This window comes from Actinotalea caeni (genome assembly GCF_009733795.1).
In the GTDB taxonomy this organism is placed as follows: Bacteria; Actinomycetota; Actinomycetes; order Actinomycetales; family Beutenbergiaceae; genus Pseudactinotalea; species Pseudactinotalea caeni.
The window spans coordinates 57005-113696 of sequence record NZ_WNXX01000011.1; the positions used below are offsets into that span (position 1 = coordinate 57005).

General features: G+C 74.4%; 53 protein-coding genes (2 of these 53 cut by a window edge). 31 read left to right on the forward strand and 22 right to left on the reverse strand.

Annotated features, from left to right (window positions below; all coding sequences use genetic code 11):
- On the forward strand, positions 1-459 hold the 3' portion of the coding sequence (locus GPA02_RS19280; protein WP_240134002.1) for a DUF2238 domain-containing protein. It extends 156 nt beyond the left edge of the window; 459 of the gene's 615 nt are visible here — the last part of the coding sequence; its start codon lies off the left edge, out of view; it ends in the stop codon at positions 457-459.
- A 5-nt stretch (positions 460-464) separates the two neighbouring features.
- Positions 465-1181, forward strand: coding sequence for a glycosyltransferase family 2 protein (locus GPA02_RS19285; RefSeq protein ID WP_240134003.1), 717 nt, complete (start codon positions 465-467; stop codon positions 1179-1181).
- Here GPA02_RS19285 and GPA02_RS11135 read toward each other — a convergent pair.
- Complete coding sequence (locus GPA02_RS11135; protein WP_156200019.1) at positions 1178-4003, reverse strand: FAD-binding and (Fe-S)-binding domain-containing protein; 2826 nt, start codon at positions 4001-4003, stop codon at positions 1178-1180. The genes GPA02_RS19285 and GPA02_RS11135 overlap by 4 nt on opposite strands.
- Positions 4004-4114: 111 nt before the next feature.
- Between GPA02_RS11135 and GPA02_RS11140 the strand changes: the two genes are divergently transcribed.
- From GPA02_RS11140 to GPA02_RS11150, 3 genes are read left to right on the forward strand one after another with little or no spacing between them, the layout of a single operon-like run.
- Positions 4115-4645, forward strand: coding sequence for a hypothetical protein (locus GPA02_RS11140; protein WP_156200021.1), 531 nt, complete (start codon positions 4115-4117; stop codon positions 4643-4645).
- A 34-nt stretch (positions 4646-4679) separates the two neighbouring features.
- On the forward strand, positions 4680-5552 hold the full coding sequence (locus GPA02_RS11145) for a carbohydrate ABC transporter permease (protein WP_156200023.1): 873 nt from the start codon (positions 4680-4682) through the stop codon (positions 5550-5552).
- Positions 5549-6430, forward strand: coding sequence for a carbohydrate ABC transporter permease (locus tag GPA02_RS11150; protein WP_156200026.1), 882 nt, complete (start codon positions 5549-5551; stop codon positions 6428-6430). The genes GPA02_RS11145 and GPA02_RS11150 overlap by 4 nt, the downstream gene beginning before the upstream one ends.
- Positions 6431-6440: 10 nt before the next feature.
- On the opposite strand, the gene GPA02_RS11155 is transcribed toward GPA02_RS11150, so the two are convergent.
- Positions 6441-7265: a sigma-70 family RNA polymerase sigma factor gene (locus GPA02_RS11155; RefSeq protein WP_156200028.1), complete on the reverse strand. Its 825-nt coding sequence runs from the start codon at positions 7263-7265 to the stop codon at positions 6441-6443.
- A 72-nt stretch (positions 7266-7337) separates the two neighbouring features.
- Positions 7338-7769: an SRPBCC family protein gene (locus GPA02_RS19290; protein WP_240134004.1), complete on the reverse strand. Its 432-nt coding sequence runs from the start codon at positions 7767-7769 to the stop codon at positions 7338-7340.
- A 412-nt stretch (positions 7770-8181) separates the two neighbouring features.
- Here GPA02_RS19290 and GPA02_RS11165 point away from each other — a divergent pair, with 412 nt between their 5' ends.
- The gene (locus GPA02_RS11165; RefSeq protein WP_156200032.1) at positions 8182-9369 is read left to right on the forward strand and encodes an alcohol dehydrogenase catalytic domain-containing protein; all 1188 of its coding nucleotides are present in this window, start codon (positions 8182-8184) and stop codon (positions 9367-9369) included.
- Positions 9370-9479: 110 nt separating this feature from the next.
- Here GPA02_RS11165 and GPA02_RS19450 read toward each other — a convergent pair whose 3' ends face one another.
- Genes GPA02_RS19450 through GPA02_RS11175 form a run of 3 tightly spaced genes read right to left on the reverse strand, consistent with a single transcriptional unit; the run spans position 9480 to position 11785 of the window.
- Positions 9480-10460 carry an FAD-dependent oxidoreductase gene (locus tag GPA02_RS19450; RefSeq protein ID WP_204986582.1) on the reverse strand — a complete coding sequence of 327 codons (981 nt, stop codon included), beginning with the start codon at positions 10458-10460 and terminating at the stop codon, positions 9480-9482.
- Positions 10370-10897, reverse strand: coding sequence for an FAD-dependent oxidoreductase (locus GPA02_RS19455; RefSeq protein WP_204986583.1), 528 nt, complete (start codon positions 10895-10897; stop codon positions 10370-10372). Before GPA02_RS19455 ends, GPA02_RS19450 begins: the two co-directional genes overlap by 91 nt.
- 27 nt (positions 10898-10924) lie before the next feature.
- A complete protein-coding gene (locus tag GPA02_RS11175; protein ID WP_156200034.1) occupies positions 10925-11785 on the reverse strand; it encodes a DUF72 domain-containing protein in 861 nt (286 codons plus the stop codon).
- A 114-nt stretch (positions 11786-11899) separates the two neighbouring features.
- Here GPA02_RS11175 and GPA02_RS11180 point away from each other — a divergent pair, with 114 nt between their 5' ends.
- Entirely contained in the window at positions 11900-12424 is a 525-nt protein-coding gene (locus GPA02_RS11180; RefSeq protein WP_156200036.1) for a GNAT family N-acetyltransferase, read from the forward strand.
- 9 nt (positions 12425-12433) lie between these two features.
- Here GPA02_RS11180 and GPA02_RS11185 read toward each other — a convergent pair whose 3' ends face one another.
- The 10 genes from GPA02_RS11185 to GPA02_RS11230 form a co-directional block, all read right to left on the reverse strand.
- A complete protein-coding gene (locus GPA02_RS11185) occupies positions 12434-12898 on the reverse strand; it encodes a hypothetical protein (protein ID WP_156200037.1) in 465 nt (154 codons plus the stop codon).
- A gap of 67 nt (positions 12899-12965) precedes the next feature.
- A complete protein-coding gene (locus GPA02_RS11190) occupies positions 12966-14075 on the reverse strand; it encodes a Gfo/Idh/MocA family protein (RefSeq protein WP_240134005.1) in 1110 nt (369 codons plus the stop codon).
- Positions 14072-14893, reverse strand: a complete 822-nt coding sequence (locus tag GPA02_RS11195; RefSeq protein ID WP_156200040.1) for a ThuA domain-containing protein — start codon at positions 14891-14893, stop codon at positions 14072-14074. Before GPA02_RS11195 ends, GPA02_RS11190 begins: the two co-directional genes overlap by 4 nt.
- Before the next feature lie 31 nt (positions 14894-14924).
- Complete coding sequence (locus GPA02_RS11200; RefSeq protein ID WP_156200042.1) at positions 14925-15800, reverse strand: carbohydrate ABC transporter permease; 876 nt, start codon at positions 15798-15800, stop codon at positions 14925-14927.
- Between the two features lie 11 nt (positions 15801-15811).
- Positions 15812-16780: a carbohydrate ABC transporter permease gene (locus tag GPA02_RS11205; RefSeq protein WP_156200044.1), complete on the reverse strand. Its 969-nt coding sequence runs from the start codon at positions 16778-16780 to the stop codon at positions 15812-15814.
- Positions 16773-18002, reverse strand: coding sequence for a sugar ABC transporter substrate-binding protein (locus GPA02_RS11210; protein ID WP_156200046.1), 1230 nt, complete (start codon positions 18000-18002; stop codon positions 16773-16775). The genes GPA02_RS11205 and GPA02_RS11210 overlap by 8 nt, the downstream gene beginning before the upstream one ends.
- A 111-nt stretch (positions 18003-18113) precedes the next feature.
- The gene (locus tag GPA02_RS11215) at positions 18114-19196 is read right to left on the reverse strand and encodes a LacI family DNA-binding transcriptional regulator (RefSeq protein ID WP_156200048.1); all 1083 of its coding nucleotides are present in this window, start codon (positions 19194-19196) and stop codon (positions 18114-18116) included.
- A gap of 87 nt (positions 19197-19283) precedes the next feature.
- Positions 19284-19967: a histidine phosphatase family protein gene (locus tag GPA02_RS11220; RefSeq protein WP_156200050.1), complete on the reverse strand. Its 684-nt coding sequence runs from the start codon at positions 19965-19967 to the stop codon at positions 19284-19286.
- Positions 19968-20079: 112 nt separating this feature from the next.
- A complete protein-coding gene (locus tag GPA02_RS11225) occupies positions 20080-21057 on the reverse strand; it encodes a LacI family DNA-binding transcriptional regulator (protein WP_156200052.1) in 978 nt (325 codons plus the stop codon).
- A 3-nt stretch (positions 21058-21060) separates the two neighbouring features.
- The gene (locus GPA02_RS11230; RefSeq protein ID WP_156200054.1) at positions 21061-22863 is read right to left on the reverse strand and encodes a gamma-glutamyltransferase family protein; all 1803 of its coding nucleotides are present in this window, start codon (positions 22861-22863) and stop codon (positions 21061-21063) included.
- 128 nt (positions 22864-22991) lie between these two features.
- On the opposite strand from GPA02_RS11230, the gene GPA02_RS11235 reads away from it, so the two are divergent.
- Entirely contained in the window at positions 22992-24329 is a 1338-nt protein-coding gene (locus GPA02_RS11235; RefSeq protein WP_204986584.1) for an ABC transporter substrate-binding protein, read from the forward strand.
- Between the two features lie 669 nt (positions 24330-24998).
- Here GPA02_RS11235 and GPA02_RS11240 read toward each other — a convergent pair.
- Positions 24999-25787 (reverse strand): deoxyribonuclease IV, encoded by a 789-nt coding sequence (locus GPA02_RS11240; protein WP_156200057.1) that lies wholly within the window; start codon positions 25785-25787, stop codon positions 24999-25001.
- 133 nt (positions 25788-25920) lie between these two features.
- Here GPA02_RS11240 and GPA02_RS11245 point away from each other — a divergent pair, with 133 nt between their 5' ends.
- A complete protein-coding gene (locus GPA02_RS11245; protein WP_156200058.1) occupies positions 25921-26460 on the forward strand; it encodes a hypothetical protein in 540 nt (179 codons plus the stop codon).
- A 45-nt stretch (positions 26461-26505) separates the two neighbouring features.
- Here GPA02_RS11245 and GPA02_RS11250 read toward each other — a convergent pair whose 3' ends face one another.
- Entirely contained in the window at positions 26506-27609 is a 1104-nt protein-coding gene (locus tag GPA02_RS11250; protein WP_156200060.1) for a hypothetical protein, read from the reverse strand.
- A gap of 92 nt (positions 27610-27701) precedes the next feature.
- Between GPA02_RS11250 and GPA02_RS11255 the strand changes: the two genes are divergently transcribed.
- The 4 genes from GPA02_RS11255 (at position 27702) to GPA02_RS11270 (ending at position 30904) form a co-directional block, all read left to right on the forward strand.
- The gene (locus GPA02_RS11255; protein WP_156200128.1) at positions 27702-28850 is read left to right on the forward strand and encodes an LLM class flavin-dependent oxidoreductase; all 1149 of its coding nucleotides are present in this window, start codon (positions 27702-27704) and stop codon (positions 28848-28850) included.
- Between the two features lie 3 nt (positions 28851-28853).
- On the forward strand, positions 28854-29456 hold the full coding sequence (locus GPA02_RS11260) for a CE1759 family FMN reductase (RefSeq protein ID WP_156200062.1): 603 nt from the start codon (positions 28854-28856) through the stop codon (positions 29454-29456).
- Positions 29453-29947: a MarR family winged helix-turn-helix transcriptional regulator gene (locus GPA02_RS11265; protein WP_156200064.1), complete on the forward strand. Its 495-nt coding sequence runs from the start codon at positions 29453-29455 to the stop codon at positions 29945-29947. Before GPA02_RS11260 ends, GPA02_RS11265 begins: the two co-directional genes overlap by 4 nt.
- Positions 29948-30034: 87 nt before the next feature.
- Complete coding sequence (locus GPA02_RS11270; protein ID WP_156200065.1) at positions 30035-30904, forward strand: 3-methyladenine DNA glycosylase; 870 nt, start codon at positions 30035-30037, stop codon at positions 30902-30904.
- Positions 30905-30909: 5 nt separating this feature from the next.
- Here the strand turns inward: GPA02_RS11270 and GPA02_RS11275 are convergent, their stop codons facing one another.
- The gene (locus tag GPA02_RS11275; RefSeq protein ID WP_162457758.1) at positions 30910-31470 is read right to left on the reverse strand and encodes a winged helix-turn-helix domain-containing protein; all 561 of its coding nucleotides are present in this window, start codon (positions 31468-31470) and stop codon (positions 30910-30912) included.
- Between the two features lie 25 nt (positions 31471-31495).
- Between GPA02_RS11275 and GPA02_RS11280 the strand changes: the two genes are divergently transcribed.
- Entirely contained in the window at positions 31496-32863 is a 1368-nt protein-coding gene (locus tag GPA02_RS11280) for an MFS transporter (RefSeq protein ID WP_156200069.1), read from the forward strand.
- Here GPA02_RS11280 and GPA02_RS11285 read toward each other — a convergent pair.
- A complete protein-coding gene (locus tag GPA02_RS11285; RefSeq protein WP_156200071.1) occupies positions 32838-33377 on the reverse strand; it encodes a nitroreductase family protein in 540 nt (179 codons plus the stop codon). The genes GPA02_RS11280 and GPA02_RS11285 overlap by 26 nt on opposite strands.
- A 71-nt stretch (positions 33378-33448) precedes the next feature.
- The gene (locus GPA02_RS11290) at positions 33449-35206 is read right to left on the reverse strand and encodes a pectate lyase family protein (protein ID WP_156200073.1); all 1758 of its coding nucleotides are present in this window, start codon (positions 35204-35206) and stop codon (positions 33449-33451) included.
- A gap of 117 nt (positions 35207-35323) precedes the next feature.
- Here GPA02_RS11290 and GPA02_RS11295 point away from each other — a divergent pair, with 117 nt between their 5' ends.
- Positions 35324-36418, forward strand: a complete 1095-nt coding sequence (locus GPA02_RS11295; protein ID WP_162457759.1) for an alginate lyase family protein — start codon at positions 35324-35326, stop codon at positions 36416-36418.
- 2 nt (positions 36419-36420) lie between these two features.
- On the opposite strand, the gene GPA02_RS11300 is transcribed toward GPA02_RS11295, so the two are convergent.
- On the reverse strand, positions 36421-39228 hold the full coding sequence (locus tag GPA02_RS11300; protein ID WP_204986585.1) for an FAD-dependent oxidoreductase: 2808 nt from the start codon (positions 39226-39228) through the stop codon (positions 36421-36423).
- 77 nt (positions 39229-39305) lie between these two features.
- Here GPA02_RS11300 and GPA02_RS11305 point away from each other — a divergent pair, with 77 nt between their 5' ends.
- The 16 genes from GPA02_RS11305 to GPA02_RS11380 form a co-directional block, all read left to right on the forward strand.
- Positions 39306-40925 carry an alpha-amylase family protein gene (locus GPA02_RS11305; RefSeq protein ID WP_204986586.1) on the forward strand — a complete coding sequence of 540 codons (1620 nt, stop codon included), beginning with the start codon at positions 39306-39308 and terminating at the stop codon, positions 40923-40925.
- Between the two features lie 129 nt (positions 40926-41054).
- Positions 41055-42308, forward strand: a complete 1254-nt coding sequence (locus tag GPA02_RS11310) for a polysaccharide pyruvyl transferase family protein (RefSeq protein WP_162457761.1) — start codon at positions 41055-41057, stop codon at positions 42306-42308.
- A 29-nt stretch (positions 42309-42337) separates the two neighbouring features.
- The gene (locus GPA02_RS11315) at positions 42338-43345 is read left to right on the forward strand and encodes a LacI family DNA-binding transcriptional regulator (protein WP_156200081.1); all 1008 of its coding nucleotides are present in this window, start codon (positions 42338-42340) and stop codon (positions 43343-43345) included.
- Positions 43346-43413: 68 nt separating this feature from the next.
- Positions 43414-44475, forward strand: coding sequence for a LacI family DNA-binding transcriptional regulator (locus tag GPA02_RS11320; RefSeq protein ID WP_156200083.1), 1062 nt, complete (start codon positions 43414-43416; stop codon positions 44473-44475).
- 254 nt (positions 44476-44729) lie between these two features.
- Complete coding sequence (locus GPA02_RS11325) at positions 44730-45719, forward strand: ABC transporter permease (RefSeq protein WP_240134006.1); 990 nt, start codon at positions 44730-44732, stop codon at positions 45717-45719.
- Positions 45716-46666 carry a carbohydrate ABC transporter permease gene (locus tag GPA02_RS11330; protein ID WP_156200085.1) on the forward strand — a complete coding sequence of 317 codons (951 nt, stop codon included), beginning with the start codon at positions 45716-45718 and terminating at the stop codon, positions 46664-46666. Before GPA02_RS11325 ends, GPA02_RS11330 begins: the two co-directional genes overlap by 4 nt.
- 40 nt (positions 46667-46706) lie before the next feature.
- Positions 46707-48362: a type 2 periplasmic-binding domain-containing protein gene (locus GPA02_RS11335; RefSeq protein WP_156200087.1), complete on the forward strand. Its 1656-nt coding sequence runs from the start codon at positions 46707-46709 to the stop codon at positions 48360-48362.
- 112 nt (positions 48363-48474) lie between these two features.
- Entirely contained in the window at positions 48475-49038 is a 564-nt protein-coding gene (locus GPA02_RS11340) for a DNA-3-methyladenine glycosylase I (protein WP_156200089.1), read from the forward strand.
- Between the two features lie 88 nt (positions 49039-49126).
- A complete protein-coding gene (locus GPA02_RS11345) occupies positions 49127-51172 on the forward strand; it encodes an elongation factor G (RefSeq protein ID WP_156200091.1) in 2046 nt (681 codons plus the stop codon).
- Positions 51173-51274: 102 nt separating this feature from the next.
- A complete protein-coding gene (locus tag GPA02_RS11350; protein WP_156200093.1) occupies positions 51275-51739 on the forward strand; it encodes a hypothetical protein in 465 nt (154 codons plus the stop codon).
- Positions 51740-51827: 88 nt separating this feature from the next.
- Entirely contained in the window at positions 51828-52769 is a 942-nt protein-coding gene (locus tag GPA02_RS11355; RefSeq protein WP_156200095.1) for a hypothetical protein, read from the forward strand.
- 84 nt (positions 52770-52853) lie between these two features.
- Entirely contained in the window at positions 52854-53711 is an 858-nt protein-coding gene (locus GPA02_RS11360; RefSeq protein WP_156200097.1) for a hypothetical protein, read from the forward strand.
- A gap of 376 nt (positions 53712-54087) precedes the next feature.
- On the forward strand, positions 54088-54555 hold the full coding sequence (locus GPA02_RS11365) for an HNH endonuclease (RefSeq protein ID WP_156200098.1): 468 nt from the start codon (positions 54088-54090) through the stop codon (positions 54553-54555).
- A gap of 69 nt (positions 54556-54624) precedes the next feature.
- Positions 54625-55464 carry a hypothetical protein gene (locus GPA02_RS11370; protein WP_156200100.1) on the forward strand — a complete coding sequence of 280 codons (840 nt, stop codon included), beginning with the start codon at positions 54625-54627 and terminating at the stop codon, positions 55462-55464.
- Positions 55465-55908: 444 nt separating this feature from the next.
- Positions 55909-56193: a hypothetical protein gene (locus GPA02_RS11375; protein WP_156200101.1), complete on the forward strand. Its 285-nt coding sequence runs from the start codon at positions 55909-55911 to the stop codon at positions 56191-56193.
- Between the two features lie 132 nt (positions 56194-56325).
- Positions 56326-56692, forward strand: the beginning of a protein-coding gene (locus GPA02_RS11380; RefSeq protein ID WP_156200103.1) for a hypothetical protein. It continues 713 nt past the right edge of the window; the window shows 367 of its 1080 coding nt (coding positions 1-367); its start codon is at positions 56326-56328; its stop codon lies beyond the right edge, outside the window.

Genomic DNA, 56692 nt, shown 5'->3' on the forward strand with positions numbered 1-56692 from the left:
GTCGCGCTCGTCGCGCTCGTGCTGCTCGGCGTCGTCGCGGTGCGGCTGGCCGACCTGCCCGGCCCGGTGCAGGCCACCGGCCTGGTGGCGCTGCTCGCGTCGGCGTGGGCGGCGCTGCTGGAGGGCTATCAGACGATCGGTTGGCTCGACGTCGTCGCGCACGCGGTGATCACGGGGCTGCTGGCCGCGGTCGCGACCGCGCTGCTCACCGGCCCGCCGCTGCGCCCCGCCCGCACCGCACCCGGCAGCCGCGCCGACGCCGTCCTCGGCACGACCGCGATCGGCGCGCTGCTCGCGGTCGTCTGGGAGGTCGGCGAGTGGGTCGGGCACACCTACCTGGACCCGGCGATCCACGTCGGCTACGACGACACGGTCGGCGACCTCGCCGTCGGTGTGCTCGGGTCGCTGGTCGCGGGGGTGCTGGTGGCGCGCGCCCGGCGCCGGGACCGCACGCCGTGACGCGTGTGAGCGTCGTCGTCCCGGTGCGCGACGACGCCGAGCAGCTCGCCGGCTGCCTCGCCGCGCTCGCCCGGCAGACCGTGCCGCCGCACGAGGTCGTCGTCGTCGACAACGCCTCCGCGGAGCCGCTCGACGCGCTCGTCGCCGCGCACGGCGCCCGGCTCGTCCACGAGCCGGTCGTCGGGATCTCCCCCGCGGCCGCGACCGGCTACGACGCCGCGACCGGCGACGTCGTCGCTCGCCTCGACGCCGACTCCCGGCCGCCGGAGACCTGGGTGGCCGACCTCCTCGCCGCGCTCGCGCGCCATCCCGAGGCCGACGCCGTCACGGGCCGCGGCGTGTTCCACGACCTGGCGCCGGGGCTCGGTCGGGCCGTCGCGGGCCTCTACCTCGGCGCCTACCACCTGCTCGGCCACGCCGCGGTCGCCAACCCCGTGCTGTGGGGCTCGAACATGGCGGTGCGGCGCGAGGCGTGGCTGCGGGTGCGGGGCCGGGTGCACCGCTGGGACCCCGAGATCCACGACGACATGGACCTCTCGTTCGCGCTCGGCGACGCCCGCGTCGTGCGGGTCCGCTCCCTCGTCGTCGAGGTGTCCGGGCGCTCGGTGCGCGGCGCCGCGCAGATGCGGCGCCGGTTCCGCCGCGCGTTCCGCACGCTGCGGCTCGGCTGGGAAGACGCCCCGCCCTGGGAGCGGTGGCGCGCCCGGCTCTCGCGCCGCTAGCCCGCGACCTCGGCGAGCAGGTCGAGCACGTGCCGGTAGTCGTGCTCGGTCGCGCGGCTCATCCCGATCTCGCAGGTGCGGTTGGCGCTGACGTAGGCGTCGACCGGTCCCGCCGCGGCGATCGCGGCGACCTCGCGCGCCTCGTCGCGCGTGGCGCCCGCGGTCAGCTCCGGGTGCAGCATCCCGCGGTCGCCCGCGAAGCCGCAGCAGCCCCACGCCGTCGGCACGACGACCTCGCGCGCCGCGGCCTGCGCGACCGCCACCAGGTCGGCCGTGGCGCCCAGGTGCTCGGTGCCGCACGTCGGGTGGACGACGACGCGCCCCAGCAGCCGCTCGGCCGGGACCTCCAGGTGGGGCAGCACGTGCCGCCGCACCCACGTGACGGCGTCGAGCACCGGGACCTGCGCGAACCGCTGAGCGGTCTCGCCGTCGAGCACGGCGCCGAGACCCTCGAGGCCGTGCGTGCACGAGGCGGCGTCCATGACGACGGGGAGCTCGCCGCCGCGGCTCGCCCGCCACAGCGCGTCGGCGACGCGCGCCCCCATCGCCCGGTGGCCGTCGGTGAAGCCCTTCGACGACCAGGGCGTGCCGCAGCACAGCGCGTCCACCTGCTCGGGCAGCGCGACCGCGAGCCCAGCCGCGCGCGCGAGCGCGAGCAGCGACGACGCCGGCCCGCCGAACAGCGCACCGGTGCAGCTCGGCAGCAGCACGACGTCGGCCGTGTCGGGGCCGACCACCCCGGTCAGCTGCGAGCGCGGGCGGCCCGGTGCGGGAAGGTCCGGCCCGACCTCCGGCACGACCTCGGTGGGGAGCACGCGGCGGGCGAGCCGGCTCGCGACGGCGGCCACGGCGTCGGGCAGCACGTCCGCGACGCCCAGCCCGAGCCGGGCGAGCCCCTCGACCTGCTGCCACCGCTCGGCGGCGACGACGCCGCCGCGCTGCGCGAGCCGCCCGTGGCCGGCGGCGCGCTGCCGCTTCATCACCGCGCCGGTGTCGATCGAGACCGGGCACGAGCGCACGCACAGCGAGTCCGCGGCGCAGGTCTGCACGGCCTCGTAGCCGAAGTCCCGCTCCAGCTGCGCCGCGTCGTCGGCACGGCCCTCGGCGCGGGCGCGGCCGATCTCACGCATCAGCACGATCCGCTGCCGTGGCGTGGTGGTCGTGCGGCGCGACGGGCACGCGGGCTCGCAGTACCCGCACTCGACGCAGGTGTCGACGGCCGCGTCGACCGTCGGGAACGTCTTGAGGTGCGCGACGTGGGCGTGCGGGTCGTCGTCGATGACGACGCCGGGCGCGAGGATCCCGTGCGGGTCGCACAGCCGCTTGACCTCGCGCATCACCTCGTACAGCTCGTCGCCGTACTGCCGCCGCACGTACGGCGACATCATGCGGCCGGTGCCGTGCTCGGCCTTGAGGGTGCCGCCCTCCCCGAGCACGAGCTCGACGAGGTCCTCGGTGAAGGCCTCGTAGGTCGCGAGCTCGCGGCGGTCGTCGAGCCGCGGCGTGATCATGAAGTGCAGGTTCGCGTCGCGCGCGTGGCCGAACGTGACGGCCTCGTCGTAGCCGTACCGCTCGAGCAGCGCGCCGAGACCGGCGACGCCGGCGCGCAACCGGTCGGCAGGGAACGCGATGTCCTCGAGCAGGTTCGTGGTGCCCGCGGGCCGCGCCGCCGCCACCGCGGCGTAGAGGCCCTTGCGCACCGCCCACATCGCGGCGCGCGCCGCCGCGTCGGTCGCGAGCGCGGTCGGCATCGACAGCGGGAGCGCGCCGATCGTCGTCGACAGCCGGGCCGAGGCCTCCAGCAGCTCGGCCTCGGTGGCGGCCTGCGCCTCGACCAGCAGCGCCGTGTGGCGCTCGACGGCGATCGCGCTCATGGCCTCCGGCGCCGCCGCCAGCCCCTGGGCGACCCGCAGCGCGGGCGGGTCCATCAGCTCGACGGCGACCGCACCGGCCTCGAGCAGACCGGGCACCGCGGCGGCGGCCTCGTCGATGCCGTCGAACACCGCGAGCGCGGTGGCGACGTGCGGCAGCGCCGGCACGGTGTCGAGCACGACCGACGCGACGTAGCCGAGCGTGCCCTCGGAGCCGACCATGAGGTGGGCGAGGATCTCTGCCGGGTCGTCGTGGTCGAGGAACGCGTTGAGCCCGTAGCCCATCGTGTTCTTCATCGAGAACTGGTGCTCGACGATCCGGCGGAGCCGGGCGTCGCCGCGCAGCCGGTCGCGGATCGCCACCAGGCCGGCGACGAGGTCGGGCTCGGCGGCCGCGAGGCGGGCGGTGGCGTCGGGCTCGGCGGTGTCGACCGTCGTGCCGCTCGGCAGCACGAACCGCATCGAGCGCAGGGTCCGGTAGGCGGTCGCCGTGAACGACGACGTCATGCCGGAGGAGTTGTTCGCGACGACGCCGCCGATCGTGCAGGCGATCTCGCTCGCCGGGTCGGGGCCGAGCCGCCGCCCGTACCGGGCGAGGAGCGCGTTGACGCGGCGCAGCACGGCGCCGGGCTCGCAGCGGACCCGGGCCCCGCCGTCGAGCACCTCGACGCCGGTGAACGCGTGCCGGGTGTCGACGAGGACGCCGTCGGTGCCCGCCTGGCCGGAGAGGCTGGTGCCGCCGGAGCGGAACGTCACCGGGACCCGGGCGCGGTGCGCGGCGACCAGGGCACCGGTCAGTTCGCGCAGGTCGCGCGGCGTCACGACGGCGGCCGGGGTCAGCAGGTAGTGGGAGGCGTCGTGGGCCGCGGCCGTGCGGTCCACGAGCCGGGTCGACCAGGAGTCGGCGGCGACGGCCTCGCGCAGCGGGTCCAGCGTGGCGGCGGCGATCACACGGTCAACCTAGTGCGCCGCCGGCCCTCGGCGTGTCTGGGACCTCCGACCCGCTCCGGACGGCGGTGCGCGGCCCTAGGCTCGGGGCCACCCGCGCGGAAGGACCCAGCGATGAGCACGCAGCCACCGTACGGACGGCCCAACGAGCAGCAGCCCTACGGGCCGCCGAGCTACGGCCAGCCCGGGTTCGGTCCCGCTCCCGTCATGCCCGGTGCGCCCTGGCCGTCCGTGCCGACGCGCCGCCCCGGCACCGTCACCGCCGGTGCGGTGATGGCGTTCATCGGCGGCGCCTTCATGGTCGTCGTCGGCCTGGTGCTCGCCGTCCTGAGCGGCAGCGCCGAGATGACCGAGGCGATCACGCAGACCTACGGCCCCGGGATGGGGTCCGCCGCGACGATCCTCGGCGTGGCGCTGGCGGTCGTCGGCGCGTTGATCATCGTCTTCGGCGCTATGGCGTTCACGGGTCGGCAGTGGGGAGCCGTGGCGCTCGCCGTCATCACCGGGCTGTCGCTCGTCGGCACGATCACCGACATCGCGAGCGGCACCGGCGGCAGCGTCGTCGGGCTCGGCTGGAGCATCGTGGCGACCGCGCTGCTGCTGTCGTCCGGCTCGCGAGCGTGGTACCGCACCCAGCAGCGGTGAGGCATAGGCTTCCCGCACCGGGTCGGGAGGTCGGATGAACGCGAGGCAGCGAGCCGAGGCACGTGCCGGCTACCTGCTGCTCGTGCCGAGCTTCGTGGGCGTGGGCGTGTTCCTGCTGCTGCCCGTGCTCATCGTGCTCGCGCTGAGCTTCACGCGGTACAACCTGCTGAGCGCGCCGCAGTGGGCGGGGCTGGACAACTTCGTCTACCTGCTCGGCTGGGAGCGGTTCCGCAACTCGCTGTGGGTGACGACGCTGTTCACGCTGATGACGATCCCCACCTCGATCGTGCTGGGGCTGCTGCTGGCGGTGGCGATCAACCGCCGGCTGCCGGGCACGAGCTGGCTGCGGGTGCTGTACGTGCTGCCGTGGGTGTGCGCGCCGCTCGCGCTCGGCGTGGTGTGGCGGTGGATCTTCGACCCTACCAACGGTGCGCTCAACGCCTTGCTGGGCCGCCGCATCGAGTGGCTGGCCGACGTCGACCTCGCGCTGCCCTCGGTCGCGTTCGTGCAGGTGTGGTCCAGCGTCGGCTACATCTCGCTGTTCTTCCTCGCCGGGCTGCAGCAGATCCCGGTCTCGGTCTACGAGGCGGCGAAGCTCGACGGCGCCGGACCGGTGCGCACGCTGTGGTCGATCACGCTGCCGCTGCTGCGGCCGACGATGTTCTTCGTCACCGTCACCTCGATCATCTCCAGCTTCCAGGTGTTCGACACCGTGTATGCGATGACCGGTGGCGGGCCCCGGTTCACCACCGACGTCATCGCCGCCCGCATCTACGACGAGGCGTTCGTCGCGCTGCGGCTCGGGCGCGCCGCCGCGATGGCGCTCGTGCTGTTCCTGCTGCTGGTCGCCGTCACGCTCGTGCAGCAGCGCTACTTCCGCCGTCGCATCACCTACGACATGTCATGACCGACGCCACGACCCGCACCCCGACCCGGGCACGCGCGCCGCGCTCGGCCGGCAGCGCGCGCCTGCTCGCGAACCTGCTCACCTACGCGTTCCTGCTCGCGGGCGCGCTGCTCATGGTCGCGCCGTTCCTGTTCTCGGTGATGACCTCGCTCAAGACGCCGCGGCAGTTCAACACCAGCTCCCCGCTGACGACGCCGGACCCGGTGACCACCGAGAACTACGTCTCGCTGTTCGGGGAGCGGTACGACTTCGTCGTCCCGATCGCGGTGACGGCGCAGGTCGTGCTCGTGCTCGTCGTCGGGCAGATGCTCACGTCGATCCTCGCCGCCTACGCGTTCGCGCAGCTGCGCTTCCCGGGCCGGGACGCGATCTTCTGGGTGTACCTGTCGACGCTGATGATCCCCGCCGTCGTCACGATCATCCCGCTCTACGCGATGATGACGTCGCTTGGGCTCAAGAACAGCTTCGCCGGGCTGGTGGTGCCGTTCATGTTCGGCTCGCCCTACGCGATCTTCCTGCTGCGGGAGAACTTCCGGTCGACGCCGTCGGACGTGCTCGACGCCGCCCGGATCGACGGCGCCGGCGTGATGCGGCGGCTGTGGCAGGTGATGGTGCCGATGAACAAGCCGATCCTCGCCACGCTGCTGCTCATCACGGTCGTCAGCCAGTGGAACAACTTCATGTGGCCGCTGGTCATCGCGCCGCGGCCGGAGTGGCACGTCATCACGGTCGCGACGGCGGCGCTGCAGACCCAGTACAACGGCAACTGGACGCTCGTGATGGCCGCGACGACGATCGCGCTGGCCCCGCTGGTGGTGCTGTTCCTGATCTTCCAGAAGCAGATCACCTCCAGCCTCGGGGTGACCGGGGTGCGCTGAGCCGCGGAGGTCAGCGCCGCGTGGTCGCCGCCTCCGGCGCACCCTCCAGCTCGCTGCGCAGCCGGGAGAGGATGCGGCTGAGCCAGCGGCTCACCTGCATCTGGGCGACGCCGAGGACCTCGCCGATCTCGCGCTGGGTCTGCTCCTCGACGAACCGCATGTGCAGGATGCGCCGCTCGCGCTCGTCGAGACGGCGCAGCAGCGGACCGAGCGTCACCCGCGCCTCGACCGACCCGAACGGGTCGACGTCGTCGGCGACGACGTCGCCGAGCGTGGAGCCCACGACGTCGTCGAGCGGCTGGTCGAGCGAGGTCGGGTCGAAGCAGCCGTAGGCCTGCAGCGCCTCGTCGTGCTCGGCGCGCGTGATGCCGAGCTCCTCGCAGACCTCGCCGACCGCCGGCGGCCGGCCGAGCTCGAGCGTGAGGTGGTCGCGGACCGCCGCCAGCCGCCACTGCAGGTCCTGCACCCGCCGCGGCGGGTGCACCATCCAGCTGCGGTCGCGGAAGTACCGCAGCACCTCGCCGCGGATCGTCGGCACCGCGTAGCTGAGCAGGTCGTGGCGCAGGGTGGGGTCGAAGCGGTGCACGGCCTTGGTGAGGCCCTCGCAGGCGACCTGCTCGAGGTCCTCCAGCGGCACGCCGCGGCCCCGGTACCGCGCGGCGACGGCGCGCGCGACCCGGATGTTCAGCGCGATCAGCCGCTCGAGGGCGGCGCGCCGCTCCTCGGGGTCCTGCGTCTCGTGGGCCAGGCGCGCGAGCCGGTCGGTCTCGGCTGCGCGCTCGTCGCGGGTGAGGTCGTGCTCGGCACGGGCAAGGGGTCGGACTGGCGTGGCCATGGTCTCCGACTTCCGTCAGGAGTGGCTCGCCGTGGTCTCCAGCGAGGACGTCTCCCTATGAACGTACGCGCTTCAACGCCGTTCCGCTACGTGTGCGAGACGTCTGAGCGATTCCACGTTGCGCCAGGCGATCAGCGGCGCCCGCACCGGCTTCGGCATCAGCCGACCCGGGCCCTTGACGGCGTCCTCCTCGATCTCGACGAGGGTGCCGCCGTCCTGGGGCGTCAGCGTGATGACGACGTCCGCCTCGCCGGCGGGCCAGCCGCGCGCCCGCAGCCGCAGCATCCGGCCGGGCTCGCACGCCCGCACAACCGTCTCGTCGTCGATGAGCGCCGGCCACAGGCCGACGCTGTGGTGCAGCTTCGAGCCGGGCGCGGGCCAGGTGTCGTCCACCTCGCGCATACGGGCCGCGCCGACCACCCAGAGCGGATACATCCAGCCGTCGGCGAGCACCTCCCAGACCTGCTCCGGCGGGACCTTCACCAGGCGGCGGGTGCGGCTCACGGTCGGACCCCTCGAGCGTTGTCGGCCATGTCCTTCAGGTTCCCACGCAGCGCGGATGCATGCACCGCGGACGGGGCGGGCAGTGGGACCGAGGTCCGGCGGAACGTGTGGTGAGACCTGGGGGCGGCAGGAAGTGTGGTGAGACCCGGAGGCGGCACACAGTGCGGTGGAACCCGGAGGCGGCACGAAGTGCGGTGAAACCTGGAGGCGGCGGGTTCCGGGCGCTCGATCGCGCGACAACCGGTTGCGACCACCCTCCTGCGCGATCGAGCGACGGGTGTCCGCCGTCGCCCGACCCCGCGTGTGGCTCGGCAGGGAGGCGCGCGCCCACCCGCCGACCGCGCGGGTGGGTGACCGCGCGCGGTTCGGGGTACCGGGAGCAGGACCCGGACCACGAGCACGAGGAGATCCCATGAAGGCCGTGACCTGGCAAGGCCGTCGCGACATGCAGGTGACCGACGTCCCCGACCCGCGCATCGAGGAGCCGACCGACGCCGTCGTGCGGATCACCTCGACCGGGCTGTGCGGCTCCGACCTGCACCTGTACGACCCGTTCACCCCGTTCATGGAGCCCGGCGACGTCGTCGGCCACGAACCCATGGGCGTCGTCGAGGAGGTCGGCGCCGAGGTGAGCCGTCTCAAGCCGGGCGACCGCGTCGTCGTCCCGTTCAACGTCAGCTGCGGCACCTGCTGGACGTGCTCGCGCGGGCTGCACAGCCAGTGCGAGACCACCCAGAACCGCGACCAGGGCACCGGCGCGAGCCTGTTCGGCTACAGCAAGCTCTACGGCCAGGTGCCTGGCGGGCAGGCGGAGGCGATGCGGGTGCCGTTCGCCGACACGCTGCCGATCGTGGTGCCCGACGGCCCGCCGGACGACCGGTTCCTCTACCTGTCCGACGTGCTCCCGACGGCGTGGCAGGCGGTCGAGTACGCGGGCGTGCCCGACGGCGGCTCGCTCCTCGTGCTCGGCGCCGGCCCGATCGGCGACATGACCGCCCGCATCGCGGCACGCCGCGGGCTGCGCGTCATCGTCGTGGACCGGGTCGCGGAGCGGCTGCAGCGCGTGACGGCGCGCGGCGGCACCGCGATCGACCTCGACGAGGTGGGGGCCGACCAGCTGGCCGAGCAGGTGCGCGACCTCACGGACGGCCGCGGCACCGACGCGGTGGTCGACGCCGTCGGCATGGAGGCGCACGGCTCGCCGGTCGCCGAGACGATGCAGAAGGCGCTCGCCGTGCTGCCCAAGGCGGCGGAGGCGGCGGTGCTCAAGAACGCCGGCCTCGACCGGCTCGCGGCCCTGCACCAGGCGATCGAGTGCGTGCGGCGCGGTGGCACGATCTCGATCGTCGGCGTCTACGGGGGTGCCGCGGACCCGCTGCCGATGATGCAGATGTTCGACAAGCAGGTCACGGTCCGGATGGGGCAGGCGAACGTGCGCCGCTGGAGCGACGACATCCTCGACCTGCTGCGGCAGGACGAGGACGTGCTCGGCGTCGAGTCCTTCGCCACCCACCACCTCCCGCTCGAGAAGGCCCCGTGGGCCTACTCGACGTTCCGCGACAAGGGCGACGGGATGGTCAAGGCGGTCTTCACGCTCTGAGCGGTCGTCCCGCCCGGACCTCGGGGCCGGGCGGGACGGGCGGCGCGTGCGGCACCTCTGTGTCGCACGCGCTCGCATCAGGCGTGCAGCACCCCGCGACGCCGCGCACGTCAGACCCGGCGCAGCCCGCAGGTGGCGGGGGCGTCGAGGACCGAGCCGTCCTCGGCGAACCGGGAGCCGTGCAGCGGGCAGTCCCAGCTGCGCTCGGCGTCGTTCCAGCGCACCGCTCCGCCGAGGTGGGTGCACACGCGCGAGACGTCGTGACGCGGCTCCGCGCCGGCGTCGGGGCCGCCGAGCAACGGGCGCAGCCAGCCCCCGACCAGGTGCACGCCGACGGTGGCGTTGAGCCGGAGCGCCTCGCCCGCGCCCGCGAGCTCGCGGCCCCGCCAGGGCTCCAGCAGGTCGACCCAGCCCGGCTGCCGCCCCGTCAGCCGGCCGGCGAGCGCCATCGCGGCCGCCACCCCGTTGGTGAAGCCCCACTTCGAGTAGCCGCCGGCGACCAGCAGGTGCTCGGCGCCAGGCAGCAGCGGCCCCGCGAACGGCAGCCCGTGGGCGGTGCCGTGGTCCTGCGCCGACCAGGCGTGCGTCTCCAGCGCTCCTGGCCAGTGCCGCGCGGTCCAGTCCCGCAGCCGGTCCAGGTGGGTGCTCTCGGCGGCGCCGCGGCCGGTCACGTGGCCCTCGCCGCCCACCAGCAGCAGCGGCTCGCCGTCGCGCTCCGCGGCCCGCAGCGACCGCGAGGGCTGGTCCGCCGAGAGGAACATCCCGTCGGGCGGCAGGACGCCGCGGAAGGAGACGAGGTAGGAGCGCCGCGGCTCCATCCGCGTGAAGAACCCGCCGCGGTCGAGGATCGGCATCCCGGTCGCGAGCACCACGGTGCCCGCGGTCACCTCGCCGGCGTCGGTCCGCAGCCGCACGGGGCCGGACCCGGACGCCCCGAGCACCCGCACCCCCTCGTGCACGGTCGCGCCCTGCGCGCGGGCCGCGTCGGTCAGCGCCGTCGTCAGCGCGACGGGGTCGGTCTGCACCTGGTCGTCGAGCCGCACGCCGCCACGCGTCGGGAACGGCAGCCCGACGTCGGGCTCCCACCGCACCGGCAGCCCCGCGGCGCGCGCGGCCTCGAGCTCCTCGCGCGCCGTCGACCCCCCGACGCCCCGACCGCGAACGTGAGGGCGGGCACGCGCTGCAGCGGCACGCCCCGGCTCTCGCACAGCTCGACGAGCCAGGCCTGGGCGTCGCGATTCGCGTCGACGTAGCGTCGCACCGCCTCCTGCGGCTGCCGCTGCCCGATCGTCGAGAGCCTGGTGCCCTGCAGCAGGCTGATCTTCGCGGTGCTGGCCCCGGTGGTGCCCGCGCTCACCGTGCGCCCCTCGAGCACCGCCACCGAGACCCCGGCGCGGGCGAGCAGCACCGCGGTGGTCAGGCCGGTCAGCCCGGCGCCGACGACCGCCACGTCCACCGTGTCCGGCGGCGCCGGTCCGTCGGTCTGCGGCCCCGGGGCCCCGTCACGCCACATCGACAACGCAGTCATGCGTCCCGGTACCCCCTGCCCTCGTCCTCACACCGCCGGTGGGTCCGGCCGCGCCACCCCGACGGCGTCCGCGATCGCCATCGCGTCGCCCGGTGCGTGCACCTTCGCGTCGTTGTCGAGGTAGACGAGCACCTGCTCGACGTCGTCGCGCGCCGCCCAGTCCCGGATCCGCTGCGCCCACGCCGCGATCTCCTCGGGCCGGTACCCGCTGGTGTAGAGCTCGTCGCCGCCGTGCAGCCGCACGTAGACGTGGTCGGCCGTGACGGCGTCGATCGTCGGCCACAGCCCGGCGCCGTCGGAGACCACGACGGCCACCCGGTGCTCGCGGCACAGCGCGAGGAAGGCCTCGTCCTGGTACGACGGGTGCCGCACCTCGATCGCGTGCCGCAGCGGGCGGTCGGCGCGGCGCGCCCGGGTCCAGGGCGTGAGGCCGTTCTTGAGGAGCGGGTCGAGCCGGCCCGCCCGCGCCAGCCGCGCGGCGTCGCCCTCGGTGCGCGGCAGCTGCGCGAAGAACGCCGCGAGCCGGTCCGGCTCGAACGTGTCGCGCGCCGGCAGCTGCCACAGGAACGGGCCGAGCCGGTCGCCCAGCAGCAGCGGACCGCTGGCGAAGAAGGTGCCGAGCGCGGCCCCGGGGTCGCGCAGCCGCTTCATGTGGGTGACGAACCGCGGTCCCTTGACCGCCATCACGGTGTCGGCCGGCACCTGCTCGGCCCAGGCCAGCCAGCTCGACGGGCGCTGCAGCGAGTAGAACGAGCCGTTGACCTCGATCGTGCGCATGCGGGCCGCCAGGTACGGCAGCTCGAGCCGCTGCGGCAGGCCGCGCGGGTAGAAGGTGCCGCGCCAGCCGGGGTACCGCCACCCCGAGACCCCGATCCGCACGTCGGTCACACCGGCACCTCCCGCTCCCGATGCTGGGCCCTGCCGCCTGGCCGCGCAAGGTACCGGGCGGGGGTCGGGCGGCGCGCGTCGTCGGCACCCGCGCCGGCTCGGTACCGTGCCGGGGTGGCCGCACCCGTCCCGACGATCCGCCCCACGGGCCCCGAGGACGCGCACGCCTGGTGCGCGTTCGTCGCGCGCGAGCAGACCCGGACCTACCGCGACGTGATGCCGCCGGACTTCGGGACGCACCGGCTCGCGCAGGTCGAGGCCGACGCCGTCGAGCTCGCCGCCGAGATCGCGACCGGGCGGCAGCGCGTCGTCCAGGCGGAGGTCGACGGCGAGATCGTCGGCGCCGCGAAGGCCGGCCGGGCGCCGGCGGCGTGGGAGATCGCCGAGGGCTTCGTGCCGGTGCCGGCGGACCAGCAGCTCGACCGGCTCTACCTGCACCCCGACCACCACGGCACCGGGCTGGCGGACCGGCTGCTGGCCGAGGTGGTGCTGCCCGGCCCGGTGTACCTGTGGCTGATCCACGGCAACACGCGCGCCGAGCGCTTCTACGCCCGCCGCGGCTTCCGCATGCTGCCGGAGGACTTCGTCTCCGGCCCCACCTGGGGCAACGTCGTCATGCGCCGCATGCTGCGCGACTGACGGCGGAGGTCAGGCGGTCGCGGCGTCCGACGGCGCGGGCTCGGTCGGGCTCGCGCAGTAGAACAGCGGCTCCTCGCCCTTGCCGTGGTAGACGTACGGCTCGCCGTCGACCGTGAGCACGAGGCGCGCGCCGGGCACGAGCGCCTGCGTGTAGTGCTGCCCGGGCTGCGGGCAGCCGATCGAGCCGTCGGACCACGTGACCTCCTCGAGCGGCCCCACCTCGATCGCCTCGGGGTCGACGCCCAGCCGCTCGGCGAGGTCCTCGACCGCGGCCTGGGCGCGCTCGTCGAGGGGCCCGGACGGCGTGGGGTCGGTCTCGGGGTCCGTGGTCGGCTCCTCGGTCTCGGGGGTGAGCGTGGTGACGCCCTCGCCGGGCGTCGGGTCGTCGTCGGGCGGCGTCGGCTGGCACGCGCCGAGCGCGGCGGCTGCGAGCGCGACCGTCGCGAGCAGTCCGAGCACCCCGCGGTTGCGCATGCCTCACTGTAGGCAGATCGGGTGCGCCGTCGCCCGACCCTTGGGGCAGCCGTGACGCAACCGTTGCCTAGCGCGAGCGCGCGAGACCCTCGCGCGCCGACGGCCACCCGGCGAGCACGGCCCGCACCTCGTTGTCGCGCTCCTCGGCGAGCGCGGTCGCCCACGCCTCCTCGAGCAGGTCGGCGATCCGCACCCGCTGCCCGGACTCCGCCGAGCGCACGGCCGCCTCGACCATCGCGAGGCTGTGCACGTTGTCGGCGACCTCGCACATGACCGGCGCACCGCGCATCCCGGAGACGAACGCCGCCAGCGAGCCCGCGAGCTCGCGACCCGGGTCCTCGACGGCCTCGACCTCGACCGGCTCGACCGCGGTGGTCACGGCCTCGCCCTCGCCGTCCCAGGTGGCCGTGCCGCGCTCGGCCGAGAGCCGCCACTGCCCGTTCCACGAGGTCTCCGCGCCCGGTGCGCACCAGGACCCGGAGTAGACGAACCGCGAGCCGTCGCTCATCTCGAACGTCGCCACCGCGTTGGCGTGGCCCGCGTACCAGCTCCACGGCGGGTTGAACGACTCCGCGTAGACGGTGACGGGGTCGGCGTCGAGCACGAAGCGGGCGAGGTCGAGCTGGTGGATCGCCATGTCGACGAGCAGCGGCTGCGGCATCGCCTCGCGGAAGCCGCCGAAGTGCGGCGCCTTGAAGAAGTCGACGGCGAGGGTGCCCTTGGCGCCCAGCGCGCGCGCCGCGGCGCGCAGCTGGAAGGCGCCGTGCACGTACCGGCGCGACTGGCTGACGACGAACCGGCGCCCGGTCAGCTGCGTCGCTGCGACGAGCGAGAGCGCCTGCGGCAGCGTGTCGGTGACCGGCTTCTCGCCGAGCACGTCGAGACCCGCGAGCAGCGCCGCCGTCGTCACCGCGTGGTGGGCAGCGGGCACCGTGACGTCGACGACGGCGGTCGCACCGGCCGCGCGCGCCACCTCGACGACGTCGGTCCCCAGCACGACGTCGCCGCTCGCCAGCCCCTCGGGTGCCTCGGCGAGCGCAGCGGCCGCCAGGTCGAGGTCGAGGTCGACCAGTCCGACGAGCTCGGTGTCGGGGTTCGCGGCGATCGTCGCGAGCCAGGCGCGGCCCATCGCGCCGGCGCCGACCTGGACGAGTCGCAGCGGGCCGTCGGCGCTCACGCGTCGCCCGCGGGCGTGGAGCCCTGCCCGGCCGCGGCGGCCGCGGCCTCGTCCGACAGCGGGCCCTCGTAGCCGTGGCCGCGGTAGAAGTCCTCGGTCTCGTAGCGCAGCAGCGTCGGCACCGCGCGCTCCGGGCGCACGGTCACCGCCCACTCGACGGCGTTGGAGATCACCCGGCGGACGCCGTCGTGGAAGTACGTGGGGTACTCCTGGTCGCCCGGGCGGAAGTAGAAGATCTTGCCGTGCCCGCGCCGGAAGGTGCAGCCGGAGCGGAACACCTCGCCGCCGCTGAACGAGGAGATGAAGACGAGCTCGTCGGGCGTGGGGATGTCGAAGAACTCCCCGTACATCTCGTCCTCGTCGATGATCATCGGGTGCGGGATGCCGCGCGCGATCGGGTGCGTCGGGTCCACGGTCCACACGAGCTCGCGGTCGTGCTCGGCGCGCCAGCGCAGCGTGCACGTGGTGCCCATGAGCGAGGTGAAGAGTTTCGACCAGTGGCCCGAGTGCAGCACGATCAGCCCCATGCCGGCCAGCACGTGCCGACGCGCGCGCTCGACCACCTCGTCGGCGACCTCGTCGTGAGCGGCGTGGCCCCACCAGATCAGCACGTCGGTGTCGGCGAGCACCTCCTCGGTGAGCCCGTGCTCGGGCTCGTCCAGCGTGGTGGTGCGCACGCGGGCACGGTCACCCAGGTGCGCCTCGATGCCCTGCGCGATCGCGCCGTGCATGCCGTCCGGGTAGCGCTCGGCCACCGAGGGCTCGAGCTGCTCGTGGCGGTTCTCGCCCCAGACGAGGACGCGGATCTGGTCGGACATGGGTTGTTCTCCTTCGTGGTGGTGGGTGGGGTCAGGCCTTGACCGCGCCGCCGGTGACGCCTGCGGCAACGTAGCGCTGGGCGACGACGAGCAGCGCGATGGCCGGGAGCGAGGACAGCACGGCGGTCGCCATGATCGGGGACCAGTCGTTGATGAAGCCCCCGATGTAGCTGTACAGGCCGAGCGTGATCGGGCGCATGCTCTCGGTCGTGGTCAGCGTGAGCGCGAACAGGAAGTCTCCCCACGCGAACAGGAACGTGAACAGCGCCGAGGTGATGAGAGCGTTCCTGCTGATGGGCAGCACGACCGCGAGGAAGGCACGGAGCGGGCCGGCGCCGTCGACGTAGGCCGCCTCGACGATCGAGGCCGGGATGCTCGTCATGAACGCTCGCATGAGGATGATCGAGAACGGGATGCCGGCCGCAGAGTCGGCGAGGATCAAGCCGGCGTAGGAGTTGAGGAGGCCGAGGTCGCTGTAGGCGCTGTAGAGCGCGTTGGCGACGACGATGCCCGGCACCATCTGGGTGGTCAGCACCCCGAACAGGATCACCGACACCCACCGGCCGAGGCGAAACCGTGCCAACGCGTAGGCCGCCGGCGTCGCGATCAGCAGGCTCAGCACCACTGCGCCCAGGCTGACGACCAGGCTGGTGACGAGGTTGCCGCCCTGCTCGGCGATCGCGATCTCGTAGCCGCGCAACGACAGGTCGAACGGCAACCACGGGGTGGCGGCTGCGTTGCCCGCCGGCTGCAACGACACGTTGACCATCCAGTACAGCGGGAAGAGCATGATGGCGATGACCGCGACACCGATGACGGTGTGCCGCAGACCTCGCGAGCCGGTGGCCCGCGGGCGCGACCCGAGCGTCGGCGCGCCCCGCCTGCGGATCGGGACGGAGTGACCCATGGCAGCCCCTCTCACTCGTCGACCGCGCGCCGGTTGAGGCGCAGGTACGCGACGGCGAACACGAGCGAGATCAGGATGAGGATGTTGCCGAGAGCGGCCCCCATCCCGAAGTCGAACTCGCGGAACGACAGGTGGTACGACAGCGTCGCCACGGTCTGGGTCGCGTTCGCCGGACCGCCGTTGGTCAGGCCCAGGATGACGTCGAGCACCTTCAGCGTGTAGACGACACCCAGCACCAGCACGACCGTGACGACGCCACGCAGCATCGGCATCGTGATGCTCCAGAAGGCCCTCGCCCCGGTCGCGCCGTCGAGCGCCCCCGCCTCGTAGAGCTCGTCGGGTATCTCCTGCAACCCGCCGTAGAGGATGGTCGCGTTGAACGGGATCCCGAGCCAGATGTTGACGATGACGACGGCGAGAAGCGCGAGCGACGTCGATGTCAGCCAGGCGGGCCGGCCGTCGACGAACGGCAGCAGGCCCAGCGCCCGGTTGAGCACGCCGTTGTCGGTGTCCAGGATCCACCGCCACACCGCCGAGGCCGCGATCATCGGGATCAACCACGGGAGCAGCAGCAGTGAGCGCAGCACGCCGGACAGCGGGAACCGCTTGTGGAAGAACAGGGCGATCGCCAGTCCGAGGGTGAACTGCCCGGCGATCGAGCCGACCGTGAACAGCCCGGTGTTCATCAGTGCCCTGCTGAAGACCGGGTCGTCGATCACCGCGGCGTAGTTGGCCCAGCCGACCCAGGGAGCCTCGCCGGTGTAGAACGTCGCCGTCGTGTACTCCTGGAACGCCATGACGACGTTCTTCACCACGGGATAGCCGAAGAACAGCAGCAGGTACAGCAGCGCCGGCACGAGGAAGGCCAGGTGCACGGCCCGACGTCGCAGTGCATGCCGCCCCGGGGGCCGGCCGGCCCTCGACGGGACCCGCCCGCCGAGGACCGACCGACCGGGGAGGGCGGTCGCGCCGTCAACCATCCTGTGCCTGCGCGAGCGCGTCCTGCGGGGTCATCCCGCCGACGAGCGCGTTCTGGACGGCCTCGTAGATCGCGGTCGCCTGGCCGGGCCAGTCGGGACCGAGCTGCCCGGTGCGCGCCCGCAGGTTCGGCACCTGCTCGGCGAAGGAAGCCAGCTGGGGCACCTGCTCGACGACGGCGGGAGCCAGCGCCGGATCCGTCGGCACCGTGTGGGTACCCACCGCGGCGGCGGTCACGGCCGCCTCGCCCGTGAGGCACTGGACGAACTCCGCCGCGAGGGCGGTGCGGGCGTCGTCGCCCGTCCGCGGTATCACCCAGCCCTCGCCGCCGAACGGCGAGACGACGTCTGCACCGGATGTCGGGGCGGGGATGGGGACGATGTCGTACTCGAGCCCGTCGACCGCCTCCAGCGTGCCGAGGTTCCACGGCCCGTTCACCATCATCGCGGCGTTCCCGGCCGCGAACTGGTCGGCGACGTCACCCTGCGACCACGTCACGACCGACTGCGACATCGAGCCGGCGTCCAGCAGGTCCTTCCACAGCTGCAGCGCCTCCGCAACCTCCGGCGTGGCGATGTCGACCTCGTCCCCGCCGTTGGACCACATGAACGGCAGGAACTGCCAGGTCCCCTCGTAGGTGTTGATGGCCGACAGCGCCAACCCGTAGCGGTCACCCTCGGTGAGGTCTGCCGCGGCCTGCTTCAGCTCCTCCCACGTCGTCGGGGGCTCGACACCCGCCTCGGCGAGGATCTCGGTGTTGTAGAACAGCGCCAGCGTGTTGGTGACGGGCTGCAACGCGTACAGCTGACCCTCATACATCGACGCGGCCAGCACCCCCTCACTGATGCCGCCCGGGTCGAGCCCGAACTCGTCGAGCGGGGTGAGCGCACCACTGGCGGCGATCTGCTGGACGTCCGGGTTGTCGAGCATCAGCACGTCGGGCAGCGTTCGCGAGGAGCTCATCTGCAGCACCTTCGCGATCAGGTCGCCGCCCGGCACGGTCTCCCGGCGCAGCGCGACCCCGACCTCGTCGGCGCAGCCCTCGAGGACCTCCTGCCACACGCTCTTGTTCGGGTCGTTGTTGTAGTAGTCGACGACGTGCAGCTCGGTCACTGCGCCGTCGGTGTCGTCGGTGCCGCCGCTGCCGCCACAGGCGCTGACGAGCAGCAGCGGACCGAGGGCCGCGGCCGCCAGGGCGGTGCGCGACCGGTGCGTCCTGGACATCGGTCTTCTCCTCTCCCACCCACGAGTGCGGGCGTGGACGTGTCGACATCGGTGTCGATACGTATCGATGCAGACGGTTGATGTGTGGGGATATGTGCGTCGGACCGGCGGTCAGCCGGGCCGTCGGACGGAACCGCGCCGGGTCAGGCGCGCCTCCACGAGGCGGAGCTCGGCAGGGGTGTCGTTGCCGTTGTCGAGCAGCTCGAGCAGCCAGGTCATGGCCAGCCTCGACACGTCGCGCGGCTGAGGCGAGACCGCGGTCGGCGGGACGGGTTGCACCTCGGCGTCGTCGTCGGTGCACAGGGACACCAGGTCGAGGTCGCGGCCGGGGACGAGCCCGCGCTGCTGCAGCGCAGCACCGAGGTCGTGCGGGCTGTGCAGCGCCAGCAGGCCCGGGGGCTCACCTGCACCGAGCACGGCGTCGAGATAGGTCTCGACACCGGCGCGGTCGTGGCTGGTGCTGACCCAGCGCAGACGCACGCCCCGCTCCGCGGCGCGCGCCGCGGCTCGCTCCCGGAACCGAGGGATGTAGTTGATGCCGAGGGCGGCCCGCTCCTGCGCCCAACCGAGCACGGCGACCTCCCGGCACCCGGCGTCGGCGAGCTCGTCGACGAGGAGCTGAGCGGCGCTCTCGAAGTCGAAGTCGACGCAGTGCAATCCCTCGTGCCTGGCCGGGACCCCGATGAGGATCACCGGCATCGTGAGCTCACGGGCGAGCTCGGCGCGGGGGTCCTCGGTGGCGATCTCCATCGCGATGACCGCGTCGCACATCGCGCGGCGCTCCACGCGAGCAAGACCCGATGGCCCCTCCGCGGCCGTCAGCATGAGGACGTCGTGGTCGTGGGCGCGGGCGACGACGGCGATCTCCTCGGCGAACGCCATCAGCCCGCTCGCTGCGTCCGCGGTGTGGAACGGCACCATGAGACCGATGACGTTCGTCCGCCGGCCCGCAAGCGCTCGCGCCCCCGCGTGCGGCTCGTAGGTGAGCTCCTCGATCGCGTCGAGCACGAGCCGACGCGTCCGCTCCGAGATCGGCCGCTTGCCGCTCATCACGTACGAGACGGTGCTCTGCGACACCCCGGCGACGCGCGCGACGTCCTTGCTCGTGGGAGCGATGCGACGGGTGCGACCCGTCGCGCCACGGGCGGCTCCGGGTCCCGAGGACCCGGAGAGACGATCGTCGTCGATGCGCATCGACGCTGACGGTAGACCACCCGGCCTCGACCGGCAACCCCCGGCTGCTCGCGGACCTGCCCGCGAGGGCGGCGGTCGGATTGGGGCTCAGACCGTCGCGCCCTGAGGAGCCGCGTCCGGGTCGGCGGTCACGTCGTGGTCGAGGTCGCCGGTGAGGTGAGCACCGCCGATCGGGTGCTCGGTCCAGGTCGCGACCTGCCAGCCGCTGTCGAGGTCACCGGTGAGCACCACCATGCCGGTGTTGGGCAGCCGCATCGTCTCGACCGTGGCGGGCTCGAGGTCGCCCGCGAGCGCGGCGTAGACGCGGATCGCGGCAGCGTGGCTGAACACGGCGACGGTTGCGTCGGTGCCGTGCGTGGCCTGCACGTCGCGCAGCGCCGCCTCGTAGCGGCGGCGGAACCGGTGCCCGTCCTCGCCGCCCGGCAGCCGGACGTCGAGGTCGCCGTGGCCCCAGCGCACCGCGCACTCCTGGTAGGCCAGCACGGCGCCCGGGTCGGTGCGCCCCTCCATGTCGCCGGCCGAGATCTCGTCCAGCCCCCCGTGCCGGCTCGGCGTCATCCCGAGGGCGTCCGCGAGCGGCGCCGCGGTGAGGTGGGTGCGCAGCAGCCCGGACACGTAGATGCCGCTGATCTCCTCCTCCGCCAGCGCCGCCGGCACCGCCTCGGCCTGCCGGTGCCCGAGGGTCGTCAGGCCCGGTCCGGGTGCCGCGGTGTCGAGGGTCCCGCCGACGTTGCTCGGGGTCTGACCGTGGCGGATGAGGAGCAGGCGCATGCCTCGACCCTAGGCCGAGCCGCCGACGCCGCAGCACCGGCAGCCGCTCCCGGCGGCCGTCCTGCGCGAGATGTTCACGAACCGTTCCGCCGGCCGCCACCGGGCGCGCCCGTCAGGGCGTGCAGCCGCAGCTGCGCCGCACGACCAGTCGCGCGGGCAGCTCGAGCTGGCCCGGCTCGCGCGCGACCAGCCGGTCGACGGCGATGCGCACCATCTCCTCCGACGGCTGTGCCGCCGTCGTCAGCGGCGGCCAGCAGTAGGCGCTCTCCTGCGACCCGTCGAAGGAGGCGATCGCGACGTCCTCCGGCACCCGCACACCGGCCTCGTGCAGCGCCAGCAGCACGCCGATCGCCTGGTCGTCGGAGGTGACGAACACCGCGCTCGGTCGGTCCGGCATCGCGGCGAGCGCGCGACCGGCCCGGTAGCCCTCGCCGCGCGTGAACTCCGCGGCGACGAGCGGCTCGGCGGCCACGCCTGCGGCGGCGAGGGCGTCGGTCCAGGCCTGCCGACGTCGCCCGGGCTCGTCGGGCCCGACGAACCCCACCCGGCGGTGGCCGTGCCCGAGCAGGTGCTCGACGGCGTCGCGCGCCCCCTGGTAGCGGTCCACCCCGATGCTCGTCACGCCCTCGACGACGTGGTCGAGGACGGCCGCGGGGATGCCTGCGCCGGCCAGCGGGGCGAGGTCGGCGGCGGTGACACCGGTGGCGACCAGCACGCCGTCGACCTGCCGGGAAGCGAGCCGGCCGATCGCCGGCCCGACGCCGTCGCGCGCGCTCGTGACGACGAGGGCGAGGCCGTGCGTGGCGGCCGCCCGCTCGGCGAGGTCGGTGAGCTCGGCGAAGAACCGGTTGAGCACCCCGGGCACGACGAGCCCGAGCTGGGCCGCGCTGCCGAGCTTGAGCGCGCGAGCGGCCGCGTTCGGGCGGTACCCGAGCTCGGCGACGGCGGCGAGCACCCGGGCGCGGGTGGCCTCGGACACCTTCGCCGAGCCGTTGAGCACGTAGCTGACCGCCGCGGTGCTCACGCCGGCGCGGCGAGCCACGTCGGCGCGGGTCACCCGCCGCGGGCCGCTCGTCTCAGGCTCGCTCATCCCTCACCGCCCGACGGCGTAGCCCTGCATGCCGCGCGGGTTCGCCGCCGCCTGCAGCATGCCGTCGGCGCGGGTGCCGGCGGCGCTGATGCGGCCGAGCGACCACGACCCGGTGACCGTGACCTCGTGGCCGCGGCGGCGCAGGTCCGCGACCACCTCCGCACCCAGTCGCTCCTCGGCCCGGACCCCCAGCACCTCGGCCACGCGGGGCGCGAACGAGCTGGGCGCGTGCGTCGTGTGCCACGACGGCGCATCGATCGAGGCCTGCAGGTCGGCGCCGTGGGCGAGGTGGTGCAGCAGGAACGGCACGGTCCACTGGTCCTGCTGGTCGCCGCCGGGCGTGCCGAACCCCAGCACGGAGCCGTCGGCTCGCATCACCATGCCCGGGCTCAGCGTCGTGCGCGGGCGCGTGCCCGGCACGAGCGAGGCGGGCAGCCCAGGCTCGAGGCGGAACATCTGCGCGCGGGTGCCGAGCGCGAACCCGAGCGCGGGGATCGTCGGAGAGCTCTGCAGCCACGCGCCGCTGGGGGTCGCGGCGACGACGTTGCCCCAGCGGTCGACGACGTCGAGGTGGCAGGTATCGCCGCGCGGCACCGTCGGCTCGCCCTGGCTGCCCGCGATCGGGGTGGCGAGGCCGTCGGGCCACGCACCGCCGTCGGCCATCGCCTGCGCGGCGGCGACGGGCAGGCGCGGTGCCCGGCCACCCGGCGCACCGGGCCGCAGCGTCGCGTCGGCGGTCGCGCCGACCAGCCGCGCGCGCTCGGCCGCGTAGCCGGGGTCGAGCAGGTCGCGCAGCAGCGCCGCGGCGTCCTCGGTGCCGGCGTCGCCGTACCAGGCCTCGCGATCGGCGAGCGCGAGCTTCGCGACCTCGACGACCGTGTGCACGAGGTCGCCGGAGCCGGGGTCGAGCTCGTGCGCGCCGAGCGCCTCGAGCATCTGCAGCTGCTGCAGCAGCACCGGGCCCTGGCCCCATGCGGCGGTCTTGAGCACTCGGTGCCCGAGCACCTCGACGGCGGCGGGCTCCTCCTCGGTGACCGCCCAGGCGTCGAGGTCGGCGGCGGTGAGCAGCCCGGCGTGCGGCTCGGACCCGCCGTCCCAGTGGGGGGTGCGCACGTGCTCCTCGATCGCCTCCGCGACGAACCCGGAGTAGAAGGCGCGACGCGCGGCCTCGATCCGGTTCTCGCGGCTGCCGCCGGCGGCCTCACCCTCGGCGACCAGCCGCTCGAGCGTGTCGGCGAGCGCGGGGTTGCGGAACCGCGTGCCGGGTGCGGGCGCGTCGCCGTCGGGCAGGTAGAGCGCCGCGGAACCGTGCCAGTGCTCGCGGAAGGTGGGCTCGAGGGTGCGGATCGTGGCGGCCGCCGTCGGCAGCAGCGGGTAGCCGTCCCGGGCGTAGCCGATCGCGTACCGGGCGACGTCGCGCAGCTCGAGCGTGCCGTAGCGGCCGAGCAGGTGCATCCAGGCGCCCCACGAGCCGGGCACGGTCGCGGCGAGGAGCCCGGCGCCGGGGATCTCGGTGATCCCGCGCTGCTCGAGCGCCTCGATCGTCGCGGCCTGCGGCGCCACGCCCTGGCCGCACATGACGAAGCTGCGTCCCGACGCCGCGTCGTGGGCGATCACCGGGACCTCGCCCGCGACCCCGTTGAGGTGCGGCTCGACGACGTGCAGCACGAGCCCGGTGGCGACCGCGGCGTCGTAGGCGTTGCCGCCGGCCTCCAGCACCGCCATGCCTGCGGCGGAGGCGAGCCAGTGCGTCGAGGCGACCATGCCGAACGTGCCGGTCAGCTCCGGACGGGTCGTGAACGTCATCGGCCCAGTCTCCCCGATCCGCCGACGCCGTCGACGATGTGAGACGACCCCGGCCCCCGGCACGACGGCGTGCGCGGCCGCGACTACCGTTGACCACGGCACAGGGCCACCCGAAGGGGATGCAGATCATGAGCACACGTCGCGGACGCCGTCTCGCACCGATCGTCGCCGTCGCCGGAGCACTCGCGCTGACCGCGTGCTCCCCGGGCAGCAGCGGCGGTGGCGGTGGCGGCACCGACGACGAGGGCGTCACGACCGTGACCTTCCGGCTCTGGGACGAAGCCGCGGCCGCCGCGTACGAGGAGTCGTTCGCCGCGTTCACCGAGCAGCACCCGGAGATCCGCGTCGAGATCGAGCAGGTGCCCTGGGCGAACTACTGGGAGCAGCTGCCGCTGGACCTGCAGGCCGGCGAGATGGCCGACATCTTCTGGACCAACACCTCCAACTTCGGCCGCTACGCCGACGCGGGCAACCTCCTCGACATCACCGAGGTGCTGGGCGAGGACCACGACGAGTGGAACCCGGCCGCCGTCGAGCTCTACGAGCGCAACGGGTCGCTGTGGGGCGTGCCGCAGCTGAGCGACTCGATCGCGCTGCTCTACAACAAGACGCTGCTCGACGAGGCCGGCATCGACCCGACGACGCTCGCGTGGAGCCCCAACCCCGACGAGGACACGCTGCTGCCGGCGCTGCAGCAGCTGACGACCGACTCCGCGGGCGTCACGGCGGCCGAGGAGGGCTTCGACCCCGACGACGTCGCGGTGTGGGGCTTCAACGCCCAGAACGACCTGCAGGCGATCTGGCTGGACTTCCTCGCGCAGAACGGCGGGGTGTTCCAGGACGGCGACAGCTACGCGTTCAGCAGCCCCGAGGGCGTGGAGGCGTTCACCTACCTCGTCGACCTCATCAACACCCACCACGTCGCGCCGCCTGCGGCGGACACCAACGCCAACGGCGACCTGTCGCGCGAGCTGTTCGTGCAGGGCAAGCTGGCGCTGTTCCAGACCGGCCAGTACTCGCTACCGTTCACCGCCGACATCGGCGACAGCTTCGAGTGGGGCGTCGCGCCGATGATCGCCGGGCCCGAGGGCCGCATCGGCGTCGTGCACGCGGTCGCCGCGCTCGGCAACGCCGACACCGAGCACCCCGACGAGGTCGCCGAGGTGCTGCGCTGGATCGGCTCGGCGGAGGCCCAGTCGTTCCTCGCCGAGAGCGGCGCCGCGTTCCCGGCCGCCGTCGAGGCGCAGCAGACGTTCACCGACTACTGGAACGAGCAGGGCGTCGACACCACGCCGTTCCTCGAGCAGGCCGCCGGCCCGTCGGTCTCCGCACCGCTCGGCCCGAACTCCAACGCCGGTCTCGAGGCCCTCGGCGGCTACTTCCCCGACATGTTCGCCGGCCTCATCCCCGTCGCCGACGCCCTCGCGCAGGCGCAGGACGCCGCCAACGAGGCGATCGCCGAGTAGCGAGGCCCGCGCCCGGGCCTGCACAGCCCGGGCGCGGCCTGGCCTGGATCCGGCCTGACCCGGCCTGGATCCGCCGTGGATCCGACGAGGCCGCGAACTCGTAGCGCCGTACCGAGCTCGTACGGTGCACCGTACGAGCTGGGCGCGGTTGTACGAGTTCGCCAGACGCGGCTGCGGCGGCGCCGGGGCTTGACCGGTTTCCGGAGCCCTGGTGCCCCATCCCGGGCCGGCGCGCCCGGCCGGCGCATCCCCGGGCCAGCGCCCCCCGCCCGCACGCCCGCCCTCGCCACCACCCACGCCGACGAACTCGTAGCCCCGTACCGAGCTCGTACAGTGCACCGTACGAGGTGGGCGCCGCTGTACGAGTTCGCCGGGCCCGGGCTGCGCAAGCGCCGCCGACCCCCGACCGGCGCCCCGCGCCGGCGCCCGGCCCGCACGGTCGCCCTCGCCGCTACCCACGGTGACCAACTCGTAGCCTCGTACCGACCTCGTACGGTGCACCGTACGAGTTGGGCGCGGTTGTACGAGTTCGCCGGGCGGCGGACCTGGTCGCACAGGCCGTGCTCGCCTACCTGGTCGAGCTCCCGACCAAGGGCCTGGAGCCGGCGCCGACCGCGGCGGTCGCCGCGGCGAGGCGGGAGGCCGCCGAGCTGCTCGCCGGGTCCTGAGTCAGCCGAGCCGCTCCCGCAGCCACGCGATGTCGGCCCCCTGCTCGACCTCGGCGCCCGGGGTCTCGACGACGGCCGGGGCACCGGCGTCGCGGACCACCGCGAGGAGGTCGTCGGCGGGGATGTGGCCCTGACCGAGGTTGGCGTGCCGGTCGGCACCGGAGTCGAACGCGTCGCGGCTGTCGTTGACGTGCACGAGGTCGATGCGCCCGGTCGCGGCCCGGACGCGGTCGGCGAGACCGACGAGGGTCTCGCCGCTGGCCCACGCGTGGCAGGTGTCGAGGCAGAAGCCGACGTCGTCGCCGCCGCCGGCCCGCACGGCCTCCCACAGCCGGGCGATCCGGTCGACGCCGCGGGCCATCGCGTTGTCGCCACCGGCGGTGTTCTCGATGAGCACCGGCACCGGCCGCTCGAGGCGCTCGATGCACTTGCGCCAGTTGTCGAACCCGACCTCGGGGTCGTCACCGGCCTGCACGTGCCCGCCGTGCACGACGATCCCGATCGCGCCGATCTCCGCGGCGGCGTTCACCTGCTTCTGCAGCAGGGTGCGGCTGGGGATGCGGATCCGGTTGTTCGTGCTGGCCACGTTGATCCGGTACGGCGCGTGCACGACGATCGGCAGGTCCGCCGCCGCAGCGGCCTCCCGCAGCGCCTGCGCTCCCCCGGGGTAGCGCACCTCCGGGTCCTTCCAGGCCTGGGGCTCGCCGAGGAAGATCTGCACGACGTCGGCGCCGCGCGCCTGCGCTCCCGCGAGGGGGTCTTCCTGGGCGACGTGAGATCCGATCCGCATGCGGGCCAGGCTACGGCCCCCGGCCGACACCCGCGCGCCCCGGGGCGACGGACGGCAGCGGGCGACCTCGGCGGCGTCGCGCCGACGCCGGGCGTCGGACGCGGCCGGGTCCGTGATCGGGCACGATGGCCCCGTGCACGACGAGGCCTCGGCCGAGGCCGACCCGACCCTCGACGCCGCCCAGGAGCAGGCGCCCGAGGCGGTCGCGCCGCCGTCGGCCCGGCTGCTGGCCGACTTCCTGTCGGCCGAGAAGGACCGCGTCCTCGCAGCGATGTGGGCGGTCTACGCGACCCGCGACGACGAGATCCTCCTCCCGCTCGCACGCCAGGTGAGCCAGATCCGGCGCGCGACCGCGGACATCGACCTGGGCGGCATCGTCGCCTCGCACCGCTCCAACCTCGAGCACGCCCTGGACCGGCTGACGCTCGCCGGCTCCGGCCGGTGCCTGTGCGGCGCCTACCCCTCGCACCCGATGTACAACCCGGTCAAGGAGGAGGCGAAGCAGCACGTGCGCATCGTGGGCACCGAGCCCAACCCGCGGCAGTGGGAGGCCGACCGCATCTGCGAGTGCTGCGACTGCGGGCGCCGGTTCCAGGTCGAGCAGGGCGAGTACCACTACACCTGGTGGGGGTGGCGCCCGATCGACGCCGAGCCGGGCCGCGCCCGCCGCTGACCTGCTGCGCCCCAGCCGCGTCCGCACCAGCGCGACAGCGACGCCTCAGCAGCACCCGCTCCACGCCGGGAAGGTCGGGGCCGGCAGCTCGCCCCACGTGGCCCGCAGCGCGGCTGCGGCGGACGCCGTGACCGTCGCGGTCTCCGGCAGCGTCGCCGCGGCCTCGCGCTCGACCCAGTCGAGCCGGAGCAGCAGCAGCTCGCGCATGGTGAGCGCCGGGGCGTCGGTCGGTCCCATCCGGCGTGACGCGTCGTCGGTGTAGCGCAGCAGCACGCCCGCCATGCCGAGCGCCCACGCGGCCGCGGCGACGACCACCGTCTCCCGCCACTGCTCCCCGAGCAGCTCCGGCGCGAGCGAGCGCACGCCGTGGGCGAAGGCGTCGAGCATGGCCTCGGTGAGCCCGGGTGGCGGCGCGTACACGCACCAGCAGGTCGCGAACGGCAGCGCCGCGTAGGCAGCGTCGAACGCGGCCGGCCGTACGTCGGTCGCCTCGAGGTCGACGAACACCGGCCCTCGTGCGGTCATCAGCACGTTGTCCGGGCAGGTGTCGCCCGGGCTGAGCACGTCCACCTCGGCCGCCGCGAGCGCACCGAGCGCCGTCGTGATCTCGGCCGCGGCGCCGTTCGCCGGGACGCCGGTCGCGTGCGCGAGCGCCGCGAGGCCGGCCCGCGCGTGCTCGGCCCTCTCGACGCTCGACCGGTCCCGCGCGCCGCCGAGCCGGACCCGTGCCCGCTCGACGGCGTCCCGCCCGTCCGCGACCAGCGCACCGAGGGCACCTGCCCAGGCGAGCGCGCCCTGCCAGGCCGCGTCGGGGTCGTCTCCGCGGAGCAGGTCGGCGAGCGTGGCGTGGTCGCCCACGTCGGACATCACGAGCAGCCGGTGCGCGGGGTCGGTCGCGAGCAGCGCCGGTGTCCCGTCGAGCAGCTCCAGCCCGACGACCTCGCGAGCGAACCCGCCGGTCGCCTGCTCCTCTCCGCGGGGGTAGCGCTTGACGACCACGGTGCCGCCGCCGGCCCGTGACGCCCGGAGCACGAGCGAGCGTCGCGACCCGCCCAGCGCCACGCCGTCGTGCAGGGGCTCGCCGAGCGCGGCGCCCGCGAACGCGAGCGTGTCGGCGGTGTCGAGCGGGCCGGGTGCGTCCGTCGTCATCGGGCCATCCTGCCCGGGGGAATAGATCGCCCTCGCCGACGTTGATTAGTTCAGATTTGAACTACCTGTGAGAGGATCGACCCATGAGCAGCATGCAGTTCGGCATCTTCACCGTCGGCGACGTCACCCCCGACCCCACCACCGGCACCACGCCGACCGAGGCCGAGCGCATCCAGGCGATGCTCTCCTACGCCCTCAAGGCGGAGGAGGTGGGCCTCGACGTCTTCGCCACCGGCGAGCACCACAACCCGCCGTTCGTGCCGTCGAGCCCGACGACGATGCTCGGCTGGGTCGCGGCGAGGACCGAGCGCCTGATCCTGTCCACCGCGACCACCCTGATCACCACCAACGACCCGGTGAAGATCGCCGAGGACTTCGCGATGCTGCAGCACGTCGCCGGCGGTCGCGTCGACCTCACGCTCGGCCGTGGCAACACCGGCCCGGTGTACCCGTGGTTCGGCAAGGACATCCGCGACGGCATCGAGCTCGCCGTCGAGAACTACGCGCTGCTGCGCCGGCTGTGGCGCGAGCCGGTCGTCGACTGGTCGGGCAAGCACCGCACCCCGCTGCAGGGCTTCACCTCCACGCCGGCCCCGCTCGACGGCGTCCCCCCGTTCGTCTGGCACGGCTCGATCCGCTCGCCGCAGATCGCCGAGCAGGCCGCGTATTACGGCGACGGCTTCTTCCACAACAACATCTTCTGGAACAAGGAGCACGTCGAGCAGATGGTGCGGCTGTACCGGCAGCGGTTCGCCCACTACGGCCACGGCGCCCCCGAGCAGGCGATCGTCGGGCTCGGCGGTCAGGTCTACATGGCCGAGACGCAGGCGCAGGCGATCAAGGAGTTCCGACCCTACTTCGACGTCGCGCCGGTCTACGGCCACGGCCCGAGCCTGGAGGACTTCATGGAGATGACGCCGCTGACCGTGGGTACGCCCGAGCAGGTCATCGAGCGCACGCTCGGCTTCCGCGAGTACGCGGGCGACTACCAGCGCCAGCTGTTCCTCATCGACCACGCCGGGCTGCCGCAGCAGGCGGTGCTCGAGCAGATCGAGATCCTCGGCACCGAGGTGGTGCCGGTGCTGCGCCGCGAGTTCGACCGGCTGCGCGCGCCGGGCGTCCCCGACGCCCCGACCCACGCGTCGTTGCTCGCCGCCGCCCGCCCGGAGGAGGCCGCCGCCCGCCCGGCCGAGCGCGACGACGTCGACACCGCCGCCGCGATCGCTCCCGAGGAGGTCTGAGCCGTGCGGATCACCGTTCTCGCCGCCGGGCTGAGCGAGCCGTCGTCGACCCGGCTGCTCGCCGACCGGCTCACCGCCGCCACGACCGCCGCGCTGCGCGAGCGCGGTGCCTCGGTCGAGACGGCGGTCGTCGAGGTGCGCACGCTCGCGCACGACGTCGTCGACCTGCTGCTCACCCGCGTCGCCACACCCGAGCTGGAGGCGGCCCGCAAGGCCGTGGCCGACGCCGACGCGCTCGTCGCCGTCAGCCCCACCTTCTCGATGTCGTACTCGGGGCTGTTCAAGTCGTTCGTCGACACCCTGGAGGAGGGCACGCTCGCCGGCATGCCGGTGCTGCTCGCGGCGACCGGCGGCACCCCGCGCCACTCGATGGTGCTCGACACCGCGCTGCGGCCGCTGTTCTCCCACCTCAAGGCGCTCACGGCACCGACCGCGGTCTACGCGGCGGCGGAGGACTGGGGCAGCCCGGGCCTGGACGCCCGCATCGAGCGCGCGGGCCGCGAGCTCGCCGACCTGGTGATGGCGCTGCCCAGCCGACGCCGCAGCGACCCGTTCGACAGCGACGACCCCGGGTTCGTCAGCTTCGAGGAGATGCTGGGCCGATGACCGCCGCCCACGACGTGCGCGACCGGGCGGCGCTGCGCCGCGACGCGTGGCGCGCCTACTTCGAGACGACCGCGCTGCTGACGGCGGAGATCGAGCGGCACCTCAAGGCCGACTCCGGGCTGGACATCGGCGACTTCAACATCCTGCTCGTGCTCTCCGAGGCCCCGGGCGAGCGGCTGCGGCTGCGCGACCTCGCCCGCGCGGTGGCGTTCGGCCCGAACCGGCTGACGTACCGGCTGGACGCGCTCGAGCGTCGCGGCTGGGTGCGCCGCGAGCGCTGCCCGGACGACCGGCGCGGCCTCGAGGCGGTGCTGACGCCCGCGGGGCACCGGGCCATCCGTGCCGCGCGGCCGCAGCACGCCCGCCGCGTCAACGAGCTGCTGCTCGACCACCTGGACGACGACCAGGCGCGCACGCTGCTGGAGATCTTCGCGCCGCTGCGCGCGCGGCTGACCTCCGACCGCCCCGGGGAGCCCGCGCCCGCACGGTGACGCTGCCTCGCGACGGCGCCCACCGTCGGCCGCCTGGCGCGCCCCGCCCCCGGTGCCGACCCGTGCGCGACGGTCTACCGTGCTGGCGTGGAGATCCTCGACGAGCGGACCTGGCGGGCGCGTGCCGACGCGCACGCCGCGCGCGTCGACGCTCTCGTGGCCGACCACCTCCAGCGCCGACGCGACGGCGTCACGCACCCGGTCCACGACTTCCTCTTCACCTACTACGCCCACAAGCCCAGCCAGCTGCGTCGCTGGCACCCCGGGTTCGGCGTCGGGCTGGAGCACGCCCACGAGTACGCCGACCGGCGCGGCTACGAGGTGGTCGACGGCGTCGCGCGCGTCTCGCACGACCTCCTCGCCGAGCGCCGCGACCTGGTCGCCGGCACCCACGCGCTGCTGGTCGCCACGGCGTCGCGCCGGCCGCACACCGGCTGCTTCGGCATGCACGAGTGGGCGATGGTCTACCGCGCCGACGAGACCCGGCACCCGGTGCCGCTGCGGCTCGGCCGCGAGGGCACCGACCGCGTGGTCGAGTCGCACCGGATCAGGTGCAGCCACTTCGACGCCTACCGGTTCTTCACGCCGGCCGCGCGTGACCGCAACACGCTGCGGCCCGGCCCCGGCGACCGGCCCGCGTTCGAGCAGCCCGGCTGCCTGCACGCCAACATGGACCTCTACAAGCACGCGTTCCGGCTCTCGCCGCTCGTGCCCTCGGAGCTGGTCGCGGACTGCTTCGAGCTCGCGCGCGACATCCGCGTGCTCGACATGCGTGCCGCGCCGTACGACCTGAGCGACCTCGGGTTCGAGCCGGTGCGCGTCGAGACCGCCGAGGGCAAGCGCGCCTACGCCGCGGCCCAGACAGCGTTCGCCGAGCGCGCCGCACCGCTGCGCGCCCGGCTCGTCGAGGCCTGCGAGACCGTGCTCGCGGCCTCCGGCGCAGCGCTCGCGGGGTAGCGGTCTCAGCGCACCCGCGGCACGTGCGCCCAGTAGGTCTCCCACTCGAGCCCCTCGTCGCCGTTGGCGTCGGAGATCTCGTCGTACTCCTCGAGGAGCGCGTTCATGCGTGACACCAGCTCGGTGCTCTGCTCGGGGGTGAGCCGGAGCACCTCGGTCGAGACCGCGCCCTGCCGGCCGGCGCCGTCGGTCACCCAGCGCTCGACGGCGCGGGTGAGGGTGTCGAGCCAGATCCCCACGGTCGTGCGCAGCTGGACCCGTGAGGCGCCGCTGCCCCGCGACCCCTGGCGGACCTGGAACGAGCGCGCCGCACGCCGGTAGCGGCGCTCGCGGCCGTCGGCCGCCTCGGCCGCGAGCACCACGCCCGCCTTCTCGAGCATCCGCAGGTGGTAGCTCATGGCCGACGGCGTGAGGCCGCACACCTGCGCCGCCTCGGTCGCGGTGAGCTCGCGGCCCTCGTAGATCTCGGCGATGACGCGCTGCCGCGCCTCGTGCGCGAGCAGGCGCAGGGCCTGGGGGCCCTCGAGCACCAGCACCTTCGGGAGATCAGCCTCTTGACGCGCCACGTTGTGAAGTATACCTTTCAGATTTATGAAGCGACTCTTTCAGATTGGGACGGGCGTGTGGGCCCACCGCGACATGCGGCTGATCCTCCCGGCGCGCACGATCGCGCTCGCCGGCAACGCGATGGCGATCGTCACGCTGCTGCTGCAGGCGCACGACCGTGGCGTCGGCACGATCGGCGTGGCCGCCCTGCTCGTCGGTCTGGCGCTGCCGCCGATCGCGATGATGGGTGCCGCCGGCCGGCTGGCCGACACGCACGACTCGCGGCTGCTGCTCTCGGCCGGGATCGGCGTCCAGGTGCTGGCGCTCGTGGTGCTGGCGTGGAGCCCGGGGTTCGTGGCGACGCTGGCCGGCGTGCTGCTGCTCGAGCTCGGGCAGGCCGTCATCGGACCGGTGTGGACCGCGCTGCTGCCGCGTGTCGTCGGCGAGGAGCACGTCGGCGCCGCGATCGCCTGGCAGCAGGGGCTCGGGGCCGTCGCGGCGCCGGTCGGGGCCGCGCTGGGCGGCATCCTCTTCGGCGCCTACGGCGCCGCACCTGCGCTGCTGGCGGCCGCCGGCGCCTTCGTGGCGCTGTGGCTCGCCGTGCAGGCGATCCGCACGCGGCGCCACCTCGCCGGCCAGTCGCCGACGTCGTCACCCGGCTCCAGCCGGCTCCTCGCCGGCGTCGCGCTGCTCCGGGCCGACCGCGTCGTGTGGCCGACCTTCCTCGCGCTGCTCCCGATGGTGGTCATGGTCGAGGGCGTGAACGCGGTCGAGGTGTTCCTCGCGCGGGACACCCTGGGCGCGACGCCCGCGCAGTACGGGCTCGGTGAGCTCGCGGCGGGCGCGGGCGGGGTGCTCGGCGCCGCCGTCGCCGGTCGGCTCTCCGGGGGGCGTGCGTGGGTGCGCGGCACGATCGGGGGCTTCGCGGTGGGCTGCGGCGCGCTCGCGGTCGCCGGGGCCGCGCCGTCCTTCTGGGTCTACCTCGTGCTGATGGTGGTCGTCGCCGGCGCGGCCGGCGTCGGCAACGCCGCCAACGGCGCGCTGGTGATCACGCGCACGCCGGACACCCAGCGCGGCACCGTCGGCGCTGCGCTCAGCGGTATCGCGCGCACCGGGTCGGTGCTCGCGCTGGCGCTGGGTGGTCTGCTGGGCACGCTGCTGTCACCGCGCGCGGTCTTCATCGGCGGTGGCGTGCTCGGGCTGGTGGTCGTGCTGGCGCTCGGATGGCGCGCCGTCACGGCGGCCGGCGCGGAGGAGCGCGCGGCCGGCGCGACGCCCGCACCCGGCACCGAGCCCGCACCCGGCACCGAGCCCGCGGCCGGGCCGGAGCCGACGATCACCGAGACGGTCGCCGTCGACCTCCCGGCCCCGCCGGTGGCCTCATCGGCTAGCGCCGGTACCGCTCCCAGCTGACGATCTCCTCGATCGGCTTGCGACCGGACAGCTCGGGCGCAGCCTGCCGCTGCGAGGTGTCGGTCCAGCCGAGCCCGATCGCGGACCACGGCTCCAGCTCGGCCGGCATGCCGAGGAGGTCCCGCACCTGCTGCCGCGACTCGGGCGTGCCGAACCACGCGGTGCCCGAGCCCAGCCCGAGCGCGGCGGCGGCGAGCATGACCCGCTCCTGCAGCCTGCCGTCGTCGTAGGCCACCGAGCGGCCCGTGCCCTCGAGCGCCACGACGATCGAGGCGGCGACCCCGGACAGGAAGCCCGTGAAGGCGCCGTAGCCCGCGAGCGCCTCGTTGGTCTCCCGCTCGGTCACGACGACGAGGTGCCACGGCTGGCTGTTCTTGGCGCTGCCGGTCCAGCGTGCCACCTCGAGGAGCTTCTCGAGGTCCTCGCGCGGCACGGGCCGGTCGAGGAAGCGCCGGGACTGCCGCAGCCGGCGCAGCGAGGCGAGGTAGGCGTCGGGGTCGAGTGCGTCGCTCATCCCCCCATGGTGGCCCAGCGCGGGACCTGCGGGCCGGTCGGGGCCCGGGGTCCCACGCCGGGAGACGGCGCTCAGGCCTTGCGGCCGTCGACGAGCAGGCGCGTCTTGGTCTTGTTGCGCGCGGGCCGCGCCGGGACGTCGGTGCGCCACGCCATGCCGTTGATCGTGGTGCCGGTGTCCATGACGTAGCTGCGCGCGTCGGAGAACGTCAGCTCGACGTAGGCGTCGGCACCGGCGATGCTCCCGGTCGAGGAGCGCCAGATGCAGACCGCCGCCGGTGCCGCACCACCCTGGAGCAGCAGCCGCACGGCCCCGGTCTGCGGGGTCGCCGTCACCACCGGGCTGAGCGCGGTCAGCTCTCCCGAGGCGTCCCGGAACGCGCACGCGTAGGCGTAGGTGGTGCTGTTGCTCAGCGCGCCGGTCGGCTGCCCGGCCGTGGCCGCCTCGAGCGGACCGGGGTCGGGCAGCTCGCGCACCAGCCGCAGCCCCTGCACCCCGGGCGGGTCGACCACCCAGCCGTCGGTGCCGTGGTGGAGGTCGAAGTCGCCGGAGGCGAGCTGTGCGAGCCCGGCCGCCGAGGTCGCCGCGGCGTCGAGCGGGGCGACGCCCGAGCGCACGTCGAACCCCGCCGTCGGGCGCCAGATGCCCGCATTGGCCGAGCCGAACGAGGCGAGCTTGTTCTTGACGCCGAAGCCGCGCACGCGGGTGCTGCTGTAGCCGGAGGCGTTGCTCGCGGCCTCCACGTAGACGTGCGCGCCGAGCGCCGGGTCGGCGGGTGTCTGCCGGACGAGCGTGGCGAACAGCGTGCCGTGGAAGTCGACCTGGGACGCGCGCTCGGCGTGCGTGTCGAGGATCGTGACCGCACCGACGTCGGTCGAGACCTTCGGACGGTACAGCACGCCGCCGTTGACGGTGACGGTCGAGCCGATCACCTCGACGTTGGGCGCGTAGCCGGCGTAGCTGTCGGCCTCCTGGTGCAGGCCGTTGATCGTGATGCCCTCGCAATGGGTGAAGCGGAGCTTGGTGGTGATGTTCGCGTCGATGACCGCACCACGGCACATCGTGAGGCTGACGCCACCCACCGCGCCCGAGCACTTCATGCCCTGCACGTAGACGCCGTCGCCCTCCTGCGTGCCGTGCACGTAGAAGGCGCCCTCGACCTGGCCGTTGTCGGTGCCCTGCGTGCGGAAGTAGATCTCGCGGTAGACGTGCGGCTCGGCGTAGGAGAACCACGTGGACCCGACGCGGCCGCCGGTCATCGTGATGTTCTCGTGGATCACGCCGCACCGGTTGTCGAAGCAGATGCCGTAGTCGGGCATCTGACCGGTGACCTCGACGTTGCGCAGCACGAAGGCGGTGAAGCAGCCCGTGCTGCCGGTCGCACGGGTCGCGTTGGAGACGGTGACGACGCCGCCGGACAGGGCGCTGCGCAGCGTGTTCGGGTAGAACATGAACGCCGTCGTGCCGGCGCCGAAGCTCGGCGTGGTCGGCAGGTTCGCGCCCGCGACCAGCTCGGCGCCGCCGCCGTCGATCTCGAACGTCGGCATGATGACGCCCTCGTCGAAGAACACCGGGGTGTCGATGAGGTAGCGGCCGCGGGTGTCCGGGAAGAGCACTTGCTGCCCCGCGTCGTAGGCCGCCTGGATCAGCGGCCCGTTGTCGGTGGTGCCGTCGCCGACGAGCTCGACGGCGGCGCTCGGGTTGGCCGCCGCCGGTGCCGGCGAACGGGCGAGCAGGCCGACCGCCGTGCCCGCGCCGGCGAGGCCGAGCAGGCCGCGGCGGGTGGTGTCGACGGGGCTGCGTCGGGGTGAGGTGGTGCCGCTGGTCATGCCGTCTCTCCTTCGAGTGGTGCCGATGACTAAACGATTAATCACACGCTCGCGAAGGACCCTAGCGGCTCGGTCCCGAGCGCGCCACCGCTTCGATGTATCCATTTATCATCAAGTGTGGCCCACTCCCCCGCCCCGGACGCCGACCGCGACGCCGTGCTCACCGAGGCGCGCCGCCTGCGCGTCGCGCGGCCGCCGTCGATCCTCGACCGGGCGCCGTCCTCCTGGACAGGGCCGGCGCGGGCCTACTACTCGATCGGCAAGTACGCCTGGCCCGACCCCGACGCCCCCGACGGGCTGCCCTACCGACGCCACGACTGCGAGGTGAACCCGGCCGCGGCCGGGCCGGCGTACGACCGCACCCGGCTCGCGACGCTCGTGCGGGAGTGCCGCACGCTCGCGCTCGCGTGGCTGCTGCAGCCCGACCCCGCGACCGCCGACGCGCTCGCGGCGCGGCTGCGGACGTGGTTCGTCGACCCCGCGACCGCGATGGAGCCGCACCTGCGGCACGCGGCCGCGCTACCGGGCGTCCACGACGGCTCCTGGCTCGGCCTCATCGAGGGTGCGCGGCTGATCGGCCTCGTCGACGACCTCGACCTCGTGGCCGCACGCGAGCCGACCCCGAGCCTGCGGCAGGCGCTCGCGGGCACCCGGGCGTGGATGGCGCGGTTCGCCGACTGGTACCGCACGAGCGAGCAGGGCCGCCGCGACGCCGCCGCCACCAACAACCACGGCCTCTGGTACCACCTGCAGACGCTCGCCTGGGCGGCCTTCGCCGACCCCGCCGACGGCGACCTCCCGCTGCTGCGAGAGCGACTGACGGCGTCCGCACTCGCGCAGGTCGGCCCGGCGGGCACGCTGCCGCAGGAGCTCGCCCGCCCCAACGCGCTGGGCTACGTCGTGTTCACGCTGCTCGCGCTCGCCGCGGCGACCGAGCGGCTCGAGCCGCACGGCACGCGGCTGCTGGAGGAGACGGCACCCTCGGGCGCCCGCGTCGGGAAGGCCTTCACGTGGCTCGCCGAGCACGCCCACGGGCTCGACGGCGACCCCGACGAGGGCGGCGAGCCCGGTCGGCGGGCAGTGCTGGCCTGGTGGGTCGCCGAGCGCTACCCGGACCACACCGGCGCGGCGGCACTCGCGCAGGCGTGGTCGGGGACGGCCACCACCGAGCAGCGGGTGCGCCGCACGCTCGGGCTGCGCGACTGGACCTGAGGTCAGACCGGCGCGGGCTGCACGAGCCGGCGCGCAGCGGTCCGACCGCTGCGCAGCAGCTGCCCGAGCACCTCGGGGTCGGGCGCCTCGACCGACGGCGCGTCGGCGAGCGTCGCGCCCGCGTGGGCGAGCCCGCGGGGGAGCGCCCGCGTGCGCAGCCGCCGGCCGCCGCGGTCCGGCGCGAGCGGCTCGTCGGCGGGCAGCGCCAGCCGCGCCCCGTGCAGCGCAGGGACGCGCCGGACCGCCTCCTCGAAGACGTCGAGCACCGTCGCGAGCAGCCCACCGGGCCCGACGGCGGCGACCGGCACCAGCACGCGCAGGTTCGCCCAGCCCGGCGGGGCCGCGGGCACGAGCACGACGTCGGAGCCGTCGAGCGACCAGCGCCGGGGGGTGTCGGCCACGCCCTCGACCAGCAGCACGACCCCGGTGCGGTCGTCGCGCCCGACCTCCTCCGCCCACGGCTGCACGACCCGACCGCCGGCGGTCGCGTCGACGACCGCGCGCGCCCGCACCGTCAGCGGACCCGCCACGGTCGTGACGGCGAGCCCGGTCACCGCCCCGTCGGCTGCGAGCGCGTCGCCGGGCGTCGCGTGAAGCAGCACCTCGATGCCCGCCTGCGCGCACAGGGCGTCGAGCGCGACCGCGGTCGCGGGTGCGTCCAGGTGGCCGTCGACGACGCAGCCGCGCTCGCGCAGCGCCTCGAGCAGCGGGTCGTCCGCCGCGCCGGTCGCCGTGCGTCGCGCGGCGGTCACCTCTCGACCGAGCACCGGGCCGTGCTCGACCAGCAGCACGCGCGCGCCGGAGCCCGCGGCCTCGAGCGCGGCCGCGACACCCGCGAGACCGCCGCCGGCGACGACGACGTCGACCCGGCGGTCCGGCAGCGGGCGCAGCCGCTCGGGGTCGACCGGCGCCTCGAGGTGTCGCACGAACCGCCGGGCGGCGCCCTGCTCGTCGTCGCGCCAGCGGTCGCGCAGCCCGCGCCCGTCGCCGCCGAGCGCATCCAGCGCCGCCGACGCCGTCAGCTCGATGTTCCAGCGGATCGAGGTCAGCGTCGCCTCGCGGGTGTCGGTGCGCTCGGAGCTCTGGACGGCGAAGTCCTCGCCCAGCCCGGGCCGCTCCAGCGCCCGCTCGACGGCGTCCCGCGCCCGGGCGCGCTGCGCGTCGGTGAGGTCGAAGGCCAGGCCGTGCAGGTGGTGCAGCAGGTAGAGCGTGGTCGCGGAGTCCCGGCCGGCGGCGAGCCGCTCGATGGCGACGTCGACCACGCCGGTGTCGCGCGCGAGCCGCAGCAGCACCAGTGCCGCGACCCAGCGCGGCGCCGCCAGGTCGAGGCGCGGGTCGCCCGGTGCGTCGTCGTCCCCGGCCAGCACGACCTCGCGCAGCACCGGCAGCGCCGCGTCGTCGCCGAGCAGCGCGAGCGCGAACGCCGCGCCGCGGCGCCGCCGGTGGTCCGTCCCAGCGAGCGCCGCGTGCAGCCCGTCGCGCGGCGCACCCGGGTGCTCACGGAACCACCAGAGCGCGTCGGACTCGTCCTCGCCGCCGAGGAGCGCGAGCGCGTCGTCGACGGTGCGCGGCCCGGTCGGCACCGACTCCGGCGCGAGGTCCTCCAGCACGCCGCGGTCGCGCAGGTGCGCCTGCAGCCGCTCGACCGGGACCTCGTGCGGCGCGACCCCGAGCGCCACCGCGAGGCCCGCCGCGACCCCGGCCGCCTCCCCGAGCCTGTGCATGTCGCGCTGCATCCGCACACCGGCCGCGACGTCCTGGTCGCCGGAGAAGGCGCGGCAGCCGATCAGCAGGCCGTCGACGCCGTCGGCGAGCAGCGCACCGTACGGGACGTCGCCGCGGAAGCCGCGCCGTCGCCACCCCAGCACGGGCACCCACAGCTGCGCGAGGTCGCTCTCGTTGGCGTAGTCGCGCGCGTGGGTGTCGTGGTGGGTGCGGCACCGCATCACGACGTCGTCGCGCGCGACCTCGGCGAGCACGTCCGCCTGCCGCAGGGTGGCGCGGCCGACGACGCGGCGGCCCTCGCGGACGCCCAGCTGGGGCCCGAGGGTCAGCAGCGTGTGCCCCTGCTGGGCGCGCACCCGCGCCAGCCCCACCGCCCGGCCGTGGACCAGCGCGCGCGAGACGTCGTCGGGATCGGTGCTGTCGAGCCAGCCGCAGTCGTAGTTGGCGAACGTCAGCCGCCCGTCCGCGTCGAGGTAGCGCGGCACGTAGGAGTAGGTGTTCATCACCTGGTCCCAGGCGCGGCCGACGCGGTAGCGGGCACCGGCCAGCGCGGCCACGTCCCCGTTGCCGGTCGCGTCGACGAGCACCCGGGTCCGCACCGTCGTCCGGCCCTCGGGGCCCTCGACGTCGACGGCGGCCACACGTCCGTCGACGACGTGGACCCGCCCGACCACGGCCTCGGCGACCACCTGCACGCCCGCCGCGGCGAGGCGGCTCTCGACCGTCACCTGCTTCGCGACGGGGTGGAAGCCCCGCACCGCGCCCCAGCTCTCGGGCGTCGCGGCACGCACCTCCTTGTCGAGGGCGTCCTGCAGGCCGCCGCGCCGGCCCCAGTAGTAGAAGTGCACACCGGCCCGGGTCCCGACGCCGCCGAGACCGGTGTCGCGCTCGACGACGAGCACCCGCGCCCCGAGCTCGGCCGCGGCGAGGGCGGCGGTGGCGCCGCCGGTGCCGCCGCCGGCGACGACGACGTCGACCTCGGCATCGACCTCGGCATCGAGCTGGGCGTCCACCGGCGCCGGGGCGACCTCGTGTGCGCTCGCGTCGCTCTCGGCCGGTCCGGCAGGTGCGGGGGGCTGCGGCATTCCCATGTGATGTAACAATACATCTGGCGACATCGTGCCGATCTCGTCACGCCGACACACCGCCCAGGAGGCCCTCCGTGAACCCGTCGACGCCGCAGCCGGTCGCGGTCACCGTCCTCACGCACGACACCGAGCCCGGCCGCACCGCCCGGCCCGGCCCGTCGGGCTGGCACGCCGGCGACGTGCTCGTGGCGACCGCACCCGACGGCGACGGCCTCGCCGTCACCGTGCAGGCCGACGGCCCGGTGGCGCGCGTCGCGCTGCGGTTCGAGCGCCGGCTCCCCGAGCGCGCGCTCGTCACCGGCGACGCCTGGGAGCGCGCCTACGGCGACCTGCACTGGGGCCCGCAGCGCCCGGAGCGTGTGCTGCCCTGGTACTGGGCCTGGTACGACGAGGCGCGCGGCCACGGCGGCGGCATGGGCGTGCGACTGCGACCCGGCGCGTTCTGCGCCTGGACGGTCGACGGCACCGGCGCGACCTTGTGGCTCGACCTCCACAACGGCGGCGAACCGGTGCTGCTGGGCGGTCGCGCGCTCGCGGCCGCGACCGTGGTCACGACGAGCACCGACGGCACCCCGTACGACGTCGTCGCCGACCTGTGCACGGCGGTCGCGGGCGACCTGCGGCCGCGCGACGTCGGCCCGGTCGTCGGCGCGAACAACTGGTACCACGCCTACGGCGAGGGCTTCGACCCCGACGCCGTCGTGCGCGACGCCGACACGATCGCCGACCTCAGCCCCGACGACGTGCGGCCGTTCAGCGTCGTCGACGCCGGGTGGGCGCGCGGCGGCGCGGCGCACGGCGGGCCGTGGACGACCGGCATCCCGGGTCTCTTCGACGACATGGGCGGGCTCGCGACCCGGGTGACCGAGGCCGGCTGCCGGCCGGGCCTGTGGCTGCGACCGGCGGCGCTGTCGCTGCCGTACCCGGGGCTGGTCGAGCGACCCGGGCCGCGCCCCAGCGCCGCGCACCGGCCCCTCGACCTCACGGTCGAGGAGAACCTCGTCGCGGTCGAGACGGCGATCGCGACGATCACCGGGCCGTGGGGGTACCGGCTGATCAAGCACGACTTCACGTTCTTCGACCTCCTCGGCCGGCACGGCAAGCAGCTCGACGGCGTCGTCCTCACCGAACCGGGCTGGCACCACGCCGACCGCTCGGTCACCAACGCGGAGATCCTCCGCTCGCTCTACGACCGCATCCGGGCAGCGGCCGGCGACGCCGTCGTGCTCGGCTGCGGCACGCCCGGCCACCTGGCGGCGGGTGCGGTCGACGTGCAGCGCACCGGCTGCGACACCTCGGGGGTCGCGTGGGAGCGCAGCCGGCGCATGGGTGTCAACGCGCTCGCGTTCCGCCAGCCGCAGGACCGCCGGTTCTTCGTGTGCGACCCCGACTGCGTGCCGAGCACGCCCGCCACCCCGTGGGAGAAGAACCGCCAGCTCCTCGACGCGGTGGCACGCGCGGGCGCGGCGCTGTTCGTCTCGATCGACCCGGGCACCCGCACGTCGGCGGTCGACGCCGACATCCGGCTCGCGGTCGAGCGCTCGCTCGCGGTGCAGCGCGACCTCGCGACGGCGGCGCGCGCGCAGGACACCCTCCACACCTCCTCGCCGCGGACCTGGCGCGACCGCTCCGGCGCGACGACGTCCTACGACTGGCTCGAGCCGATCGGTGCCTGGCCGCTGCCGGTGCGCTGACCCGGCGCCATGCCGCCGGATTTGATTAATCCATTAATCCGCGCCACGATGGACGCCACGGCCGCCCGGGACCGGGCCGGTGCGAACCGACGTGGGGGCGCTCGGACGTCCCGCGGGAGGAGTCCTCGGTTGAGCAGACGAACGGACCTCGGGCGGGTGCTGCTGGTCTCCGGCTGGCAGACGGTCAACATCGGCGACGTCGCCCACACCCCGGGCACCGTGCGCGCCCTGCACGAGCTCGGCGGCGCCGAGGTCGTGCTGTGGCCGCGCCGCCTCGGAGCCCGCGAGCGCACGATGCTGAAGGAACGGTTCCCCGCGCTGCGCATCCTCGGCGACGCGCGCGACAGCGCCCCGGACGAGCTCACCGACGAGGTCCGCGAGGCGATCGGTTGGGCCGACGTCTGCGTGCACGCCTCCGGACCCTCGCTCGTCGGCGCCGAGCAGATCGACCTCTGGCGCGCCCACACCGACAAGCCCTACGGCTTCTTCGGCATCACGGTCGACCCGCTGTCCCCCTACGCCGACTCCCTCGAGCGCTCCGGCCGGATCATCCGCGCGATCGACGGCGACCTGCTCGCGCCCGAGGACCGGGCGCGGCTGGCCGAGGCCGCGTTCGTGTGGTGCCGCGACTCGCTGACCGCGGAGTTCCTCGCGACCCAGGGCCTCGACCGCGGCGTGGCGTTCGGGCCCGACGCGACCGTCGTCGTCGACGTCGAGGACGAGGCGGCGGCCGACCGGTTCGTCACCGAGACCGGTGTGCGGCCCGGGCGCTTCGTGTGCGTCGTGCCGCGGCTGCGCTACACGCCCTACCACGAGCTGCGCGACGACGGCCGGTCGCCCTCGGAGGTGCGCCGCGACGCGATCAACGCCGGCTGGGTCGACCGCGACCTCGGGCTGCTGCGCGACGTCGTCACCGCCTACGTGCGCCGCACCGACGACGACGTCGTCGTCGTCCCGGAGATGTCCTACGCCGTCGCGCTCGCGCAGCAGCGGTTGGCCGACTGGCCGGCCGACGTCGCGCACCGCGTCCACGTCCTGCCCCGCTTCTGGGAGCTCGGCGAGGCGGCCTCGGTCTACCGCCGGGCGACCGCGGTGCTCAGCATGGAGTGCCACTCCCCGCTCATCGCGCTCGCGCAGGGCACCCCGGCGCTCTACCTGCGGCAGTCGACCGACACCGTCAAGGGCCAGATGTACGCCGACCTCGGCGCAGCCGACCGGATCCGCGAGCTCGACGACGCCGAGCCCGGCGAGGTGCTGACCGCGCTGCTGGCGCTGCGCGGCGAGGAGGCGCGAGCCCGCACCCGCACGCTGGCGCAGGACGCCCGGGAGCGCGTGGCCCGCATGGTCGACGCCGTCCCGCGGCCGACGCGCGCGCCCGCCTGACCCCGGTCGTCGGCAGGTAGGGTCGCGCCATGGTCACGCTGCGGGACGTCGCGGAGCGCGCCGGTGTCTCGCCGGCGGTCGTCTCCGCCGCGATCTCCGGCCGCTCGGGGAACGTGCGGATGTCGGAGGCGACGCGGCAGCGCGTCAACGAGGCGATCCGTGAGACCGGCTACCGGGTCAACCACGCCGCGCGCTCGCTGCGCACCGCCCGCACCGGCGTCGTGAGCGCCGTCGTGCCCAAGCTGTCGAACCCGGTCTTCGAGCACGTGATCCGCGGCATCCAGGACCAGGTCTCCAGCGACGGCGGCGTGCTCATGCTCGCCGACGCCGAGTGGCTCACGCCCGACAGCCACCTGCTCACGCGGCTCGCCGCGCGCGGCATGACCGACGGCTTCCTCGTGCGCCGCGCCCAGCTCGGCGACGACACGATCGACGCGCTCGAGGCGATGCAGGTCCCGTGCGTCGTGCTCGCCGGCCCCGATGGCACCCACCCCTCGGTCTGGGTCGACGACCGCGCCGGCATCCGCTGCGCGACCAGTCACCTGCTGGCGCTCGGCCACCGGCGCATCGCGCTCGTCGGCGGTCTGCAGCTGCCCGCGGGCCGCTCGGACAGCCGGCTGCTCGGCTTCCACGACGCGTTCGCGGAGGCCGGCGTCGCCGCCAGCGCCGACCTGCACCGCCCGGTCGGGTACGCCCACCCCGACATCCGCCGCGCGGTCACCGAGCTGCTCGCCACCGAGCAGCCGCCGACGGCGATCGTCGCCGACAACGTCACGGTCGCCCCGGCGGTCTACTTCGCGCTCGCCGAGGCCGGCCTGCGGGTGCCCGAGGACGTCTCGGTGGTCGCGTACCACGACATCGCGACGGTCGACATGATGTGGCCGCCGCTGACGACCGTGCGGATGCCGCTGCGCGAGGCCGGGGCCCAAGCCGCCAGGATGCTCACGACGCTCATCGAGGGCGAGAGGGCAGGCGGCACGATCCTCGAGGGCGGCGCCGAGCTGGTGGCCCGGTCCTCGACCGCGCCGCCCGCCTGAGCGCACCGCCCCACCGGGCGGCACCGGCCGCCGTCGTACGATCGCCGGGGACGAGGCGAGGAGGGCCGATGCCGGGCGGCTCCCGAGGGCGCGGGGCGGACGAGACGGGCGCGGGGCGCCCCGTGACGCTGCGGGTGCTCGCGGAGCGCGCGGGCGTCTCGGTCGCGGTGGTCTCCGCCGTCCTCAACGACAGCCCCTACGTGCGGATGAGCCCCGCGACCCGCGAGCGCGTGCTCGCCGAGATCGAGCGCGCGGCCTACGTCCCCAACCAGGCGGCGCGCAGCCTGCGGCTGCAGCGGTCCCGCACGATCGCCGTCGTGCTGCCCGCGCTGCACAACCCGATCTTCCAGCCGGCGCTCGCGGGCATCTACGAGGAGGCCCAGCGCCGCGGCTACGCGATCATGCTCGGCGAGGCGCAGCACCTGGCGTCGGGCTCCCAGCTGATGGAGCGGGTGGTCGCCCGCGGCGGCGTCGACGGCCTGCTGGTCCGCACCACGTCGAGCCTGCGGGAGGAGGCGCTCGCCCACGTGCTCGCCGCGCGCACGCCGGTCGTGTCGCTCGAGCCGCACCCCGCTGGCCTCGTCCCCTCGGTCGCGATCGACGAGGCCGCCGGCGTCGCGACGGCGACGCGGCACCTGCTGGCGCACGGCCACCGGCGCATCGGGCTGTACGGCGGCGAACCGGGCTACCGAGGCACGCAGGTGCGCACCGACGCCTTCCGGGCGGCGCTGCACGACGCCGGCGTACCGGTCGACGACGACGCCGTCGAGCCCGGGCCGCAGGAGCCCACCGAGGCCTACGCACCCGCGCGCCGGTTCCTCGAGCGCCGGCGCGACCTCACCGGCGTGGTGTGCAACAACGTCACGACCGCGTTCGCGGTGTCCGCGGCCGCGCACGACCTCGGGATCGCGGTCCCGCTCGAGCTGTCGCTCGTCGCGTTCCACGACGTCCCCGACGCCGAGGTGCTCCGGCCGGCGATCACCGCGGTCCGGATGCCGATGCGCGCGCTCGGCGAGGCCGGGGTGCGGGCGCTGCTGCGCGCCGTCGACGGCCACCCGGTGACCGACGAGCTGGTCGAGGGTGAGCCGGAGCTCGTCGAGCGTGCCTCGGTGGCCCCGCCCCGGCCCTGACGCCGAGGTCGGCACCGTGGGCACCGTGGGCACCGGACAGCGAGCACCGCGGGTACGGCGGGCCCATCCGCAGCGCCCGCGGACGCACCGGGTCCCGGCTCGTCCGCACCGGAGCGGGCCGCAGGGTTGCGGACCTCACGTGCGCGTGTGTACCGTACCGATTAATCGTTCTATCAATGAGGATGTCGGAGCACCATGACCGCCACCACCCCGCGCGCCGCAGCCCCCGTCGCGTCGCAGCACGGCGACCCGCGGTGACGGCGACGCCCACGGCCCGCCGCGAGCAGGCCGCGCCACCGGTCGCCCGCACCGACGCGCCGGCGACCGAGCGTCCCGCGGCGCAGCGCCGCCGCGCCCGCCGCAGCTGGGTGCTGCTCGCCTTCGCACTGCCGGGCATGGCGGTCGTGCTCGCCTTCCACTACTACCCGCTGCTCGGCAACGTCATCGCGTGGAAGGACTACCTGCCGTTCATCGGCGTGTGGGAGTCCGAGTGGGTCGGCTGGGACAACTTCGCCGTCATCTGGGAGGGCGACCCGCGCTTCCTCAACGCGCTCAAGAACACGCTGGTCATCACCGCGGTGCAGACCGTCGTCGTGTTCCCGCTGCCGATCGTGCTGGCGCTGCTGCTCAACTCGCTGCTGTCGGAGCGCGTCAAGCGCGTGGTGCAGTCGATCACCTATCTGCCGCACTTCCTGTCGTGGGTGATCGTCGTCGCGCTGTTCCAGACGATCCTCGGCGCGACCGGCTCGATCAGCTCGTGGCTGCGCGCGCAGGGCCTCGAGGGGCTCGACATCATCGGCAACGCCGACGTGTTCATCGCCCTCATCACCTCGCAGGTGATGTGGAAGGACACCGGCTGGGCCGCGATCCTGTTCCTCGCGGCGCTGTCGCAGATCGACACCGAGCTCTACGAGGCGTCCGCCGTCGACGGCGCGAGCCGCTGGCGCCAGCTGTGGCACGTGACGCTGCCCGGCATGCGCAGCATCGTCATCCTGCTGTTCATCCTGCAGCTGGGCAGCTCGCTGACCGTCGGCTTCGAGCAGATCATCCTGCAGCAGGGCATGGTCGGGCTGCGGGCGTCGGAGGTGCTCGACACCTTCGTCTACAACCAGGGCATCGTCGCCGGGCGCTGGGGCGAGGCCACCGCCGTCGGGCTGGTGAAGGGGGTCATCGGCGTGGCGCTGGTGCTCACCGCGAACAAGGTCGCGCACATGTTCGGCGAGGCGGGGGTGTACCAGCGATGAGCACGACGAGCCCGAGCGTCCGGAACGACCGGAGCACACCCGTGGGCCAGCAGCGCCCGCGCGGCCCGCACCTGAAGAACGGGCAGCCGCGCCCCCACCCGGCGATGCAGGTGGTCAAGGGCGTCGCGGTCGCACTGATCTGCGCCGTCATCGTGATGCCGTTCGTCGGCATCGTCGCGACGTCGGTGGCGCCGCCGGCCCAGGTGAGCGCTGCAGGCGGTTTCGTGTTCTGGCCCGAGGGCATCGACCTCACCGCCTACCGCTCGATCCTCTCGGGCGGCGTCGTCACACGGTCGATCCAGGTCTCGCTGTTCGTCACGCTGGTCGGCACCGCGCTGGCCCTGACGACGACGGCGCTGCTCGCCTACGCGCTGTCCCGGCCCTCGATGCCGTTCCGCGGGTTCGCGCTCGGGCTGGTGCTGCTCACCCTGCTGTTCCACCCGGGCATGATCCCGATGTACCTCGCGGTCAAGGACTTCGGGCTGCTCGACACCGTGTGGGCGATGATCGTGCCGTCGATGATCAGCGGCTTCAACGTCATCGTCATGCGCGCGTTCTTCATGAACGTGCCGGGCGAGCTCACCGACGCCGCCCGCATCGACGGCGCGGGCGAGCTGCAGATCTTCACCCGGATCATGCTGCCGCTGTCCAAGGCGATCCTCGCCGTCATCGGGCTCTTCTACGCCGTCGCGTACTGGAACTCGTTCTTCTCCGCGCTGCTCTACCTCAAGGACAGCTCGCTGTGGCCGCTGCAGCTCGTGCTGCGGACCTACGTCGTCAACAACACCGCGCTCGCGAGCGCCGAGCTCAACGTCGACGTCGTGCCACCGCAGGCGTCGATCCAGATGGCCGTGCTGGTCGTCGCGCTCGTCCCGATCCTCGTCGTCTACCCGTTCCTGCAGAAGCACTTCGCCAAGGGCGTGCTCACCGGAGCCGTCAAGGGCTGATCCACCCCCTCCCCCGCCTCGACCTCGAAGGAGAGATCTGATGTCACGATTTACCACGGCGAGCCGTCGCCAGTTCCTGCTCGGCGGCGCCGCGCTCGGCGCGACCGGGTTCCTGGCCGCGTGCGGCGGGGGCAACGGTGGCACGGGTGCCGGCCCGACCGACGGCGGCGGCAACGAGCCCTCCGGGTGGGACTGGCCGGCGTACCAGGCGTTCACCGGTCCGCAGCCCGACCTGCCCGGCACCCAGGACGGCGTCAACGCCGGCTTCCTCGCCTACCCGGCTCTCGCCGACCTCGTCGACACCGTTAGCGAGGCGCCCGGCGACGGCCAACCCGTCACCGCGATGACGCCGAACTACAACCGGCAGCCGCTCGACATGGACCGCAACCCGTTCTGGCAGGGCCTCAACGAGCGGCTCGGCTCGGTCCTCGACGTGCGGATGGTGCCGGGCGCCGACTACTCGAACGTCTTCGCGACCACGGTCGCCAGCGGCGAGATGCCCGACCTGTTCACGCTGTACGCCTCGCCGCGGCTGCCGGAGTTCCTGCAGTCGCAGGCCCTCGACCTCACCGACCACCTGGCGGGCGACGCGATCCTCGCCTACCCGAACCTCGCGGCGATCCCGACCTCGGCCTGGCAGTACTCGGTCTTCGGCGGCCGGATCTACACGATCCCGCTGTTCCGCGGGCTGCGCACGTCGTGGGCGCTGATCCAGCGGTCGGACCTCATGGAGCAGATGGGGCTCAACCCCGAGCCGCAGAGCTTCGAGGAGCTGCTGGAGGTCGCGAAGGAGTTCACCGACCCCTCCCAGAACCGGTGGGCGTTCTCCGACTTCCCGGCCGACTTCCTGCGGCAGACCCTCGGCATCCCGAACGGCTGGGGCCTCGAGGGCGACACGATCACCTCGGCACTGACCGACGAGCGGCAGATGGACTTCTTCGAGGCCGGGCTGCGGCTGATGGAGGCGGGCGTCGTGCACCCGGAGGCGTTCGACGACTCCGGTCGCAAGTCCCGGCTGTCGGAGGGTCAGGCACTGTTCGCGCAGGACGGCCTCGGCGGCTGGAACGCGTTCTACTCCACGGCGACGAACAACTTCCCGGAGATCGCCGAGACGTTCGACATCGACGGCACCAAGATGTTCGACTTCGCCGACGGCTACACCGGCCGCCCGTGGCGCGCGGCCGACGTGCTCGAGCAGTGCGTCGTCGGCGCGAGCGCGGAGTCGCGCATCGAGGCCGTGCTGGGCGTCGCGAACTGGCTGGCCGCGCCGATCGGGTCGACCGAGAAGTTGTACCAGACCTACGGCGTCGAGGGCGAGCAGTTCGAGATGGTCGACGGCGCGCCCAAGCGCACCGAGGCCGGCGGCGACCAGTGGCTGAACCTGCAGCTGCTGGTGTCGGCACCGTTCGCGGTCGAGGACGCGCTGCACCCGCACGCCGTCGAGCGGCTGCACGCGTTCCAGACCTACCTGGCCGAGAACGCGATCCGCAGCGCGGCCGACGGGCTCTACTCCGAGACCCTCGTCTCCGACGGCGGCGTCGCGGAGACGACCTTCAAGGACCTCACGAACGACATCGTGCAGGGCCGCCGCAGCGTCGACGAGTGGACCCGCGAGGTCGACGACTTCATGCTCTCCACCGGTCAGCAGATCATCGACGAGCTGACGCAGGCCCGCGAGGAGGCCGCCGACGCCTGAGCCGTCCGCGTCGCACGCGCGGGCTCCCTGCGACGGGCGGGTGCCGCCACCGACCATCCCGGTGGTGGCGCCCGCCCGTCGTCGTGTCGGCGACGGCGCCTAGGGTGCGGCCATGACCTTCCGCTGCTTCGGCACCGGCGACCCCCTGTACGAGACGTACCACGACACCGAGTGGGGCGTGCCGCCCGAGCCCACGCCCGACGAGCGCGAGCTGTTCGAGCGCGTCAGCCTCGAGGCCTTCCAGTCCGGGCTGTCGTGGATCACGATCCTGCGCAAGCGCGAGGCGTTCCGGGCCGGGTTCGCCGGGTTCGACCCGGAGGCGGTCGCGAGCTTCGGCGATGCCGACGTCGAGCGGCTGCTCGCCGACGCCGGCATCGTGCGCAACCGCGCGAAGATCGAGGCGACGATCGCCAACGCCCGGGCGCTGCGAGCGATGCACGAGCGCGGCGAGCGGCTGGCGGACGTGTTCGAGGCGCACCGGCCCGCACCCCGCGCGCAGCGGCTCAGCCGGCTCGACGCGCTGCCGGCCTCGACGCCGGAGTCGACCGCCCTCGCGAAGGACCTGCGGCGGCGCGGCTTCCGTTTCGTGGGGCCGACGACGGCCTACGCCGCGATGCAGGCACTGGGCTACGTCGACGACCACCTGGCCGAGTGCGTCGTGGTCGTCGGACGGTAGCGGCCGACGGACCGAAGTCCCGGACCGCCGTGGCACCGATGCCCTAGCCTTCGAGACCTCCCCTTCGTCGAGTCGTGGTGGGCTGGGCATGGACGCTGTCAGCACGGAACGGATCCGGGACGTCGCGCTGCTGGGGCACGGCGGCGTGGGCAAGACGACGCTGGTGGAGGCGCTGCTGCACCGCGCCGGGGTGATCGGGCGGATGGGCCGTGTCGAGGACGGCACGACGACGTGCGACACCGAGCCGGAGGCCCAGCGACGGTGCATGTCGCTCGGGGTCGCGGTCGCGCCCTTCGACTGGGCCGTCGACGGCGTCGCGCACCGCGTCAACCTGCTCGACACCCCCGGTCACGACGACTTCGTGGCCGCGGCGACGTCCGCGCTGGACGTCGTCGATCTCGCGCTGCTGGTCGTCAGCGCGACCGACGGCGTCGAGCCGGGCACCGAGCGCGCGTGGGCGGCGTGCGAGGCGGCCGGTGTGCCGCGGCTGGTGTTCGTCACCAAGGAGGACAAGCAGAACGCCGACTTCCACGCCGTGCTGGACCAGCTGCGCGACCGCTTCGGTGCGGCCGTGCACGCGCTCGAGCTGCCGATCGGTGAGGAGTCCGCGTTCCACGGCGTCGCCGACCTGCTCACCGACACCGACACCGCCTACGACGACGACGGCACCACCCACCCGATCGAGCCGCCGGCCGACCTCGCCTCGGAGCAGCACGAGCTCCACGACGCGCTGGTCGAGGACGTCGTCACCGACGACGACGACCAGCTGGAGCGGTACCTCGCGGGCGACGTCCCCGCGCCCCCGGAGCTGGAGCGCACGCTCGCGCACGAGGTGCTGACCGGGGCGATCGTGCCGGTGCTCGTCGGCTCGGCGGTCACCGGCGTGGGTGTCGACAAGCTCGCGGACGCGATCGTGCGCCTCGGGCCCCCGCCCCGACCGGCACGGATCCTGGTGGGCGGTCAGGAGACCGAGGTGCCGGCCGACCCCGCCGGCGAGCCGCTCGTGCACGTGTTCCGCACGATCGCCGAGGAGTTCGTCGGCCAGATCTCGCTGCTCAAGGTGCTCTCGGGCACGCTGCGACCCGACGACCGCCTCACCAACGCCGCCACTGGCGCCGAGGAGCGGCTGCACGGGCCGTTCCGGCTGCGCGGCAAGGAGCACCTCGTCGCGAGCGCGGCACCCGCGGGCGACCTGGTCGCGGTCGCGAAGCTGACCGGCTCCCCCGCGGGCACGCTGCTCGCACGCCCGGGTCGGCCGGTCGCGCTGCCCGGCGCGCCGCCGCCCCCGCCCGCCTACACGATCGCCGTCCGGGCGGCGAGCCCGTCGGACGAGGACAAGCTGTCCGACGCGCTGCGCCGGCTCGTCGCGGAGGACACCGCGCTGCGGGTGGAGACGCAGCCCGAGACCGGGCAGGTGCTGCTGCACGGCAGCGGCGACACCCACGTCCAGGTCGCGATCGAGCGGCTGTCGCGCAAGTTCGGCGTCGCCGTCGAGCCCGAAGAGGTCCGGATCCCGTACCGGGAGACGATCAAGGCACCCGCGAGCGCCGAGGGCAAGCTGAAGAAGCAGTCGGGCGGCCACGGCCAGTTCGCCGTCGCGCAGCTGCGGGTCTCCCCCGCGCCGCGCGGCAGCGGGTTCACCTTCGTCGACAAGATCGTGGGGGGCGCGATCCCGCGCAACTACCTCCCCGCCGTCGAGAAGGGCATCGAGGAGGCGATGCGTGCCGGTGGCCCGCACGGGCACCCGGTGGTCGACGTCCAGGTCGAGTGCGTCGACGGCAAGTACCACTCCGTCGACTCCTCCGACATGGCGTTCCGCACCGCGGCCGCGCTCGGGCTCAAGGAGGCGCTCGCCGCCGCCGGGACCGTGGTGCTCGAGCCGATCTCGGCGCTGGTCGTGCGGGTGCCCGAGGGGCACCAGGGCGACGTGCTGGCCGACCTGGCGGCGCGGCGCGGGCGGGTGCAGCGCACCGACATGCTCGACGACGGCACCCACGAGATCGAGGCGCTCGTGCCCGCGTCGGAGCTGCGGCGCTACGTCATCGACCTGCGCTCGCTCACCGGCGGCCGCGGGACCTTCACGGTGACCCACGACCACTACGACGTGCTGCCCGACCACCTGCTGCCGGCCTGAGAGCGGTCGCGGCGGAGACATCTCCCCATCACCCGGCCGCGACGCGGCCCCGGCCGGTGTGCTAGTCCTGTCGGGTACGCCGCCCGCTGCGCCCGGAGAACCATGACACCCGTCCGCGTCACCGCCCACACGATGGGTGCCACCGTCTTCCAGATCACGCCCGCCACGCTCGAGTGGACGCCGCAGGGGACTCTCCGCGTCACGCAGACACCGCCGGGCCAGCCGCCCGTCGTCGTGCTCGACACGCCGCCCGCCGGGCTGCGGGCGGTCACCAGCTACACGGCCAACCAGGCGAGCTTGGTGATCAAGCCGGTCGAGGGCAAGCCCGTGAAGCTGTCGCTGCTGGGCAGCATGCTGGCGCCCGAGCCGCACGAGTCCGCCGACGCCTACGCCCGCCGCGCGGCGGCGACCGGTGTGCCGCCGCAGCAGTGGTGGGAGGAGAGCCTCGCCGCCAGCGGCGTGAAGATCGCTCGGTGGGGGTGGGGCAAGACCTGGGCGATCGCGGGTGGCATCGTCGGCGGCATCATCGTCCTCGCCGCCGTCATCGCGCTGCTCGACCTCGTCTGACGGGGGGCGCCGAGGAGGCGCTCGCCGCGCCGCGGACCGCTGCACCGGCCGGGCACGAGGCTCGGTCACGATCACGAGGGGGAGATCGATGAGACGACCGGTCGTCGCCGCGCTCGCGGCGCTCGCCACCCTGCTGACGACGGCATCGGCGTGCCGGCCGGAGGACCCGGAGCCCACCGGCGCCGAGCCCACGGCGGAGCCGACCGGGCCCACCGAGACCGAGGAGCCCACCACGCCCGAGCCGCTCGACCCGACGACGGTCGACCTCGGCAACCGGGTGTGGACCTACGAGGACGCCTGGACGGCGCCGTTCGAGGTGCCGCTGGAGGACGGCGTCGCCGAGGGCGAGTGGGACCTCGCGGGCGAGGGGCCGATGGTCTACGACGAGGCCCAGCGTGTCGTCGTCGACATGGACGGCGACGACGACCTGGACGTCGTCGCGCCGCTGACGTATCAGGAGCAGCTCGGCGGCTACCCCTGGACGAGCTGGTTCGTGTGGCTCAACGACGGCACGGACCTCGTCCAGATGCCGTACGCGATCGCGCACCAGGCGCGCTGCGTCGCGACCGTCGAGGCGGTCGAGCCGGCGGGCGACGGCCCCGGCGTGCGCATCGACCGGCTGATCATGGACCTCGGGGCGGAGTGCGCCGCGACGCCGACCGTCGAGGCCGACCGCACGGTGGTCGTCGAGCACGACGAGAACGGCGACCCGTGGCCGGTGCAGATCGACCCGGGCCGGTTCTGGGGCGGGCTGTGCGTCGGCATCGGCAGCGAGAGCTCCGAGGGCGAGCACGAGCAGGACGTGCAGGACAACGGGCCGTTCCCGCTGGACGAGGCGGTGGTGGCACCCGGTCTGGGGCCGGTCGAGCCGCCGGCCTCGGAGGAGACGATCGACCTCCTCAGCAGCGACAGCGACGCCTGGTACGGCGACCTCGACGGCTGGCGGTTCGCGGGGATCACCTTCCTGCGGGACGGCGCGCTGAGCACCTCGGCGGCCGACGAGCACTGCGCCTGGGCCCCGCAGGGCTGACACGGCGGAACCTTCCACCCGGCCACGGCTTCTCCATCGCCGTCCGGGCGCCGACGATGGCGGCACCCGGACGAGGAGGAGACCATGACCGCGGTGACCCACGGCGCCGACCCTGACGCCCTGCGGCTGCTCGCCGAGGAGATGCTGACCCTCGCCGAGGTCACGCTCGGCACCGGGCTGCGCACCCAGCAGCGCCTCGCCGAGCTGGGCTGGCACGGCCCGGACGCCGACCGTGCCCGGCAGCGGTGGGAGGTCGCCGAGCTCGCGCACGTGCGGGCGACGTCGCGCGCGCTCGCCGAGGCCGCCGGCCACGTGCTCGAGCAGGCGCGCGAGCAGGAGCAGGCGAGCGAGGCCACAGCGGCAGCGCCAGCGGTATCGGCCCCCGCCGCCCCGGCTGCCGCCCCGGCGGCGGGCACCGAGCGCTCGCTCGGCGAGCGGGCGCGCCTCCTCCTCGACGTGCTGGCGAACGGGCTGGAGCTGGCGCAGGTGGCGGCCGTCGCCGCCGCCGGCGGTCGACCCGCGCTGTCGATGACGCGCGGCCAGTACGAGCTGGTGAGCTCGCTCGTCGGCGCTGCCCGGCCGGGCGTCGGCGCCGTCGTCGGCACGGCCCGCACGCTCGGGTCGGCCCTCAACGTCTACGACACCGCGGCCGGCCTCGTGCGCGGCGACCCGGTGCAGGCGACCGGTGGCGCCGGCGGGCTCGCGGCCGGAGCGCTCGGCCCCGCCGTCGGCGCGGCCTGGGGTGTCGGGTGGACGGCCGGCGGCCTCGCCTACGAGGGCATGCAGGGCACCCGCTACGGCGACGCCGTCGAGCGCCGCAACGACGAGGCCTTCCGCACCCTGGGGGCGTTCGGGATGGCGCTCGTGCCGGGGAACCTCGCGCTCGGCGCGTGGGACGTGCTTACCGGCGGCGACGAGGACCCCGACGGCGGCGGCCGCTGAGCCCCACCCGGTTTCACCGCACTTTGGAACACCCCCCACATTCACCGCACTTTGGAACACGCCCCGCTTTCACCGCACTTCGGAACACCCCCCACTTTCACCGCACTTCTTGCCACGCCGCGGTTTCACCGCTGTTCGTGCCACCCAACGGTTTCACCGCTGTTCGTGCCACCCCACGGTTCCACCGCACGTCGTGCCGCGGCGGCCGCCGCACGCCGCGCTGCCGGCGCGAGGGCTCCGACGGGACGCCGCGGCTCAAACCCGTTGCGGTGCGGGCGGGCGGCAGCGACGATCTGAACCGGTGGCGTCGTGCGGCACGTCGCCACCGCGGCAGCCCGGCGCTGCCATACCGTTGGCGAGCGGAGGGAGGTGCGGCATGGCCGCGATGGTCCTCATCTACAACGCGGGCGGCGTCGAGGTGCACGACGTCAAGCCGTTGCGCCACGTGATCACGATGCTGCACCGCGGCGTGGCCCGGGTGCTCGAGGCCGTCGACGGCGAGGCGTTCGGCCCGTACCAGCGGCCCCGCTCGGTGGAGCTCGTCCGCTACGTCTACGCCCGCTGGCGCTACGAGCGCACCGTCCCCGCCACGTACTCCTTCAAGGGTGTGCTGCGCCGCGACGGTTACACCTGCGCGTACTGCGGCGGCCCTGCCACCACGATCGACCACGTGGTGCCCCGCTGCCAGCAGGGCCCGTCGACCTGGACGAACTCGGTCGCCGCATGCCGCACGTGCAACGAGCGCAAGGGCGGTCGCACCCCGGAGGAGGCGGGCATGCCGCTGCTGTGGGCGCCGACGCAGCCCGGCGCGCGCACCGTGCACAGGCGGCACGCGGTCGCCTAGCGCCGCTGCGCCCTCCCGCGCCCGTCCCGGCTCCGCTAGCCTGCCAGCACCGACGACGGGGGAGGCCGGGTGCTCAGGGTGACGCTGCGCGGCCGCGGTGTGCCCACGGTCGTGCTCGGCAGCGGCGAGTCGATGCTGTTCGGGCGGGCGCCCGACGTGGCGCTGCCGGACGTCGACGCCCAGCTGCGGACCACCGCGCTGGCGCTGCCGCGGGCCGCGGCGCACGTCTCGCGCCTGGTCGGCGAGCTCGCGGTCGGCGAGGAGGTGGCGCGGCTGCGCTGGCACGGCTCGACGGGTGCCCAGCTGTCGAGCCTCTTCGACGCCCCGGGCGGCGCCCGCCGCGTCGCGCTCGCCACCGGGATGGCGGCGCTGCTCGACGAGGGCGAGAACCACCTGCTGCTGCTGCGCGGCCGCGAGGAGGCCGCCGGGTTCGCGGACCTCGTGCTGGTCCTCGACGTCGAGGAGGTGCGCGAGGGCGCGGACGTCGCACCGGTGACGTTCGCGCCCGACCAGGACCCCGACGGCGACCCCACCACCGACGCCCCGCACCTCGAGCGGTGGTCCCGCGAGTGGTACGTCGCGCTCGCGCTCGCCGAGCCGTGGCTGAGCGGCGCCGACGACTACCCGCGACCGCCGTCGAACCGGGAGATCTACGAGCGCGTGCTGGCGTGGCGCGGGCACGCGTGGAACCTCGAGCGCGCGCAACGTGTCGACGACGCGATCCGCGCGATCGCCCGGCTCGCCTTCGGACCCGCCGACGACCCGTTCACGGTGACGCAGGGCCGGGTCCAGAACGTCCGGTTCGCCGTCGGGCGCCGCGCCGCGGAGACGTCGCTCGTCACGACCGAGGACCTCGAGGCCGTCCTCGACGCCCAGGCCCGCGGCGCGGGCCTCAACCCCACCGCCTGAGGCGGGCTCGCGCACCCCGGCCGCGGACGACGGCGTGGGGTCGCGGGGCATTCGTGCCGTTGCGGTCAGTTCGGTACGCCCGGGAGGCCTCCGCGCGGGGCATTCGTGCCGCTGAGGTCACTTCTGTACGCCGGGGAGGAGAACGCGGGGCCGTTCGTGCCGCGACACTGGGGGGCGGTAGCTCAGCGAGTGGCGTCCGCGGGCATTCGCGCCCTTGTGGTCACTTTGGTACGCCCGGGAGGCCTCCGCGCGGAGCATTCGTGCCGCTGGGGTCACTTCTGTACGCCGGGGAGGCCTCCGCGCGGGGCGTTCGTGCCGTTGCGGTCACGTCCGCACGCCGGCGACTGGCGCCGACGTGCCGGAACCTTCCACCCCCGGCGCGGTGGTGCTGGGAGTCGTGCGGTGCCTAGCGTCCGAGCCATCGCACGGACCGAGGAGGACGCGATGACCCAGAGCTACGACCGCGCCACGTTCTACGGGCTCGACACCACCGAGACCCGCACCCAGGCGCAGCAGATGGACGCCAACGCCGAGAACCTGGGCGCGCTGGTGAACGACATCGGGGCGCTGATGGAGTCGGTGCTGTGGCTGGGCCCGGGCGCCCAGCGCTTCAAGGCCGACTGGGACGGCTCGATGCGGCCCCAGATCCAGGAGGCGTCGGACACGCTGCGCGGCAACGCGGCCGAGATGCGGCGCCGCGCCGACCTGCAGGACCAGGCCTCCGCCTAGCCCGGTCGGCGGAACCTTCCACCCCCGCGGGGCTGGAGCCGCCGGCCGACCCGTCCCTAGCGTCGACGCCACGTCGACCCCGACGGCAGCACGAACAGCACGACCGACACGAGAACGAAGGAGGTGGGGCAGGTGTCGTTCCACGGCGCAGACGTCGACGGCCTCGACAGGACCGCGAACCGGTGCATGGAGGGTGCGGACTTCGCCGACAACGTCGCCCGGGCACTCGAGGCGCTGGTCGCGGCCCTGGAGGCGATGAGCTGGACCGGGTTCGCCGCGGCGCTCGCGGCGTACCTCAAGGCCGTCGTCATCCCCTGGGTGAAGTACATCGCGAGGTGCCTGCGGATCTTCGGCGGCCTGCTCCAGCTCGCCTCGCGCAAGCAGAAGGACGCGTCCGAGGACGCCCCGCCGGTCTCGATCCCCGCGACGGCGTGGAACCCGCCACCGGCGCCGGCACCCGTGCCGGTGCTGCCGCCCCGGCTCGACTGCCCCGACCCGG

Excerpts from the sequence above, each read along its gene's own strand:
- GPA02_RS11140 (WP_156200021.1), top strand. The coding sequence starts at position 4,115 with ATGAGCACGCAGCCACCGTACGGACGGCCCAACGAGCAGCAGCCCTAC.
- GPA02_RS11145 (WP_156200023.1), top strand. The coding sequence starts at position 4,680 with ATGAACGCGAGGCAGCGAGCCGAGGCACGTGCCGGCTACCTGCTGCTC.
- GPA02_RS11150 (WP_156200026.1), top strand. The coding sequence starts at position 5,549 with ATGACCGACGCCACGACCCGCACCCCGACCCGGGCACGCGCGCCGCGC.
- GPA02_RS11155 (WP_156200028.1), bottom strand. The coding sequence starts at position 7,265 with ATGGCCACGCCAGTCCGACCCCTTGCCCGTGCCGAGCACGACCTCACC.
- GPA02_RS11165 (WP_156200032.1), top strand. The coding sequence starts at position 8,182 with ATGAAGGCCGTGACCTGGCAAGGCCGTCGCGACATGCAGGTGACCGAC.
- GPA02_RS19455 (WP_204986583.1), bottom strand. The coding sequence starts at position 10,897 with ATGACTGCGTTGTCGATGTGGCGTGACGGGGCCCCGGGGCCGCAGACC.
- GPA02_RS11185 (WP_156200037.1), bottom strand. The coding sequence starts at position 12,898 with ATGCGCAACCGCGGGGTGCTCGGACTGCTCGCGACGGTCGCGCTCGCA.
- GPA02_RS11195 (WP_156200040.1), bottom strand. The coding sequence starts at position 14,893 with ATGTCCGACCAGATCCGCGTCCTCGTCTGGGGCGAGAACCGCCACGAG.
- GPA02_RS11200 (WP_156200042.1), bottom strand. The coding sequence starts at position 15,800 with ATGGGTCACTCCGTCCCGATCCGCAGGCGGGGCGCGCCGACGCTCGGG.
- GPA02_RS11205 (WP_156200044.1), bottom strand. The coding sequence starts at position 16,780 with ATGGTTGACGGCGCGACCGCCCTCCCCGGTCGGTCGGTCCTCGGCGGG.
- GPA02_RS11210 (WP_156200046.1), bottom strand. The coding sequence starts at position 18,002 with ATGTCCAGGACGCACCGGTCGCGCACCGCCCTGGCGGCCGCGGCCCTC.
- GPA02_RS11215 (WP_156200048.1), bottom strand. The coding sequence starts at position 19,196 with ATGCGCATCGACGACGATCGTCTCTCCGGGTCCTCGGGACCCGGAGCC.
- GPA02_RS11220 (WP_156200050.1), bottom strand. The coding sequence starts at position 19,967 with ATGCGCCTGCTCCTCATCCGCCACGGTCAGACCCCGAGCAACGTCGGC.
- GPA02_RS11225 (WP_156200052.1), bottom strand. The coding sequence starts at position 21,057 with ATGAGCGAGCCTGAGACGAGCGGCCCGCGGCGGGTGACCCGCGCCGAC.
- GPA02_RS11230 (WP_156200054.1), bottom strand. The coding sequence starts at position 22,863 with ATGACGTTCACGACCCGTCCGGAGCTGACCGGCACGTTCGGCATGGTC.
- GPA02_RS11235 (WP_204986584.1), top strand. The coding sequence starts at position 22,992 with ATGAGCACACGTCGCGGACGCCGTCTCGCACCGATCGTCGCCGTCGCC.
- GPA02_RS11240 (WP_156200057.1), bottom strand. The coding sequence starts at position 25,787 with ATGCGGATCGGATCTCACGTCGCCCAGGAAGACCCCCTCGCGGGAGCG.
- GPA02_RS11250 (WP_156200060.1), bottom strand. The coding sequence starts at position 27,609 with ATGACGACGGACGCACCCGGCCCGCTCGACACCGCCGACACGCTCGCG.
- GPA02_RS11255 (WP_156200128.1), top strand. The coding sequence starts at position 27,702 with ATGCAGTTCGGCATCTTCACCGTCGGCGACGTCACCCCCGACCCCACC.
- GPA02_RS11265 (WP_156200064.1), top strand. The coding sequence starts at position 29,453 with ATGACCGCCGCCCACGACGTGCGCGACCGGGCGGCGCTGCGCCGCGAC.
- GPA02_RS11280 (WP_156200069.1), top strand. The coding sequence starts at position 31,496 with ATGAAGCGACTCTTTCAGATTGGGACGGGCGTGTGGGCCCACCGCGAC.
- GPA02_RS11285 (WP_156200071.1), bottom strand. The coding sequence starts at position 33,377 with ATGAGCGACGCACTCGACCCCGACGCCTACCTCGCCTCGCTGCGCCGG.
- GPA02_RS11290 (WP_156200073.1), bottom strand. The coding sequence starts at position 35,206 with ATGACCAGCGGCACCACCTCACCCCGACGCAGCCCCGTCGACACCACC.
- GPA02_RS11300 (WP_204986585.1), bottom strand. The coding sequence starts at position 39,228 with ATGCCGCAGCCCCCCGCACCTGCCGGACCGGCCGAGAGCGACGCGAGC.
- GPA02_RS11315 (WP_156200081.1), top strand. The coding sequence starts at position 42,338 with ATGGTCACGCTGCGGGACGTCGCGGAGCGCGCCGGTGTCTCGCCGGCG.
- GPA02_RS11320 (WP_156200083.1), top strand. The coding sequence starts at position 43,414 with ATGCCGGGCGGCTCCCGAGGGCGCGGGGCGGACGAGACGGGCGCGGGG.
- GPA02_RS11330 (WP_156200085.1), top strand. The coding sequence starts at position 45,716 with ATGAGCACGACGAGCCCGAGCGTCCGGAACGACCGGAGCACACCCGTG.
- GPA02_RS11335 (WP_156200087.1), top strand. The coding sequence starts at position 46,707 with ATGTCACGATTTACCACGGCGAGCCGTCGCCAGTTCCTGCTCGGCGGC.
- GPA02_RS11340 (WP_156200089.1), top strand. The coding sequence starts at position 48,475 with ATGACCTTCCGCTGCTTCGGCACCGGCGACCCCCTGTACGAGACGTAC.
- GPA02_RS11345 (WP_156200091.1), top strand. The coding sequence starts at position 49,127 with ATGGACGCTGTCAGCACGGAACGGATCCGGGACGTCGCGCTGCTGGGG.
- GPA02_RS11350 (WP_156200093.1), top strand. The coding sequence starts at position 51,275 with ATGACACCCGTCCGCGTCACCGCCCACACGATGGGTGCCACCGTCTTC.
- GPA02_RS11355 (WP_156200095.1), top strand. The coding sequence starts at position 51,828 with ATGAGACGACCGGTCGTCGCCGCGCTCGCGGCGCTCGCCACCCTGCTG.
- GPA02_RS11360 (WP_156200097.1), top strand. The coding sequence starts at position 52,854 with ATGACCGCGGTGACCCACGGCGCCGACCCTGACGCCCTGCGGCTGCTC.
- GPA02_RS11365 (WP_156200098.1), top strand. The coding sequence starts at position 54,088 with ATGGCCGCGATGGTCCTCATCTACAACGCGGGCGGCGTCGAGGTGCAC.
- GPA02_RS11375 (WP_156200101.1), top strand. The coding sequence starts at position 55,909 with ATGACCCAGAGCTACGACCGCGCCACGTTCTACGGGCTCGACACCACC.